Source organism: Streptomyces sp. NPDC044061, from assembly GCF_056434305.1.
In genome coordinates this window covers 1-57671 of record NZ_JBWKFL010000027.1, presented here as the reverse complement: position 1 = coordinate 57671, position 57671 = coordinate 1, and the positions used below count along the sequence as shown (strand labels likewise).

Annotated in this window: 42 protein-coding genes and 9 pseudogenes (1 of these 51 running past the window's edge); 24 read left to right on the top strand and 27 right to left on the bottom strand. The window is 69.8% G+C overall.

The window, feature by feature from the left end:
- On the bottom strand, positions 1-811 hold the 5' portion of the coding sequence (locus tag AC07CM_RS34575; protein ID WP_478880429.1) for a selenium-binding protein SBP56-related protein. The gene continues 617 nt to the left of window position 1, outside the view; the window shows 811 of its 1428 coding nt (coding positions 1-811); it begins with the start codon at positions 809-811; the stop codon falls past the left edge of the window.
- Between the two features lie 531 nt (positions 812-1342).
- On the opposite strand from AC07CM_RS34575, the gene AC07CM_RS34570 reads away from it, so the two are divergent.
- Together AC07CM_RS34570 and AC07CM_RS34565 are read left to right on the top strand one after the other, a co-directional pair.
- Positions 1343-9346, top strand: a complete 8004-nt coding sequence (locus AC07CM_RS34570; protein WP_478880428.1) for an alpha/beta fold hydrolase — start codon at positions 1343-1345, stop codon at positions 9344-9346.
- A 60-nt stretch (positions 9347-9406) separates the two neighbouring features.
- Positions 9407-9787: an antibiotic biosynthesis monooxygenase family protein gene (locus tag AC07CM_RS34565; RefSeq protein ID WP_478880427.1), complete on the top strand. Its 381-nt coding sequence runs from the start codon at positions 9407-9409 to the stop codon at positions 9785-9787.
- Between the two features lie 238 nt (positions 9788-10025).
- Here the strand turns inward: AC07CM_RS34565 and AC07CM_RS34560 are convergent, their stop codons facing one another.
- Positions 10026-11108 carry a TFIIB-type zinc ribbon-containing protein gene (locus AC07CM_RS34560; RefSeq protein ID WP_478880426.1) on the bottom strand — a complete coding sequence of 361 codons (1083 nt, stop codon included), beginning with the start codon at positions 11106-11108 and terminating at the stop codon, positions 10026-10028.
- Positions 11109-11155: 47 nt separating this feature from the next.
- Positions 11156-12289, bottom strand: coding sequence for an SPFH domain-containing protein (locus AC07CM_RS34555; protein WP_478880425.1), 1134 nt, complete (start codon positions 12287-12289; stop codon positions 11156-11158).
- A 1089-nt stretch (positions 12290-13378) separates the two neighbouring features.
- Between AC07CM_RS34555 and AC07CM_RS34550 the strand changes: the two are divergent.
- A pseudogene (locus tag AC07CM_RS34550) lies at positions 13379-14095 on the top strand (dienelactone hydrolase family protein); the annotation flags it as partial.
- A 632-nt stretch (positions 14096-14727) separates the two neighbouring features.
- Here the strand turns inward: AC07CM_RS34550 and AC07CM_RS34545 are convergent.
- The 3 genes and pseudogenes from AC07CM_RS34545 to AC07CM_RS34535 all read right to left on the bottom strand — a co-directional run.
- Positions 14728-14856: pseudogene (locus AC07CM_RS34545) on the bottom strand (IS5/IS1182 family transposase); the annotation flags it as partial.
- A 140-nt stretch (positions 14857-14996) separates the two neighbouring features.
- Complete coding sequence (locus tag AC07CM_RS34540) at positions 14997-15263, bottom strand: VOC family protein (RefSeq protein WP_478880424.1); 267 nt, start codon at positions 15261-15263, stop codon at positions 14997-14999.
- Positions 15264-15275: 12 nt separating this feature from the next.
- Positions 15276-15416, bottom strand: a complete 141-nt coding sequence (locus tag AC07CM_RS34535) for a hypothetical protein (protein ID WP_478880423.1) — start codon at positions 15414-15416, stop codon at positions 15276-15278.
- A gap of 492 nt (positions 15417-15908) precedes the next feature.
- Between AC07CM_RS34535 and AC07CM_RS34530 the strand changes: the two are divergent.
- From AC07CM_RS34530 to AC07CM_RS34520, 3 genes and pseudogenes are all read left to right on the top strand, one after another.
- Positions 15909-16089 (top strand): annotated as a pseudogene (locus AC07CM_RS34530) (transposase family protein); the annotation flags it as partial.
- A 6-nt stretch (positions 16090-16095) separates the two neighbouring features.
- Positions 16096-16862 (top strand): annotated as a pseudogene (locus AC07CM_RS34525) (IS630 family transposase); the annotation flags it as partial.
- Positions 16863-16946: 84 nt separating this feature from the next.
- Entirely contained in the window at positions 16947-17399 is a 453-nt protein-coding gene (locus AC07CM_RS34520) for a DUF5959 family protein (protein WP_478880422.1), read from the top strand.
- A gap of 132 nt (positions 17400-17531) precedes the next feature.
- Here AC07CM_RS34520 and tnpA read toward each other — a convergent pair.
- A pseudogene (tnpA, locus tag AC07CM_RS34515) lies at positions 17532-17960 on the bottom strand (IS200/IS605 family transposase).
- A gap of 23 nt (positions 17961-17983) precedes the next feature.
- Between tnpA and AC07CM_RS34510 the strand changes: the two are divergent.
- From AC07CM_RS34510 to AC07CM_RS34500, 3 genes are all read left to right on the top strand, one after another.
- Positions 17984-18328, top strand: coding sequence for a hypothetical protein (locus AC07CM_RS34510; protein WP_478880421.1), 345 nt, complete (start codon positions 17984-17986; stop codon positions 18326-18328).
- Between the two features lie 173 nt (positions 18329-18501).
- Complete coding sequence (locus tag AC07CM_RS34505; RefSeq protein ID WP_478880420.1) at positions 18502-18981, top strand: hypothetical protein; 480 nt, start codon at positions 18502-18504, stop codon at positions 18979-18981.
- Between the two features lie 39 nt (positions 18982-19020).
- Positions 19021-19296 carry a hypothetical protein gene (locus AC07CM_RS34500; protein ID WP_478880419.1) on the top strand — a complete coding sequence of 92 codons (276 nt, stop codon included), beginning with the start codon at positions 19021-19023 and terminating at the stop codon, positions 19294-19296.
- Between the two features lie 241 nt (positions 19297-19537).
- Here the strand turns inward: AC07CM_RS34500 and AC07CM_RS34495 are convergent, their stop codons facing one another.
- Positions 19538-20449: an LLM class flavin-dependent oxidoreductase gene (locus tag AC07CM_RS34495; RefSeq protein ID WP_478880418.1), complete on the bottom strand. Its 912-nt coding sequence runs from the start codon at positions 20447-20449 to the stop codon at positions 19538-19540.
- A gap of 62 nt (positions 20450-20511) precedes the next feature.
- Here AC07CM_RS34495 and AC07CM_RS34490 point away from each other — a divergent pair, with 62 nt between their 5' ends.
- From AC07CM_RS34490 to AC07CM_RS34480, 3 genes and pseudogenes are all read left to right on the top strand, one after another.
- On the top strand, positions 20512-20973 hold the full coding sequence (locus AC07CM_RS34490) for a MarR family winged helix-turn-helix transcriptional regulator (RefSeq protein WP_478880417.1): 462 nt from the start codon (positions 20512-20514) through the stop codon (positions 20971-20973).
- Between the two features lie 185 nt (positions 20974-21158).
- Positions 21159-21698 (top strand): GNAT family N-acetyltransferase, encoded by a 540-nt coding sequence (locus tag AC07CM_RS34485; protein ID WP_478880416.1) that lies wholly within the window; start codon positions 21159-21161, stop codon positions 21696-21698.
- A 130-nt stretch (positions 21699-21828) separates the two neighbouring features.
- A pseudogene (locus tag AC07CM_RS34480) lies at positions 21829-22484 on the top strand (IS5 family transposase); the annotation flags it as partial.
- A gap of 226 nt (positions 22485-22710) precedes the next feature.
- On the opposite strand, the pseudogene AC07CM_RS34475 reads toward AC07CM_RS34480, so the two are convergent.
- Both AC07CM_RS34475 and AC07CM_RS34470 read right to left on the bottom strand, forming a co-directional pair.
- A pseudogene (locus AC07CM_RS34475) lies at positions 22711-23747 on the bottom strand (NAD(P)H-dependent glycerol-3-phosphate dehydrogenase).
- A complete protein-coding gene (locus AC07CM_RS34470; protein WP_478880415.1) occupies positions 23744-24025 on the bottom strand; it encodes a hypothetical protein in 282 nt (93 codons plus the stop codon). Before AC07CM_RS34470 ends, AC07CM_RS34475 begins: the two are co-directional and overlap by 4 nt.
- An 806-nt stretch (positions 24026-24831) precedes the next feature.
- On the opposite strand from AC07CM_RS34470, the gene AC07CM_RS34465 reads away from it, so the two are divergent.
- Positions 24832-26562, top strand: coding sequence for a cupin domain-containing protein (locus AC07CM_RS34465; protein WP_478880414.1), 1731 nt, complete (start codon positions 24832-24834; stop codon positions 26560-26562).
- A 684-nt stretch (positions 26563-27246) separates the two neighbouring features.
- Here the strand turns inward: AC07CM_RS34465 and AC07CM_RS34460 are convergent.
- Entirely contained in the window at positions 27247-29304 is a 2058-nt protein-coding gene (locus AC07CM_RS34460; protein ID WP_478880413.1) for an nSTAND3 domain-containing NTPase, read from the bottom strand.
- A gap of 639 nt (positions 29305-29943) precedes the next feature.
- On the opposite strand from AC07CM_RS34460, the gene AC07CM_RS34455 reads away from it, so the two are divergent.
- From AC07CM_RS34455 to AC07CM_RS34440, 4 genes and pseudogenes are all read left to right on the top strand, one after another.
- Positions 29944-30870 (top strand): S8 family peptidase, encoded by a 927-nt coding sequence (locus tag AC07CM_RS34455; RefSeq protein WP_478880412.1) that lies wholly within the window; start codon positions 29944-29946, stop codon positions 30868-30870.
- Between the two features lie 41 nt (positions 30871-30911).
- Positions 30912-31207 (top strand): annotated as a pseudogene (locus AC07CM_RS34450) (dihydrofolate reductase family protein); the annotation flags it as partial.
- Between the two features lie 186 nt (positions 31208-31393).
- On the top strand, positions 31394-31867 hold the full coding sequence (locus AC07CM_RS34445; protein ID WP_478880411.1) for a VOC family protein: 474 nt from the start codon (positions 31394-31396) through the stop codon (positions 31865-31867).
- Positions 31868-31897: 30 nt separating this feature from the next.
- Positions 31898-32256 (top strand): annotated as a pseudogene (locus AC07CM_RS34440) (UBP-type zinc finger domain-containing protein).
- A 33-nt stretch (positions 32257-32289) separates the two neighbouring features.
- On the opposite strand, the gene AC07CM_RS34435 reads toward AC07CM_RS34440, so the two are convergent.
- From AC07CM_RS34435 to AC07CM_RS34360, 16 genes are all read right to left on the bottom strand, one after another.
- The gene (locus AC07CM_RS34435; protein WP_478880480.1) at positions 32290-33225 is read right to left on the bottom strand and encodes a DUF5996 family protein; all 936 of its coding nucleotides are present in this window, start codon (positions 33223-33225) and stop codon (positions 32290-32292) included.
- 490 nt (positions 33226-33715) lie between these two features.
- A complete protein-coding gene (locus tag AC07CM_RS34430; protein WP_478880410.1) occupies positions 33716-34339 on the bottom strand; it encodes an OmpA family protein in 624 nt (207 codons plus the stop codon).
- A gap of 11 nt (positions 34340-34350) precedes the next feature.
- Positions 34351-34935 carry a hypothetical protein gene (locus AC07CM_RS34425; protein ID WP_478880409.1) on the bottom strand — a complete coding sequence of 195 codons (585 nt, stop codon included), beginning with the start codon at positions 34933-34935 and terminating at the stop codon, positions 34351-34353.
- A gap of 52 nt (positions 34936-34987) precedes the next feature.
- Positions 34988-35587, bottom strand: coding sequence for a pilus assembly protein TadG-related protein (locus tag AC07CM_RS34420; RefSeq protein ID WP_478880408.1), 600 nt, complete (start codon positions 35585-35587; stop codon positions 34988-34990).
- A complete protein-coding gene (locus tag AC07CM_RS34415) occupies positions 35584-35802 on the bottom strand; it encodes a Flp family type IVb pilin (RefSeq protein WP_478880407.1) in 219 nt (72 codons plus the stop codon). The genes AC07CM_RS34420 and AC07CM_RS34415 overlap by 4 nt, the downstream gene beginning before the upstream one ends.
- 232 nt (positions 35803-36034) lie before the next feature.
- On the bottom strand, positions 36035-37111 hold the full coding sequence (locus tag AC07CM_RS34410) for a response regulator transcription factor (protein WP_478880406.1): 1077 nt from the start codon (positions 37109-37111) through the stop codon (positions 36035-36037).
- A gap of 13 nt (positions 37112-37124) precedes the next feature.
- Complete coding sequence (locus tag AC07CM_RS34405) at positions 37125-38573, bottom strand: sensor histidine kinase (protein WP_478880405.1); 1449 nt, start codon at positions 38571-38573, stop codon at positions 37125-37127.
- A 404-nt stretch (positions 38574-38977) separates the two neighbouring features.
- Positions 38978-39865, bottom strand: coding sequence for a DUF5936 domain-containing protein (locus AC07CM_RS34400; protein ID WP_478880404.1), 888 nt, complete (start codon positions 39863-39865; stop codon positions 38978-38980).
- Positions 39866-39908: 43 nt separating this feature from the next.
- On the bottom strand, positions 39909-40850 hold the full coding sequence (locus AC07CM_RS34395) for a type II secretion system F family protein (RefSeq protein WP_478880403.1): 942 nt from the start codon (positions 40848-40850) through the stop codon (positions 39909-39911).
- A 21-nt stretch (positions 40851-40871) separates the two neighbouring features.
- A complete protein-coding gene (locus AC07CM_RS34390) occupies positions 40872-42209 on the bottom strand; it encodes a CpaF family protein (protein WP_478880402.1) in 1338 nt (445 codons plus the stop codon).
- A gap of 27 nt (positions 42210-42236) precedes the next feature.
- Positions 42237-42620, bottom strand: a complete 384-nt coding sequence (locus tag AC07CM_RS34385; RefSeq protein ID WP_478880401.1) for a TadE/TadG family type IV pilus assembly protein — start codon at positions 42618-42620, stop codon at positions 42237-42239.
- A 1-nt stretch (position 42621) separates the two neighbouring features.
- Complete coding sequence (locus AC07CM_RS34380) at positions 42622-43053, bottom strand: pilus assembly protein (protein ID WP_478880400.1); 432 nt, start codon at positions 43051-43053, stop codon at positions 42622-42624.
- Entirely contained in the window at positions 43050-44306 is a 1257-nt protein-coding gene (locus AC07CM_RS34375) for a CpaE/TadZ family protein (protein ID WP_478880399.1), read from the bottom strand. Before AC07CM_RS34375 ends, AC07CM_RS34380 begins: the two co-directional genes overlap by 4 nt.
- Before the next feature lie 14 nt (positions 44307-44320).
- On the bottom strand, positions 44321-45028 hold the full coding sequence (cpaB, locus tag AC07CM_RS34370) for a Flp pilus assembly protein CpaB (RefSeq protein WP_478880398.1): 708 nt from the start codon (positions 45026-45028) through the stop codon (positions 44321-44323).
- Between the two features lie 67 nt (positions 45029-45095).
- Positions 45096-45920, bottom strand: coding sequence for a hypothetical protein (locus tag AC07CM_RS34365; RefSeq protein ID WP_478880479.1), 825 nt, complete (start codon positions 45918-45920; stop codon positions 45096-45098).
- 1179 nt (positions 45921-47099) lie between these two features.
- On the bottom strand, positions 47100-49004 hold the full coding sequence (locus AC07CM_RS34360; RefSeq protein WP_478880397.1) for a helix-turn-helix domain-containing protein: 1905 nt from the start codon (positions 49002-49004) through the stop codon (positions 47100-47102).
- A 639-nt stretch (positions 49005-49643) separates the two neighbouring features.
- On the opposite strand from AC07CM_RS34360, the gene AC07CM_RS34355 reads away from it, so the two are divergent.
- The 7 genes from AC07CM_RS34355 (at position 49644) to AC07CM_RS34325 (ending at position 57348) form a co-directional block, all read left to right on the top strand.
- Positions 49644-51053 (top strand): FAD-binding oxidoreductase, encoded by a 1410-nt coding sequence (locus AC07CM_RS34355; RefSeq protein ID WP_478880396.1) that lies wholly within the window; start codon positions 49644-49646, stop codon positions 51051-51053.
- Positions 51050-51259, top strand: coding sequence for a hypothetical protein (locus tag AC07CM_RS34350; RefSeq protein ID WP_478880395.1), 210 nt, complete (start codon positions 51050-51052; stop codon positions 51257-51259). The genes AC07CM_RS34355 and AC07CM_RS34350 overlap by 4 nt, the downstream gene beginning before the upstream one ends.
- Before the next feature lie 400 nt (positions 51260-51659).
- Positions 51660-52358 (top strand): DUF4232 domain-containing protein, encoded by a 699-nt coding sequence (locus tag AC07CM_RS34345; protein WP_478880394.1) that lies wholly within the window; start codon positions 51660-51662, stop codon positions 52356-52358.
- 828 nt (positions 52359-53186) lie between these two features.
- On the top strand, positions 53187-54935 hold the full coding sequence (locus AC07CM_RS34340) for a hypothetical protein (RefSeq protein WP_478880393.1): 1749 nt from the start codon (positions 53187-53189) through the stop codon (positions 54933-54935).
- 640 nt (positions 54936-55575) lie between these two features.
- Positions 55576-56304 carry a hypothetical protein gene (locus AC07CM_RS34335; protein WP_478880392.1) on the top strand — a complete coding sequence of 243 codons (729 nt, stop codon included), beginning with the start codon at positions 55576-55578 and terminating at the stop codon, positions 56302-56304.
- A gap of 95 nt (positions 56305-56399) precedes the next feature.
- Positions 56400-56687 carry a hypothetical protein gene (locus AC07CM_RS34330; protein ID WP_478880391.1) on the top strand — a complete coding sequence of 96 codons (288 nt, stop codon included), beginning with the start codon at positions 56400-56402 and terminating at the stop codon, positions 56685-56687.
- 16 nt (positions 56688-56703) lie between these two features.
- Complete coding sequence (locus tag AC07CM_RS34325) at positions 56704-57348, top strand: hypothetical protein (protein WP_478880390.1); 645 nt, start codon at positions 56704-56706, stop codon at positions 57346-57348.
- Positions 57349-57671 lie beyond the last annotated feature (323 nt).

The following is a 57671-nucleotide window of genomic DNA, read 5'->3' as shown; positions in this document are numbered from 1 at the left end:
ATGTCGCCTCGGGGTCGTGCGCGGGGCGCAGTTCCAGGACCATCTGGTTCTCGTCCCCGAGGTCGACGCTCTGCAGATGCCGGCCGGAGTCCAGCTCCCAGAAGTGCAGTGCGTGGCCGTACTTGCGGCCCAGCAGCAGTTCGGGGACGAGGCCGTCCTCGATCATGGAGGGGGTGCCCCATTCGCTGGTCACGGCGATGTTCTGGCGTAGGTGCCACCAGAGGTCGTAGGCGAGCCGCTGCGGTCCGCGGTCGCTCTCCCAGGCGCGCAGCACTTCGAAGCTTTCGTGGTCCAGCAGTGCGACGCCGCCGGGCCCGTCCGCGCCGTCCGCGCCGCCCAGGCAGGACAGGAACATTCCGTCGGGGCCGCAGTGGAGTGTGTGCGGGCGTGAGTATCCGGCCTTGGCGGCCAGCTCCTCGGGCTCGATCACCTTGACCAGGCGCGGGTGGGCGGGATCGGGGCTGGTGTCGAAGACGTGCAGCCGGGAGGAGCGCAGGCCGGGGACGATGAGGTAGCGCCGCGCAGCGTTCTGGTGACCGGCATGCGCCAGTGCGCTCGAGCAGGCGTTCCAGCCGAAGTGGTGCAGTTCGTTGCCCAGCTCGGGCAGTTCGGCGTGGGAGATCACGCGGCCGTAGTCGGGGGATTCGGGGTCGGTGCCGACGGTGAACAACGCGTCGGCGCGCTGTGCGGTCGGGTCGAATCCGACCAGGTAGGCGAGCTTCTCCGGGGGCGCGGCGATGGCATCCGCCGGGGTGCGGTACAAGGTGGGGTCACTGTGGTCGTCGCCGTGAACATGCTCGGTCGCTGTCATGGCTGTTCCTCACTCCCCGAACGGGAGCCTGGACCGGGTGCACTCCCGACGCAGCGGCCGGGCTCACTCGTTCGAAATCGACGTGCAGACGGGATATGTCATGGATCAAGCGTTTCACGCCCCTGGAGCCCTGCCAAGGCGGCAGCGCCCCGCCGGGAGTCCACGTGTCAGCACAGGAGCCACTGCTGGTTGGCCGCGCCGTGGCAGGTCCACGACGGTTGGCGGGCTCAGTCACCGCGATTTCTGCACGCCCTGTGCGAGGCGGCCGAGGGCGGTCTTCCCACCTTGAGTAAGACATCGTCCAGAAGGTCGTTGCGAACGGAGTCGGCCTCGAACGCGTCAGCACCTGTGGCGACAGTCCTCCTGTGGGAAAGGGCCCCGGTCCGGGTCTGCGGCAGGCGCACCAGGGCTCGCCCCGATATCGGGTGGCCGCGGTGGCGGGCGAGGGCCGGCGCGGTGCGCCGCGCCCGGGAACCAGCGGTCGACTGACGTACTGTTTTCCGCGACCAGTGTGCGATCAAAGGGGTGGGGATGCCTGAATTCCAGGCCGAGTTGGTTCGTGCGCTGCCCGGCACATTACGGGGGCACTCGGGCCGGTTGGGAGGCAAGACCGCCTACCGCGATGCCCGTCGAGCCGTCACTTACCGGGAGTTGGAAGAACGCACGGGTCGGCTGGCTGGGCATCTCGCACGGCTCGGGGTACGGCGCGGGGACCGCGTGGCTGTCCATCTCGGCAATCGCGTGGAGACGGTGGAGGCATGTCTGGGTGTCCTTCGCGCCGCGGCCATCGGCGTGATGCTCAACACCGATGCTGCAGAGGGCGAGTTGGCGCACTTCCTTGACGACAGCGGCGCGACCGTCGTCATCACGGAGGGGGAGCTGTTGCCGCTGGTCCTCCCACTGGTGTCCGCCCGGCCCGGTACGCAGGTGGTCGCCGTCGGCCAGGGCGGTGTGCCGCACGATGTGCTCGACTTCGAGGATCTGGCCGGCACGGAGTCCGGTCTCCTGCCTCGCGATGATCTCGGCCTCGACGATCCTGCCTGGATCCTGTACACCTCGGGCACAACCGGGGAGAGCAAGGGCGTCGTCTCCACACAGCGTTCCGCCCTCTGGTCGGTGGCGGCGGCCTATGTGCCGGCGTACGGGCTGGAGGAGCGGGACCGGCTGCTGTGGCCCCTGCCGATGTTCCACTGCTACGCCCACTCGCTGTGCCTGCTCGGGGTGGTCTCGGTCGGTGCCAGTGCGTATCTGCTGGAGCGGGGCGGGAACGTCGCCGAGGCGCTCACCGTGGAGCCGTTCACCATGGTGGCAGGGGTGCCCGCCACCTACCGTCTGCTGCTGGAATCGCTGCGGCACACGCCGGGCGCCGTGCCCTCCTCGCTGCGGGTGTGCGTCACGGCGGGCGCACCCTGTCCTCCCGAGCTGAAGGCCGAGATCGGCCGCGTACTCGCCGCCCCGCTGCTCGACGGCTACGGCTCCACCGAGACCTGCGGCAAGATCGCCGTCGACCGGCTCGACGGGCCCCGTGACGACGATTCCAGCGGTCCTCCGCTGGAGGGGCTCACCGTCCGGCTGGCCGACCCGCACACCGGTGCCGAGGTCGCCGACGGGGACGAGGGGGAGATCTGGGTCCGCGGTCCCGGCCTGATGAGCGGCTACCACAACCGTCCCGAGGCCACGGCCGAGGTGTTCACCGACGGCTGGTACCGCACCGGGGACCTCGGGCGGCGCCTGCCGCACGGCTCCCTCCGCGTCACCGGCCGGGTCAAGGAGCTCATCATCCGGGGCGGTCAGAACGTCAACCCCTCCGAGGTGGAGCAGGCGTTGCTTGTCTGCCCCGGCATCACCGACGCGGCCGTGGTCGGCAGAGCGCACGACGTCCTGGGCGAGGTGCCCGTAGCCCTGGTCGTCCCCGGACCCGACGGCGTCGACACGGCGCAGGCGCTCGAAATCTGCCGGGAGCGGCTGTCCGGGTTCAAGGTACCGGACGAGATCTACGAGACCATGTCCGTCCCCCGCACCCCGTCCGGCAAGATCGTCAGGGCGGCGCTCGCCGAGCAGCTGGTGCAGCGGCTCGCGGCGGACCGGCAGACCGCCTCGGCCGAGCTCCGTGCACGGCTGTCGGCGGTGCCCGACGCCGTCCTCGACCTGGTGCTCGAGCAGACGGCGCGGACGGCCGACCTGGCCGCCCGGAACCTCGATCCCCACCAGCCGTTCACAGCGCTCGGGCTCACCTCGCTCGGCGGTGTGCTGCTGCGCGACCGGCTGGGCACAGCGGCCGGTCTCGATCTGCCCGCGACGCTCGTGTTCGACCATCCCACGCCCGCCGCCGTGGCGCGGCTCGTGCACGACGCGCTGCGCGGCGCATTCCGCACCGGGGCGAGGGGCACCACGTCCAGCGGCGAAGCGGCTGCGCAGTCCGGGGAGCCCATCGCCGTCGTCTCCATGGCCTGTAGATATCCGGGCGGGGTGGAGTCCCCGGAGGACCTGTGGCGGTTGCTCGCGGACGGCATCGACGCGACCTCCGACTTTCCCGCAGACCGCGGCTGGGACGAGGCCGTGCTGTACGACCCCGATCCCGACCGTCTGGGCACGTCCGTCACCCGCAGGGGCGGCTTCCTGCACCGGGCCGCCGAATTCGACGCCGCGTTCTTCGGCATGTCGCCCCGTGAGGCACTGGCCACCGACCCTCAGCAGCGGCTGCTGCTGGAGACCGGCTGGGAGCTCCTGGAGCGGGCGGGCCTGGACCCGTCGGGGCTGCGCGACAGCGACACCGGCGTGTTCGTCGGTGTCATGCACAGCGACTACGCGGGCCGTCTGCTGCACCAGGCAGGGCACGAGCTGGAGGCCTATCTCGCCCTCGGGTCGGCGGGCAGCGTGGCCTCCGGCCGGATCGCGTACACCCTCGGCCTGCGCGGACCGGCCGTGACCGTGGACACGGCGTGCTCGTCGTCGTTGGTGGCGATCCACTCGGCCGCGCGGGCCCTGCGCGACGGTGAGTGTTCGCTGGCCCTCGCCGGCGGAGTGACCGTGATGGCCACGCCCGCGCCGTTCCTGGCGTTCAGCAGGCTGCGCGGGCTCGCCCCGGACGGCCGGTGCAAGCCGTTCTCAGCGGTGGCGGACGGTACCGCCTGGGGCGAGGGCGTCGGCCTGGTGCTGTTGGAGCGGCTGTCCGACGCACGCCGCAACGGGCATCCCGTGCTGGCCGTGCTGCGCGGCTCGGCCGTCAACTCCGACGGCGCCTCCAACGGTCTGACCGCGCCCAACGGGCCCGCGCAGCAACGGGTGATCCGAGCGGCACTCGCCGACGCGGGGCTGTCGCCGACGGATGTCGACGCCGTCGAGGCGCACGGCACCGGCACCGCGCTGGGCGACCCGATCGAGGCCCAGGCGCTGCTGGCCGCATACGGTCCAGGCCGGTCCGCCGAACGCCCCCTGTGGCTGGGCTCGTTGAAGTCCAACCTCGGCCACACGCAGGCCGCGGCCGGAGTCGGAGGCGTCATCAAGACGGTCCTGGCGATGCAGCACGGCATCCTCCCGCGCACCCTGCACGCACACCAGCCGTCGCCCCGGGTTGACTGGTCGTCGGGCACCATAAGGCTGTTGACCGGGCAGGAGGAGTGGCGGCCGCGGGCCGGGCGTCCCCGCCGGGCCGGCGTGTCGGCGTTCGGCATCGGCGGAACCAACGCGCACGTGATCCTGGAGGAGTCCGGGACGACGCGCGCCGCCGTCCCTACGTCCTGTGGCCGGATGGCCACGCCCCCGCTGCTGCTCTCCGGGGCGAGTCCGGCCGCCCTGCGGGCTCAGGCCGAGCGGACCGCCACCGCCCTGCGGGAGCGTCCCGAACTCGACCCGCTGGACGTGGCCTTCACCCATGCCACCGCCCGGGCCACCCTCGCCCACCGGGCCGCGCTCGCCGCCGACGACCGCGCGAGCCTGCTGAGTGCCCTGGACTCCCTGGCCGAGTCAGCCGAGCCACACGCGACGGGCCCCGCCGGCCGACTCACCGTGCTGTTCACCGGCCAGGGCGCCCAACATACGGGTATGGGACGCGAGTTGTACGAGACCTTCCCGGTCTTCGCCGCCGCCTTCGACGCCCTGTGCGAGCGCTTCGACGCCCATCTGGAGCGCCCGTTGCGCTCGGTGATGTGGGAAGCGGACGCGGGCCGGCTGCTGGATCGTACGGACTTCGCCCAGGCCGCCCTGTTCGTCTTCGAAGTGGCCGTGTTCCGGCTGCTGGAGTCCTGGGGCGTGCGGCCCGACTTCCTGGCCGGGCACTCCGTCGGCGAACTGGCCGCGGCCCACGTCGCGGGGGTCCTGTCCGAACAGGACGCTGTGCATCTGGTCGCCGCTCGGGGACGGTTGATGCGAGAGCTCCCCGAGGGCGGTGCCATGGTGGCGCTGGACGCCACCGAGGCGGAGGTGGCACGCCGGCTCACCGACGGGGTCGCGATCGCGGTCGTGAACGGCCCCCGCGCGGTCGTCGTCTCCGGCGCCGAGGGTCCCGTCCTCACGCTCGCGGCAGAGTTCGCCGCGCGCGGGCGCCGCACCACCCGACTGCGGGTCAGCCACGCCTTCCATTCCACGCTGACGGAGCCGATGCTCGCCGAATTCGCGCGCCTCGCGGAACAGTTGACGTATCGCGCGCCTCGCATCCCGGTGCTCTCGGGCCTGACCGGCCGACCGGCGACCACCGACGAACTGCGCTCCGCCCACCACTGGGTACGGCATGCCCGGGAGGCCGTGCGTTTCGGGGACACCGTGCGGTGGCTGGCGGACGAGGGCCGGGTGACGGCATTCGTCGAGATCGGCCCGGATGCCCAGCTCACGGCCCAGACGGTGACGAACCTCGCCGACTCGGGCGGTGGACTCCTGTGCACGGCCGTCGCCCGCCGCGCCGCCACCGGGCCCGAGCCGCAGACGATGTTCGCCGCGCTGGGCCGGCTCCGTGTCCACGGTCTGCCGGTGGACTGGCGGCGGGTCTACGCGGACAGCGGCGCCCGCCACGTCGCCCTGCCGACCTACCCCTTCCAGCGGCAGCGCTACTGGCTGCCCGGCACCACCACCGGCACCGGCGCCGCTGACGGCCATCCAGTGCTCACCCACACAGCCACCGTGCCGGGCACCGATCGCCTGCTGTGCGGTGGGCTGCTGTCCGGCGCGGCCCAGCCATGGCTGCGGGACCATGTCGTCGCCGGACACACTCTCCTGCCCGGCGCCGCGTTCGCGGACCTGGTGCTGCAAGCAGGTGACGCCTGTGGCCTCGACGTACTGGAGGAACTCGTCCACCTGGCCCCGCTGCCCCTGCCCGCCGCCGACCGCGACCGGATCCAGGTTCAGGTGGTCGTGGAAGAACCGGACGACACCGGTCGCCGTACCGTCGACGTGTACAGCCGGCCCGAGGACGCCGGCGCGCTGGGCGCCTGGACCCACCACGCCACCGGGCGACTCGGCCCCGCCACCGAGACCGGCGACCACGCGGTGGCCACGCCGGCCGCCTGGCCACCGCCGGACGCCAAGGCCGTGGATCTCACCAGCGCCTACGAGCAACTGGCCGCCACCGGCCATGCATACGGACCGGCGCTCCGGGGCGTCAAGGCCCTGTGGCAGCGCGGCGAAGACCTGTTCGCAGAAGTCGGCCCGGTGCCGGGGGAGGAGGCCCGGCGCCACGCCGTCCATCCGGCGCTGCTCGACGCCGCCCTGCACGCCGCGCTGCTCACCGACCCGCCCGCCGGCCAGGCCCGGATGCCGTTCGCCTGGCAGGGGATGACGCTCTACGCGAGCGGGGCCGCGCAGGTGCGCGCACGGATCAGGACAACCGGTCCCGCCACGATCCGCGTGGACCTCGCCACACCCTCCGGTGCGCCCGTCGCTCTTCTGGAATCGCTGACCACGCGCCCGGTCCCGCAGACAGGCGCCGTGCCGGTCAGAGACCTGTACCGGCTGCACTGGGCGAACCTGCCGATCCCGGCGCAGGCAACCCCCCTCTCGGTGACGAACACCGACGACCTGGGCCTGACCGGGGTGCTCCCACAGGAGGATGCGGCGGGCACGGGAGCCGCGTCCCGGGCCGAGGGCGTACCGCAAGCCGTCGTAGCCTCCCTGTCCGCCACCACCGCGGGCGCCGACCCCGCCGCCGCTGCGCACGCGCTCGCGTCACGGGCCCTGGAACTGGCGCGGACGAGACTCGCCGGCCCCGGACGGCTGGTCGTGGTGACACGCGGTGCTGCCGACGAGGCACCCGACCTGCCCGCGGCCACGGTCTGGGGGCTGCTGCGGGCCGCACAGGCGGAGTATCCCGGGCGCCTCACGCTCGTGGACGTGGACAGCAGGCCCGAATCGCTGCGCCTGCTGCCCGCTGCCGTGGCCACAGGCGAGCCCCAACTGTCCATTCGGGAAGGCCGTTTCGGCGTCCCGCGGCTGACGGCCGCCGACCCGGCCACGGCCGGGGCTTCGTTCGGCCGAGGCACCGTCCTGGTCACCGGCGGCACCGGGTCCCTGGGCGCACTGCTGGCCCGGCACCTGGTCGGCCGACACGGGGTTCGGCGCCTGCTGCTCGTCAGCAGGCGTGGACCGCAGGCGCCCGGTGCGCGGGCCCTGCAAACCGACCTGGAGCGGGCAGGCGCACAGGTGGCCCTGGTGGCCTGCGACACTGCCGAGCGCACCAAACTCGACGAACTGATAACGAGGTTCGGGCCGGACCTCACCGCCGTGGTGCACACGGCCGGAGTCCTGGACGACGGCGTACTGGAGGCGCTGACGCCCGAACGACTGGCCGCCGTCCTGAGGCCGAAGGCCGACGCCGCCTGGCATCTCCACGAGCTCACGAAGGACCTGCCCCTGACGCACTTCGTCCTGTTCTCCTCGGCAGCCGGTCTGCTGGGCCACCCGGGCCAGGCCAACTACGCCGCGGCGAACTCCTTCCTGGACGCCCTCGCCGGTCACCGCGCCGCGCTCGGCCTGCCCGCCCTGTCGCTGCTCTGGGGACCGTGGGCCGACGCGGACGGCATGGCGGCCCGCACCGGCCGGGTCCGCGGCGGCGCGGTCCGTCCCGTCTCCCCCGAACAGGCCCTGGCGCTCTTCGACGCCGCACTGGCCGGCACCGAGCCGCTCCTGGCGCCACTGCCGCTCAACCGCACGCCCGGAGCACTGGCCGCCGGAACACCCCTGCCACCGCCGCTGCGTGGGCTACTGCGTCCGGCCCGGCCCACGGCGTCGTCCGATCCGGCCGGAGACGGTACCCCTGAGCGAACCGAAGGAGCCTGGCGCGACCGGCTGGCCGACCTTCCCGCCCCCGAGCGGGCGACGGCGCTCGAGGCCCTGATCCGCGCCGAGGCCGCCGCGGTGCTCGGCCACACGGACGCGAGCGCCGTCGACCGCGGCTTTCCCGAACTGGGCCTCGACTCGCTGATGAGCGTGCTGCTGCGCAACCGGCTGAGCCTGCTGACCGGGGTGCCGCTGGCGGCCACCGTCGTGTACGACAGGCCGAGCGTGGAGGAGCTCGCCGCCCACGTGTACGCGGAGTTGAGCGATTCCCTGCCCGAAGGGGCGCCGGACGGACCGGACACGGACATGCCCGCGGCAGCACGGGCCGCCGGCCACTCCGCCTCCTCACTCCTCGGTGCGACTTCGGCACCGACCACGGCAGGGACAGCCACCTCCCAGCCTCCGCGCCGGCTCCCCGCCCCCGACCGGCGCGCCGCCCACACCCTCCCCGCTCTCTACCGGAAGGTCTGCGAGACGGGCGACGTGGTCTCAGCCATGCACCTGCTGGTGACCGCGTCCCTCGGCGCGCCCACCTTCGGCAGCGATGACGCCGACCGGCACGAGCTGTCGCCGCTGCGCCCGGCCACCGGCGCGGGCGGCCCCGCGCTCGTCTGCGTCCCGGGCTTCGCCCCCACCCTGGGGCGGCCCTGGCACGCGGGGCTCGCCTCCCTCTTCGACGGCGAGCGGGACGTCTTCGAGCTGCGGCATCCCGGCGTCGACAGCGGGGACGCCGTGGCGAGGGACCTGCAGACGCTGGCCGGGCTGCACGCGGCCACGGTGCGACGTCACCTCGGCGGCCGCCCGTACGTCGTCGTGGGCCACTCCATGGGCGGTACGGCGGCACACGCGGTCACCGAACGGCTGGCGGCCGACGGCGACCCGCCGGCCGGACTCGTTCTCGTGGACACCTACCACATCACGCCCGACCGGGAAGCCGAACCCTGGCTGCTGGCCCTGCCCGCGCGGATGCCTCTGGCCATGGGCGAGCAGTTCGACCACGCGGTCGACGACCTGACGCTGCTGTCGCTGGGCGCGTACACCCGGATGTTCCGTTCCTGGCAGCCACAGCCGACGGGCGTGCCCACCCTCTTCGTACGTGCCACACAGCCATTGCCGGACATGCCAAAACGCTGGCGGTCGGCCTGGCCAGGTGCCCACGACACGGCGGACGTCCCCGGCAGCCACCTGAGCATGCTCGAAGAAGACGCGCGCACGACGGCCGCGACGGTACGCGACTGGATCGGAGCACTCGGCACGACAACCGACTGACGTATACCGCAATGCCGGTTGCTACCGACAAGGAGGCCCGCCGACCCCTACGGTGGCGCCATGAACGACCACTCGGAAGCGCCTGTAGCACCCGTCCAGGCCTTCGAACCCCCCTACTACGTGGCCGTGTTCACTACGGTGCGCACCCAGGACCAGAGCGGCTACGGCGAGACCAACGCCCGCATGGAAGACCTGGTGAAGGACGTTCCCGGGTTCCTGGGGATGGACCACGCGCAGACTCCTGGCGGGCTGGGCATCACCGTCGGGTACTTCCGCGACGCCGACGCCCTCACGCAGTGGCGGAGCAACGCCGAGCACCGCGCGGCGCAAAAGCGCGGGCAAGCCGAGTGGTACCAGAGCTACACGCTGCATGTGGCGAAAGTCGAGCGGAGTCACGGGTTCAGGCGAGCGCAGGTCCCGCACAGCCCGACAGCAGGCTGACCAACCGAAGTCACCTCAGCGACCGTTCCGGTACAGCTCGCTCTAAGGCCGACGTGCCCCTCACGAGCCCGATCCAGCGCCGCATCGGAAGGCCTTCGTCCTGTCGTGACGCACCGCTCGGATCCTCCGCCAGATGATGTGGCGGCTGATCATGCTGCTCCACGCCTCGCAGCCGGGGGCCCGCCCGCACCCCCGTCGGCCTGGGCCTTTCGGCAGACCCCGGCCGACGACGGCGGCCTCAGTTGCGCAGCATCACCACGAGGAGCACCACCAGGGCGATCAGCAGTGCGCCGCCGACCGATGCCAGGGTGATCTTCATCGCGCTGTAGGGCCGCTCGCCGATGACCTCACCCGTACGGGCGTTGACCATCACCGGCCACGCCTTGCCGGCGTGGAGGTAGGTCAGGAACCAGACGGGCAGCAACACCAGCTTGTAGGTGAGGCCGCTGTAGGAGGTGGACGTCGAGTGCACCCGCTGCTCGTCGCCGCCGATGTCCCGCTTGCAGTCGGCGCGGATCACCGGCGCCATCCGTGCCTTCGCCGACTCCAGGCCGGCCTCCGGCTCGACGTCGTAGCGGACGGTGCGGAAGCCCGCCAGGTACTCCTCCTGGTAGGGAACCGTCTCCTCGAGCGGCCAGGGGGCCAGCTTGTCCAGGTCCTTCTCCGGCACCTGGCCGCTGCCGGGCACCAGCACGTCGTCGAAGAATCGGCCGACCGTCCCTGACGCGCGGTGCCAGCGGGTGTGCCGCACCCGCCGGGTGCGGCCCTCGGAGTCCTCCTCCTCGACCCAGTAGTGCTCGCCGCGTTCGCCGGTGTAGTGGGTGGTGGTCTGCGCGTCGTAGGTCCAGTGGGGCAGGTAGCTGCCGCGGAAGGTCTCCGCCTCGGTGACCTTCTTCAGCTCGTCCGGCGCGAACCAGCGGGACTTGGTCCACTTGACCAGCGCGTCGCGGGCCTGCTCCCGGCCCACCCCGAAGGGCAGTACGGCCTCGGGTACGACGCGTTCGGTGGCGGAGGCATCCGCGACCAGTGGGGTGGCGCAGAACGGGCACTTGTCGCTGAGCGTGTCGCTCTCGGTCACCGCGTGGCAGCCGGGGCAGGTGTACACCTTGACACGGTCAGGCGCGGACGCGCGGCGGGGCAGGGCGGCCAGTTCCTCGATCGGGTGCTCGGTCACCTGCCGCGGTACCGGCGTGATGTCCTGCTCGTGCCTGCAGTACGGGCAGCGCAGCGCGTACGTCCCGGGCGCGTACTCGCTGACTCCGCCGCACGCTTCGCACTGGAACGCCCGGTCGGGCGCAGGTGCGACGTCCTGATCCGTCAACTCGCTTCTCCTTGTTGCCTGTTGCCGGAGGTTCCGGGTGGCGGATCTCAGCCCTGCGGGGGCAGCGGCGGCGGGACGTCGGCGAGCAGCCGCGTCAGCTCCGGAACCTGGTCCGCGGGCTGCCAGGCGGCCTGCCCGCTGCGCCAGACCAGCGTGGTACGAGTCAGGTTGCCGGCCGCCACCTGCCCGGCCAGCGAGCTCTCGTCGTACGGGCCCTGCTGCTGTCCGCCGACGGCGATGAACCAGCGCGGCGTGGTGGGCAGCGGCGGCGGGACATCGGCCCCGGCGGGGGCGGGCTGTGCCGGGGCCTGCGCCGGCGGGACCGGGGCAGCCGCCACACCGGAGGTGCTCTGCACGATCCGCTGGCCCAGCGCCATGCCCACGCCCAGCCCGAGTGCGTCGCCCCCGGTGCCGGGGTTGGCGGCGGCGATCGGGATCGCGTCGGCTGCCTGGAGCTTGGCGTAGTCGTCCAGGTTGCCGGTGATCGTCATCCGGGAGCGGGTGTCGATCGCCGCCTCGATCTCCGGCGGGACGCTGATGTTCTCGATGTAGAACCGGGGGATGGCGATGCCGGTGGAGGACAGTTCCAGGGTCAGCGCCTTGGCCAACTGCTGCCCGATGCCGTCCTGCCGGGTGGCGAGGTCCAGCAGCGGCACGCCGGCCGAGCCCAGCGCGGAGCCCAGCTTGGAGACGGTCAGCTGCCGCAGGTGCTCGCCGACCTCCTCGGTGCGGAACTGCGGGTCGGTGCCGACCAGTTCGCGCAGCAGCGCGGCGGCGTCCACCACCTGGGCGGCGAAGGTGCCGAACGCACGGAGGCGGACCATGCCGAAGTCGGCGTCCCGCAGGATCACCGGGTTCTGCGTGCCCCACTTGAAGTCGGTGAACTGCCTGGTGGTGACGAAGTAGACCTCGGCCTTGAACGGCGACTCGAAGCCGTGCTTCCAGCCCTTCAGAGTGGACAGGACCGGCATGTTCTGGGTCGACAGGGTGTGTGTCCCGGGCTGGTAGACGTCGGCCAGCCGGCCCTCGTTGACGAAGACGGCCACCTGCGACTCGCGCACCACGAGCCGGGCGCCCATCTTGATCTCGTTGCCGTAGCGCGGAAAGCGCCACACGATGGTGTCCCGGCCGTCGTCGGTCCACTCGATGATGTCGATGAACTCACCGCGGATGCGGTCCATCAGCCCCACGACAATCCCCCCACTCCCCGCCTTTTCCGGATACCGCCGTTCCCCGGCCGGTCCCGGGTCGGTGACCGTGCGGCGATCAAGCGATCAGCGGACAGTATGTCGATTGCGGTCCGCGCGGCTACGGGCGGGGCGGGTCTCCAGCCCGCCGGCCCCTGCCCGCCCGTCGGGCGCCCTGGGCCGGCCGTCCTGTGCGTCCTCCGCCCGGCTCCGGACAGCGTGCCATCCGCTCGCGCTCCTCACGCATACCGGATCAGGGATCACCCACTTGCCGGTGTGTGCCATGAGGAGCGGCTGGAAGAAGCCGGTCTGCTGCGGCATCCGCCACTGGATCCTCGTGAACAGCGACCATTGCACCTTGATGGCCAGCCCTGTGACCGGTGCCGCCTGGAGTTGCTCGGCCTGATGCTCCGCCCGCAATCGGGCGCGGCGCATCAGGGCAATGGCGTTGCCGTCGTCGGCGACTTGTTGCTGAAGGATCGACGCCCTCCAGGTCTCTGGCCTGTTCCTCAGGCTGTCGGGGTCATGGACTGCTGGAGGATTCGGTGGGCTGGTCAGGGGTGAAGCGTCTGCTCACCTCGGGGGCGTCGAGCAATCGGGCCGGGTAGCCGGGGGCCGGTGCGTCCGACTGTGTCCTCCTGGCGCAGGGGCTCGCCGCAAGACGAGCAGACGACCTGGGGTTGGGTGTCGTGGCCGCAGCTGGTGCGGTAGTTCTTCGGCATCCCCGGCGACCTCGCCGTTGCCGCGCTGTGTGCAGCCGCGCCCTGTCCGGGCGCCGCATCGCGTACTGAGCGGCTTCGCGCAGGAGCATGCCGGGTCGAGTACGGACAGCTCGCAACAACCGCTCGACGAGCCCTCCAAGAGCGTGTCCTACGTGGTGAAGCGGCATCCGGACAGGGAGCTTCCGCGAAAATCCGTTGGCGTACCACGGCGACCACTGCTAATTTTCCGGAGGCCGTGCGAGAGAACAAGGAGGTGGTACCCGTGAACACAGTATCGACATGGGTGCTCCCCTCCGGGGTCACGGTCGGACGATAGGTCGTCCGGGAGCGCCGTTCACGAGTACTCCCGAAAGGCACGACCGTGCGATTCACTTCCGAACAGCGCCTCGACAACGGCGTCCTCGAACGCGAATTCACCCTCGGCGAGATCCCCGGCGTCCTGTGGACGCCTGGATCCGCCCCAGCCCCGCTGATCCTGATCAGCCACAACGGCGGCTTGCACAAGCGGGAACGGCGGCTGGTGGCCCGGGCCCGGCACTACGCGGCCGAGTACGGCTACGCTGCGGCCGCCATCGACGCCCCCGGGCACGGTGACCGGCCCCGTTCCGCCGCCGATGAGCAGGCCCGCGCCGACCTCCGCCGGGCAGTGCAGGCCGGCGAGCCGGTCGACGAGATCCTCAACGCCTTCATCCTCCCGCTGGTCGAAAAGGCGGTCCCGGAATGGCGGACCACCCTGGACGCCCTCCTTTCGCTGCCCGAGATCGACGGCCCGGTCGGGTACAACGGGATGACCGCCACCGGCATTCGGCTGGCGCTGGTCGAGCCGCGCATCTCGGCCGCCGTCTTTTTCGGCCAGGGTTTCGTGCCCGAAACCCTGCGCGAAGAGGCCCGGCAGGTCATGCTTCCGCTGCAGTTCCTGATGCAGTGGGACGACGAAGGGATGGAACGGCAGCCGACCCTGGACCTGTTCGACGCCTTCGGCACCAAGGAGAAGACGCTGCACGCCAATCTGGGCGGGCACGCCGGTACTCCGTGGTTCGAGGTGGACGACGCGGCCCGGTTCTTCGCCCGGCATTTGAACTGCCGCCGGCACGGCCCCGCCGTCAGGCCAGCAGCAGATGGTGGGCGGTGTCGGCCAGGACGCCGCTACCTTGCGCAACCGCAGGCGGGGCCGGAGCGCGAGCGACGGCCCCGGGTGATCGATGATGGGGTCGGCAGGAGCCTTCCTGAATAGCCCCGTTCAGCGGACTGACCCCGGACGCCGTGATCACTTCAGCCACCGCGTGACCATCCGAGGGCCGGCCGGTGCTGCCGGCCGGTCACGGGGTCAGCGGGGCGGACACACGCGCCAGACGGTCCTCTGCCAGAGCGAAGTCGTCGGCGGGGTTATGGAAGGAGTACCTGCCATTGTTGATCCGGACGCCGCCATGGGCAGTGGCCCAATGCGCAGGACCTGACGGCCCCTGGCTTTCCAAGAGAGCGGCGGCGAGTGGCTGCGGGGCCTCGCCCCCAAGCGTGCTCTCAGCGCGGCCGCCAGCCGATGAACGGCTTGCTCGGGGACTGTGTCGTCGCCGAGCGCGGGCAGAAGAAGCAGGAGGTTGGCATGGGGGTCTGCAGTGGTCCCGCCGGGCAGGGCATTGTCCGCGGCGGCGACCAGTTCCGTCCAGGACAGGCCCGGGCCCATGAAGTGCCCGTCGTCCCGTGCGATCAGATCGGCATCAGAGCGCGCTGGTGCGGCGGGAGCTTGCAGCGGCGGTCACCCTCGCGGGTGACGATGAGCATGGTGACCCACTCGACCAGGGCATGGGGCAGGTCGAGTGCGGCAGGGTAGGAAACCAACAAGGCTCCCGCGCTGGCGAGTTGAGACATCGAACACCTCCCTCACCGGCACGGGAGCCTTGTCCGTTGCAGACAACTGCGTCGTCACCCGATCAGTAGGCACGCTGAAAGACCTCAGTGAGACGTTCCAGGATCGGCGCCTACAGATCCTCCGGCGGCCGGACGTAGAACTCGTTCCCCTCGGGATCAGCCATCAGAGCCCATCCACCTTCGTCCCACTCCAGCACCCGGCCCCCCATGGCGGTCAGCGTCTCGGCCAGTTCCTGGACTGTTCCGACGAGTGGACTAGTGACCGGCCGCATGGACGACACCGGCCCCTGGGAGATCGTCAGGCCGTCCATTCCGGGAACGAGGCTCCAGAAACGACGAATGTGTTCCAGATCAACGGCCTCGAACGCGAACTCCATGGGGCTCCTTCGTCAGCAGTCCACGTAGGTGTTGCTCGAGTCCGTGATACCGGGGTCGCTGAAGCGTCCGTGGTACTCGACCTGAAGCGTCACCTGCGTGTTGTACGTCTCCTTGTGGCCATCATGCACGCACTTGAGCGGCTTCGTCGTCACACGGCCGCTGCACTTCGTCCACCCGCTGTCCTTGTGCTTCACCGCGTGCCAGTGCCCGTCATAGGCTTCGAGCCGCTGAAGATCGACCTGGGCCCGGCACTTGTCGGGCGCCGGAGTCGAGCAACCCGTGTAGTGCCCCTGGGCGATCAGTCCCCCGTTGTGAGTGAGCTGGCTTCTCGCCCTGGAACGTGCACCACACGTACACACCAGAATTCTTCACGGTGACCTTGCCCGTGCTCCCGACCGGAGCCGGTGCAGCCGACGCCGTGGTGGCCGACAGCAGCAGGGCCCCCGTTGCGAGAAGCGGTGCGACAAAACGTGCCTTCACTTTCCCCCTAAGCAAAATCGAACGTGTGTCCCGCCGCCGTCGATCCTCAGGGGTTCGCTGGTGTCGCGCAAGATCCGCGGCGCGATCTTTTCCTTGTTTGTCCGGTTTTGGGCTTCGTGATCTCCACGTCAATCCGCCCAAGCGCGGCACCCCTCAGGCGCCTGCCAGGCCGCGAGCTCACCCCGACCCAGCAAACGGTCAACCGTGCGTTGTCCGCGGCACGGGCACCAGTCGAACGCGGCGTCGCCCGGCTCAAGTCCTGGCGCATCGTCCGCCGCCCGGTGCAGCCCGAATCGAATGACGTCAATCGCCGCCGCCATCCTCACCCTGGAGCGGCAACGCTGAAAAAGCTCACTGATCGGTCGCCTGTTCCACGTCTCGTACACGGTCGAGGGCACATGGCTGCTGCTCAAGCGGCGTGGCTGGTCGTGGCAGCAGCCTGCCCGGAGGGCAATCGAGCGGGACGACACCTCAGTCGAAGTCTGGAAGAAGGAGACATGGCCGCGGGTAAGAGCATCGCGGCGGAGCGGGGGGCCTGGATCGTCTTTGAGGACGAGGCCGGGCAGTCGATGACTCCGCCGCGTGCCAGAACCTGGTGCCGCCGGGGCTGCACGCCGGTGGTGCGGGTGCGCGGCCGCGGTTCCGGGCGAGTGTCGGTGGTGGGCATGACCTGCTACAAGCCTGGTGAGCGGTCCCGGCTGTTCTATGCGGTCCGGGAGTACGCCGGGCGCAAGGACCAGCCGAAGGGCTTCGGCTGGCGCGACTTCCGTGATCTGATCGTCCGGGCCCGCATCCAGCTGGGTGGCCCGATCGTGCTGGTCTGGGACAACGTCCGACTGCATCTGACGAAGCCGCTGCGCGAGTTCATCGACGCGAACGCCGAGTGGCTTACCGTCGTTCAGCTGCCCACCTACGCGCCCGACCTCAACCCAACCGAGGGTGTGTGGTCCCTGGTCAAGCGCGACATCGGCAACCTTGCCGCCGCCAGCCTCAGCCAAGTCACCCGCGCGGTCAAGCATCGGCTCAAGAAACTCCAGTACCGGTCAGACGTGATTGACGGCTGTCTTGCCGGCACCGGCTTGGCCCCTGGGCACGTGACTCTCCAGGCCTGGGCCTGACTGTGTCGCTCGTCCGGCGATAGGAGACGATGCAGCCCACGCCAGCGCACGAAAGCGAGCAACGCAATGACGGAACCCGCTCCGATGGATCTGATCCACCTCGCCGATCCGGATGGGAACCGCTGTTTCGTGCGCGTCACAGGACGGTCCCAACCGGGCGTGCTGACCGGCCACGACATTCTGCACGCGGACGTGCTCGTCTCCGCGAGTTTCGTCGACGCCCGGCTCGACCTCTACCTCTTCCAGCATGACCTGGACTCCTGGGAGCAGGAGCTGTCCAACCTGGGACCAGGCCAGACGGTCAGCATCGGCGGAGACCGCGGCCTGAGCCTCGACATCCACGTGCACGAAGACGGCTGGCTGTCGATCCAGGTCAGCGACCCGGACCGCCTTACGACAGCCCTGGGAACCCGACCCCAGGAAGACTGGATCGCCGAGCACCGCGGGCGCCTGGAACAGGTCCGACTGGCCTGGCCCCGCGAAGTCATCGAGACGGCACCAGGAGCTTACGAGTGGAGCCCCAATCGCAAGCGGTGACCACCTGATCCCAGGAACCGACATCACGCTTTCAAGTTCAGTAGCGTGGAATACCGGCCGTTTGCGGCCGTGGGGAAGCGCTTCTCAAGATGGGGGTGACCCGCACCGGGGCACGGGGCGGCGCTGTTGACCTCAGTCGGGGCGCTTCTGGTTCTCGATGTACTCCTTGGTGATCGCCGAGGGGGCGCCGCCGCAGGACGCGGCGAATTAGGACGGGGACCAGAAGTGGTCACCCCACAGGTACTTGCGGATGTGGTCGGGAAACTCCTGCCGGAGCCTTCGGACCGATACGCCCTTGAGTGAGCCGACGAGCCGGGACACGGCGACTTTGGGCGGGTAGTGCACGAGCAGGTGGACGTGATTGCGTTCGCCGTTGAATTCCACCAGTTCGGTTTCGAAGTCGGCGCAGACGGCGCGCATGATCTCTTCGCAGCGTAGAAGGATCTCGTCGGTGAATGGCCCCCGCCGGCACTTGGACGTGAAGACCAAGTGGGCGTGGAGGGTGTGGACGACCGTGCGGCCCCTGCGGATGTTGGGGTTTGACTCCCAGCGTGGTGACATAGATCAACGCTATGGTCTTGGGCGTGAAGATGGTGACGCAGGTCAGGCTGATGCCGGATGCCGCCCAGGCGTCGGCACTGCTCTCGACTCTGCGCACGGTCAACGATCTGGCCAACTGGGTCTCTGACGTGGCCTTTGTCAACGATGTGCCGCGTGAGTACGAGCTGCGCAAGAACACGTACGCGCACCTCAGGGCCGAAGGGCTCGGGGCGCAGGCTGCCCAACATGTGATCAAGAAGGTTAGGGACGCGTACACCACGCTGCACGCCAACATTCGTGCCGGAAATCTTGGCAAGCCCCTTGATCATTACCCGGATCACCAGGATTGGCCGGGCGCCGGCCTCATCTGCCCAAAGTCTGCCCCGTAACTGCCGATCGCTGATGAGACGATCTCGCCGTGGCTGGTGTGATCACGGCGTCGGAGCCGTCTTTGATAACCCCCGTCACCGGTCGTGCCCGCGCTGCTTCACCAAGCTGGCTGTGCCCGCGTGCGCAGCGAAACCACTGGTGCTGACGCAGTGGTTCAGACAAGCTGCGGCACATGGACTGGATGCCTCTGCTCTCTACACTGGCTGGTGCCGTCATCGGCATCTCGGCCACTCTGATCGCCGATCGCAATCGGTGGCGGCGGGAGGAGGCCAGACACGCGCTGGAGGTAAGGCGCGAGGTGTACACCGAGTTCGTTTCCGCCCTTAAAGCCGCAGGTGAAGAGATACGCGCCGTCGCCTTGGGCGACAATGTGTCCGACTCGGCGCGCGATGCCGCCGTGCGCGAAGCCTTCCGTGGCACCGGTATCTACACAGCAAGTGAGCGCCTCTGGCTCGTGGGCCCGCCCCAGGTCGTGGCGGCTGGGAATGGGGCGTTTCACAGCTGGCGTACGATACGCGACGCCTACGCCCGGGGTGTGGCTGTCGGGTCCGCCGAGGAAGCACCCCTGATTGAACAGCGGCGCACGGCCATGGCTCAGATGCGTCGTCTCATGCGTGAGGACCTAGGTATCGAGCCCCTCGGGATTGAGTGATCGTCACCAACTGCCGGAACCAGGGCTGTCAAGGCACTCATGCCGCGATCACACCAGCCGCACCGGGATCGTCTCATCAGTGTCTGGCGGCTGCGGGACAACCCTTGGCTCAGCCACCTCCTGGACCCCTGCGGCGACCCACCCCGAACCCTGCGGAACACCCGACTCGCCGACCTGGTGAACACCCTCGATCGCAAGCTCGTCGCTGCGGCCCTCGGCGCGGACCCCGAAGGCGTCATGCTCTATCTCGCCGACCACGTCACCCGCGCCCAGGGCCTGCCGTGCGGGCGCAGCAACTCCCACGCCGCTGACTGATTAACGACGTCCCCGGTTGTCTGCGATCGCCGCCGCACGCACGAGAACGTCCGTCGCTCGTCAGCCCAGCCCTGAGCCATCGCACCTTCCAGCAGCAGTGACTCCAGTACGGGCAAAGTCACGGTCGTCGGCCTTGGGCCGCTTGGCCGGCCCCGAAGGGCCTTATGCGCCGCCCTCGCGGCCCGTGCCCCGGAGCCTGCCGGGGCAGGGGGCGATGCGCGGCCGAGTAGCGGAGACACCGTCAGGCACCGCTCTCACGGACAGGGGTGACGATCTCGTCTACAAGCCAGCGGGCGGCATTGTCCGGATACGGGCGAGGCAGCGCGAGCACGACGTGCCGGATGCCGGCGGCGGCGAGTGCGCGGACGTGGGTGCGGGTGGCGGCGGGGTCGGCGTAGTCGACGATGATCTGCGCGGAGCGGGTGATCTCGGCGGGGTCGCGGCCGATCGCCGCGCAGTGCGCGTCCAGGACGCGGGCGCGCTCGGCGATCCAGTCGGCGCCGTTGTGGGGCGCGCCGGGGACGTTCCAGATGTCGGCGTGTTCGGCGATGATGCGCAGCGTGCGGTCGCCCCAGCCGCCGAGCAGCAGCGGAGGGCCGCCGGACCGGACCGGGCCGGGGCCGTTGCGGGTGCCGCGCAGGGTGGTGAAGGGGCCGTCGTGGTCGAAGACATCCTCGGTCCACATGCGGCGCAGGATGGTGATTGTCTCGGTGAGGCGGGACAGGCCCTCACCGGGACTCGGGAGCGGGAGGCCGTAGGCGGCGTACTCGGCAACGGCCGGGTTGGGGCCGTCGGGCTGTCGGGTGCCGCCGACGCCCAGGCCCATGATCAGGCGCCCGTTGGAGATCGCGTCCACGGTGGTGGCGATCTTTCCGAGGTGTGCGGGGGTTCGCAGCGTGTTGCTGGTGACGAGCAGGCCGAGGCGGAGCCGAGTGGTGCGAGCGGCCAGCGCGGACAGCAAGGTCCAGCCCTCCAGGACGGCACCGCCGGACGGTCCGGCCAGCGGCATCAGGTGGTCCCACAGCCAGGCGTCGTCCAGTTCGGGTAGGTCGTCGGCCTCCTCCCAGACGCGGAGGATCTCGTCGTAGGCCAGGTGCATGGGCGTCGTCTTGACGCCGAAGCGGAGCGTGCGCCGGGGCTGATCAACAGACATAACCATCAACATAGTGGATCGTCAGTACTGCTGACTATCAGGGCGATGGTTAAGATGCCGGAATGGCGGAAAATGGCGACGGCGGGCCCACGGTCGAGGAACTGCTCGAGACGCGGCTGGGCTACCTGCTCAAGCACGCGCAGTTGCGGCTGGCGGAGCACGCCGGGCCCGCACTGGCCCCATTCGGGCTGGACGCACGAGAGTTGGCGGTGCTCGCGGTCCTGGCAGCGGGCCGCCCGCTGTCGCAACTGGAGGCCGCGCGGCGGCTGGGCGTGGACCGCACGACGATGGTCGCGCTCATCGACGCGCTGGAGGCAAAGGGGTTGGTGGAGCGGCGCCGCAGTGAGGAGGACCGCCGCCGCAACGTCGTTGAGTTGACGAAGCGGGGCAGGCGGGTGCGGGCCGATGCAGAGGACGCCCGCGAGGCGGCGGAACGCGAGTTCCTCGCCCCGCTCGGCGAGAAGGAAGCGGTGCGACTGGTGAAGGCGCTACAGATGCTGGTCAGAAACCCGAACAGGCCCTGAAGGCCCCCCTCGTCCGACCGTAATGCCTCGGCGGAGATCGCGGAGCTGTCCGAGGGCCAGGCGACTTCATCGCGGAGTCGTTCGTTCTCCTCGTGCAGTTTCCGGTCGGCGCCTCACGGCGCTCTCATCACTGTCTCATGCGACTTCGTGTTCGGTTGTTTTGACCATCTGTTAGCGTGCGGCGGATGGAAGATCTTGGAGTCGTGGCTTGGCCGCCCGAGCCGATTCGGACCGAGCGGCTCGTGCTCCGTGAGCCCGAGGCGCGGGACCGTGCGACGTTCATCGAGCTGCTCGCCTCGCCAGAGGTGCACACCTACCTCGGCGGCCCCCGCCCGCGTGACGAGCTCGAGCGCGAGACGCCTGAGGTGCCCGAGCAGTGGCCCGGAAGTTTCGTCGTTGATCTCGACGGGGCGATGATCGGCCAGATCCTGCTCAGGAGAGCAACCGGGCACCGCCGCCCGGCTGCCGCGGGCAAGGCCGATCTCGGCTACCTGTTCCTGCCGCGGGCGTGGGGATTCGGGTACGCGGCCGAGGCGTGCGCGGCGGCACTCGGCTGGTTCGACGGCGTCCTTCCCGGCGGGCCAGTGGTGCTCACCACCCAGACCGCCAACGTCGGCTCGATGCGCCTCGCGGCGAAGCTGGGGTTCACCGAGGTGGAGCGGTTCGAGGCATGGGGCGCCGAGCAGTGGCTCGGCATGTGGTCCCCGCTCACGCCGTCCAGCTGAGTTCGTGGCGGAGTCGCCGGGGAGCAGCCGGGGAGCACCCGCTCATCCACGCGTGCGAGCGGCCTGCAACCGCGACTTGCCCGCGCGCATGCCGGACATCACACCTGAGCCGTTCCGTTCGGTTCCTCTGATCGTTGGTTCAGGTGCGCCGTTAGGCGACGCGGAGTGGCCGTGGATCGAGCCGTTGTTGCCGGACCGGACGCTCGGGCGAGGTAGGCGGTGGCGGGATCTCCGTGAGGTGATCGATGCGATCGCCTGGAAGTTCCAGACGGGGTTGCGGTGGGTGCACCGGCCGGAGAAGCACGGGGACTGGCGCGGGGTCTGCGACCGGTTGCGGATGTGGGCCGTTGACGGCACCTGGGAGGATGTCTTCACTCCGATGGCACAGGCCGATGCCGATGAGGACCTGAACGGGGCGGTCTCGGTGGACTCCAGGATCGTGCGCGCGCATCAGCACGCGGCCGGGGCTCGTAAAAAAGGGCCCGGCCGACGAGCCGCACGACCATGCCGTCGGCCGGTCCAGCGGAGGACTGACGACGAAGGTCCACCTCGCAGCCGACGACCGCTGCCGGCCGCTGGCCTTCGTGCTGACTGCCGGGCAGGCCGGTGATGCACCTGCTTTCCCCGACGTGATGGCTCGCCTGTGCGTACCCGCCCGCGGGGGCGGCCTCGCACCCGGCCCAATGTGGTCCTGGCCGGCAAGGCGTACTCCTCACGCGCCATCCGCGAACACCTGCACAAACGCCGTACCGGGCGGTCGTCCCGATCCCAGCGGACCAACGCGGTCAACCTACTGCACCACCTTTTGAAGGTCAGTAGGAGTTCCCAAAGAACGACATCAAGCACATCTTTCAGCGCAGCCAGCGGACGGGCAGGGGGGTGAAGCCGGTGACCATCCAGGCCACCAGGCCGAGGGTGAGGGCTATCGGGGCAGCGGACAGCATGGCAGGAACCTCCGGGGAGGTTGGCGAAGCCGAAGGGGTGGGCGGCCCGTGTAGCGAGCGGCCGGGGGTCAACGCTCGGGCTTGGGGGGACGCTGCATCAGCGCGGCCGCAGCTTCGATCAGGGTGACCTTCTCGTGCAACAGAGCGGAGACCACGGAGGTGATCGGCATCTCGATGTCGTGAGCGTGGGCCAGGGCGAGAACGGCCTCTGCGCTCTTGACACCCTCGGCGGTCTGCCGGGTGGCGGCTGTTGCTTCCTCGACGTTCAAGCCGCGGCCGAGGAGGGTGCCGAAGGTGCGGTTCCGGGACAGTGGCGAGGAGCAGGTGGCGACGAGGTCGCCCAGGCCGGCCAGCCCGGCGAGGGTGGCGGGGCGGGCTCCCATGGCGACCGCCAGCCGGGTGGTCTCTGCCAGCCCGCGAGTGATGAGCATGGCCGTCGCGTTGTCTCCCAGGCCCATACCCGAGGCGACGCCGACCGCGAGGGCGATGACGTTCTTCACCGCGCCGCCCAACTCGCAGCCGATGACATCGGTGCTGGTGTAGGAGCGGAAGTACGGGGTGTGGCACGCCTGCTGGAAGCGGCGGGCGGCTTCCGCGTCCGGGCAGGCGACGGTGGCCGCGGCGGGCTGGCGACGGTGGCCGCGGCGGGCTGGCCTTCCATAATCTCGCGTGCCAGGTTCGGGCCCGAGAGCACGGCGACCCGGTCCGCACTCACGTCGGCCACCTCGGTGATGATCTGGCTCGCCCTCAGCCCGCTGCTCTGCTCGATGCCCTTCATCAGCGACACGACCACGGTGTCGGGTCCGATGTCGGGTGCCCAGGTGGCGAGGTTGGTGCGCAGGGTCTGGGCAGGGATGGACAGCACCAGGAAACCGGCTCCGTCCAGCGCGACGGTCTGATCGGTCGTCGCGGTCAGGGCGGCAGGCAGTGCGATGTCCGGGAAGTAGCCGACGTTCCGGCGCCGGGTGTTGATCCCGTCGGCGATCTCATCCCGGCGGGCGTGCATGACCACGCTGGTGCCGGCGTCGCCCAGGAGCTTCGCGATGGCCGTTCCCCACGAGCCGGCCGAGAACACCGCCGCACGGGTGGGGCGGTTCTGGCTCACTGCGGGGTCCTCTCGGTGGGCACGGATAGCCCGCCCTGGGGGTGGCTGGGCTGGGCCATCGTACCGGCCGCATCGGGCGCGGCCGGTGACGTGCGAGCGCGTCGCAGGGTCAGCAGGGCAGCGCGGCGGCCAGGAAGGACGGGCAGCATCCGGTGTGCCTCCATCAGCAAGTTCTGCGCCGGGACTTCGGCCAGTTCGCGCCGCAGCTCGTCAGCGTGACCGATCCACAGCCGGTAGAGGCGTTCCCACATGGCGGGCTCGCTGGGACGCTCGTCCACGGACTCCAGGATCAGCCCGGCAGCGCGCGCCTGTTCCTCCCATGGGGGTGCGAGCCTCGCTCCAGGCCGACCTCGTCAACGCCCAGGCCCGCAACGCCCGCCTGGCCGCCCGCGTCCAGCAGCTCGAGAAGCGGCTGTCGCAGGCAATGGGTACTCAGGCCGGGAGTCGGGGTTGGGTGTCCCGGCCGACATTGACGAACTTCGACGGAAAATCACCAGTTTGGAGCAGCAGAACGTCGGACTGACCGCCTCGCTCGACGACACCCGGTCCGATCTCGAAGCCGCGCGTGAGGCCAAGCGGGATCTGACCCGAGCCCTGAACCTGAGCGGCTGATCGCATTGAGCGCTCAGTGATGGGTCTTCGGACGCCGGCTGCCAGACATCAGGACCCGCGGGCGGCAAGACCATCTGGTTCAAATGCACGGCGAAATCTGACCTGCCCTCTCACACCGGGCGCCCTGAGGATGGTGGCGACCACAGGCCACGGGGAGGGCAAATGCCGTACAGGATTCACTTCACCGTCGAAGCCGGCATCGACGGGGCCATCCGGCGTCGCCGAGCGCGGCCGGTGGCCGGTTGTAGTAGCGGTCGACGGTGGACAGGGCTGTATCTCCCCGGGCACGCAAACGCACTGAGAGGCTCGTCATGGAGTTCATCAAGTACCACCCACCAGCAAGGCACCAGCCGCCTGGCTCACCGGTGACGTGTGGTGAGACGTCATCGTCGCCGGCCAGGAACCGTCCCGGACGCGCGCGAACCCCGTCCGCTTCTCCCCGGGCGCCCGGATCCACTGGCACGCCCACGCCATGGGCCAGACCCCGTACTTGGTCTCCGGCATCGCCCTGATCGGCACCCGCGACGGCACGGTCTTCGATGCCCACCCCGGCGACACCATCGGCTGCCCTCCCCATGGGAAGCACCGGCACGGTGCCGCCCTCGACCGCTTCGTGGAGCACATCGCCCTGTGGGAGGGCACCGGAAAGCCAGGTGGGGTGAAACGCAGCCGCGACAATCGGGGGTCTTCGGCCGTCGTCCGCTCTTTGTCACTGGCGGTGCGTCGGACGCTCACTCGAACTATCTCGTCAGGGTCTGTCGCCATCGGCTGCGCGTCACAGAGGGTGCGTGCCTACGGCCTCCGCACAGACTTTTGGGCCGACCGGAGGCACGCGCTTGGCGGGCGTGTGGATCACCTCGGACGATGGTGCTCGGATCCCGATGCGGCGCCAGGAGGTGATCGTGTGACGAGTTCTGCCGAAGGAAGTTCCGGCGCGACGGTGCTCGAGCGGCGGGGCCTGCCGAAATCCAAATGGGTGCGGGTAGAAATGGCAGGGGTCCTGCTGGTCCTGCTCCTGACGGCAGTGCCGGTGGGCTGGTGCGGCCGCCAGGATTTCAACGAGGCTCTGACTTTCACGGGCCGCATGACCGGAGCAGCCCTCATGGTGGTGGCTCTCATCATGTTCTTGGGCGTTGCCGCGGTCGCGGACTACTGGGTGCGGGGGCCGGTATCCAACCTCGGAGTGGTCGCGCTGATCAGCACCGGAGTGGCGTTGTTGACGAACTCCTTGCTCCTGGTTCAGACATGGAGCGATGGCGAAAAAGTCGTTTTCCCGGTGCTGTTCGGTGTGCTCACGGTGGGTTCAATTTTGGCTGTTGTCGTGGTGTGGCGGACATTGGACGAGATCCCTGCTCCGAAGCGGGTTGCTGCAGCGCTGATCGTCTCCACGATCCTGGGCGTCGGCAATTTCAGCTACCAGAACCTGTATCAACCGTATCGGCGCGGAGCCAAACCTCTTGTGCATCTGACAGTGGGCAAGGCGGTGCTGAGCAAGGACCGCAAGGCGTTCGCCGTTCCGGTCGACATCACGCTTGAGAACCACAGCGATGTGGGTTTCTACGTGCTCGGTACCGAGTTTCACGCCATGGGAGAAAAGGCCCCGTTGAGCAAGAGTGACCGGCTCCACACACAGTGGCGTGCCGATGCCGAAAATTGGAGCAAATACCGGGAGAAGCTCCCGCTCTCTCGCAGAGATGTCTACCAGCCCGGTCAACTGGTGGCGGCGCAGCCATGGATTCCCACCGGCAACTGGATCGAGGCAAACGACGAGGCAGTCGCTCGAACGGTCGTCCAGCTTCCCATTGACACGCCGTACGACCATTTGGCGTTCTACGCCACCGCGAGTCTTGCGCGCAAAGACCGGCTCGGCTTGGGGAAATCCGAGCCCGTCCGGTATTCCTGGCGCGGTGCCAAGCTCCCTAAATGGCTGCAGGAGGAGGGCGGCGACTCCATTGTCTACCGTTCCGACTTGAAAGAAAACAACGCAATCGACAGCTATACAAGAGAGGCCCGCTGCGTCGCCATTTATTGGCGATTTAATGCACATGGCGTGGATATGGCGGAATCTATCACGCGAAAAAGCGAGGTGAATCGCGAAACCACAGAAAAGGAAAACAGTGATGCGCGAGGCCGATACGGCCTCGTCGACGTACTGGCGGGCCCGATCGAACAGACGCTGTGGGAGATCAAGAGCAGGCACTGACCGGCTTTCCGGCGAACTCGGCGGTGATGGCGCCGGCGGCCCGCCTGTCGGTGTACAGCCGAACGTGCTCAGACAGGCACACGGCTCCGTAACCAGTGCTGGCAGCCTTTCAGGCGAGTGAGGGCCGGGGGCGTCACGCGTTGCCCTCTCCGGTGATGTTCGAGGCAGTTTCGAAAATGTGCGGGCATCTGGTCAACGACGTGGAAGGGGCAGGCGATCGCGGAGTTCTTGCCGCAGTTGACGGTGATCTCGGCGTTGTGAGTTCTAGGTCCCGATCCCGGCAATGATCAGCTCGTCAAACACGCTGGTTCCTGGAACCCGAGGGCGTGTCCGTCCTGGACTGCAACGCCCACTTGGCGGCTCGGTTCGCGCTGTGGCGCAGGAACCACGTGGCACCGGCGGACGTCCCGGTCATGTTCAACACGGAATAATGGGGGATTGAGGAGGGCCTGGAGGGCACGCTCGTCCCCGACGCCACCCGTCCCCGGGACGTAACGGCCTTCGTCCAGCACATCGAAGACACCGGCGGCCTCGACTGAGAATGCCAGGATGCGGTGGCCGGGATGCTCGCGTTTGCCGCTGTGGAGGCGATCGCCGGCTGGGCGGCGCAGGCGGCGGCTCACAGCATCATGCCGATCAGGGTGGCGCGCCGCTGCACGGACGTTGAGGCCAACCATGCCCCCGTCACTCTCGCGCTTGGCCGAGCATGAGCCGCGCGAGATGAATGTGGCGGTGTCCGGGCTCGAGGACTCGCTCCGCGTCCTGGAGGACCTGGGTCAGCAGCTCATGTGCCTGTGCGGTACGGCCTTCGGCCATCAGCGCTTGGCACCTTTGCAGGCGAGTGTGTACGACGTGGGGGTGGTCTGAGCCCAGTACCCGGCTGCGGTCGATCACCAGCTGCGCGAATGCCGCCTCCGCCTCGTCCGTTCGGCCCGCTCGGGCAGCGAGCGCGGCCTGGGTACTCACGATGGCGAGCGTGTGCGGGTCGTCCGGCCCGAGGCAGCGCTGCGCATCTTTCAGAAGCCGCCGCAGCTGGATTTGGGCCCCGGCGAGATCCTCATGAAGGCTGGAGAACCAGATGAGACTGCGCCGGGTGGCGAGGACTTGGGGATGGTCCGGCCCTTCCCGTCGTAATCGGTCCTCCAGGAGAGCCCGCAGCTGCCGTACCGCCGTTCGGGTGTCGCCGGCCTCTCCGGTGAAGTAGGCCTGCTGATGCCGGGCGGCCAGTGTGTCGGTGTGGGTCGGCCCCAGGGCCGCCGTTGTGTCGACCACCAGTTCGCTGAATGCGTCGCCGGCCGCCTGCGCGTCGCCGGCCTCCCCCCTGAAGAAGGCCAGCTGATGCCGGGCCGAGAGCGTCTGGGGGTGGCACGCACCGAGGGCGGCACGCCTGCGCCGTACGACATTCTCGAGATTGCGCACCGCCTGGCGCGGCCAGCCACGGTCTCCGACAGCGATCGCCAGCAGGAAGTCCGCGCCGGCCGCACCCCCGGCCTGGGCCAGTTCGAGTGCCGCGACCGCGCGCGACAGCTGGTTCGCCTGGTGGGCGACCAGACCCATGTCGTAGGCGTCGGCGGCCCCCACCCGGGTCAGCAGTGCCTCCCACAGATGATCCGGCACCGGCGGCAGTCCCGGCGTGTTCAGCAGGTAGTCGAACGCCAGGTAGCCCTGACTGTAGTTGCCGACCAGCAGTCCGCTCGTGGCGTAGGCGGCCTTGCAGGCCCATTGCATCGCCTGCTCGAAAGGCTCGGGTTGCAGGTCGGGCCCGCCGCGCTCAGCGAGATACGGCGGATGGAGTTCCTGGAGCCACTGTCTGCTCACCGGGCGCCGCAGTCCCGAGCGGCGGCAGTCGACCGCCGTGGCCACCACGGCCGCGCCGCGTGGGTTGGTCCCGGGTGCCCAGGCGTTCTCCCAGGCAGCAAGCAATTCGGGGCCCGCTGCGACGACTTCCGCGATGCCGAACCGGTCGCAACTCTGCAGGGCGAGTCGGATCCGCGGATCGGCCTGATGTGCCGCGGCGCGGTGCTGTTCCGTGGGTGACCAGTGACGGGCGAGGCGGATCTTCCTCGCCCGGTCCAGGACCTCTCGCTGGACCCGCCATGCGTCCCGGTCGGATCCGGTGAGCCTGCTTTCCTCCCGGGCGTCATAGCGGCGGTATTCCTGCGACCGCATCGTCGCCAGCACCACGGTACGCCCGGACCGCCCTTGGAGCAGTCCCGCCAGCATGTACGGGGTCAGCCCGTCGGCGCCCAGGAAGTCCTCGAGGTCATCCAGCCACAGGACGGCGCGCCTGCGGCGCCGGGCCACCTCGATGGCGGCATCCAGAGCGGTCCTGGTCAGAGGACGTACGAAGGCGTGCCGGGGAAAGAGCGACCGGGCGACCTCGTAGGCCAGCCGTGTCTTCCCGGCGGTCGACTCACCCACGATGAGAACGAAGCCGCTCTGGGTCAGCGCTTCCCGCAACAGCGGCTCGGCGTCACGTTCCACATAGGGGGGTGCCGGCTGAGCGTGCTGGCCGTCCGCGGGGTGCACGCCGGCCAGTTCGGGACGGTCCAGCTGGTGGAATCTTGGAATGCGGCCCGACGTGGTCCGCAGCAGCGCCGCGGCGTGCGCACCAGAGCGCTGCGGCCGCATGTGGTCCGCTACGAGGCTGTACACGGCCGTGACGGCTGCACCGATTCCGGTGGCGAGGGGACCGGTCGTCCAAGTGGCGGCGAGTCCCAGCGCGCAGGCTCCGATCCCCACAGCGGTCAGGTACTTCAGCCAGCCCCGACTCGGGCCGGCTTCTTGGCGACGAAGTGGCAACACGCTGCCCCCAGGGCGTGATGTGGATGTCCATTCTCGTCGCCGTGTCGGCCTTGTCGACAGCCGCTCGGCTTGAGTAGTCCGCCCGCCGGGCGGTGGCCGACTGTCACCGGTCCCCGTAGTTCTCCGGGGTGACCGTCACGGTGCATCTCCTTCGGCGTCAGATGACCTGTCGGCCCGGTGCCGGACCGCGGGGAGGGGGCGGCCCGGGCACCGAGAGGGGGCCCGCTCGCTCGGTGATCGTTGGTGTGCGGTGGCGTTGGGACGGCGCACCCTCGGTGTGGGCGACCGGCTGTGAAGGTCCGTCGGTTCTGCGGCCCGATCCGCCCGCCTGGCTGGAACCGTTCGCCCCCCGGGGTCGTCTTGTGCGCTGACCGTGCACGAAGCAGGGGGGACGTTGTGACGCGGAACGTGACGAGGGCCGGTCTCATGGTGGTGGCCATGGTGACGGTGCTGGGGGCCTCGGCCTGTGGTGGGGAAGCCGGCGCGGCGGCCGGGGGGAGCGGCGGGAAGCTCCCTGCGCAGGGGAAGGCGGAGGCATCCTCGGGGGACGGGGCGGCGCCGACGTCTCCCGGAACTGTGGAAAAGCTGTCCGGGATCGCACCGGGCGCGGCGGCGCCCATCACCCGGAACGTGCCGTGGAACCTGGACATTCTGGACCAGCGGTCGCGGCCCCTGAACGGGAAGTTCACCGCCACCGCCACCGGCAAGGGCGTTCACGTCTACGTGATCGACACCGGGATGGACATCGCCCACAAGGAGTTCGGCGGACGTGCCCACCTCGGGGCCGATTTCGTGGGCGCCAAGGACTCCGGTGACTGCTTCAGCGAGGCAGGGACCGGTCACGGCACGTTCGTCGCGGGCGTCATCGGCGGGGCAAGGTACGGGGTGGCGCCCAAAGCGGAACTCGTACGGGTCCAGGGCGTCTTGTGCGAGAGCGGGGGCGGTGGCTCCCCGGCGCAGGCCGAGGCGGCCCTGGTGAAGTCGGTCAAGTGGGTCACCGCGCACGCGCAGAAGCCTGCGGTGGTGAACATGTCGCTCAACCTCGACCATCGTTCGGGGGCCCTGGAGTTGGCCGTGAAGAGGATGGTCGACGCAGGGATCCCCACGGTGGTGTCGGCCGGCAACTTCCATGACGACGCCTGCAAGCACTCTCCGGCCGGTGTCCCCGGCACGATCGTCGTGGCGGCCTCCACCTCGAACGACCGTGCGTGGAGTGACGGCGGTTCCTACGGATCGGGCTACGGACGGTGCGTGGACCTGTACGCCCCCGGCCAGAAGGTGACTGCCGCCCTCGCAGGTGGCGGTACCACCACGGAGAACGACGGCGCGACGTCCTGGGCCGCACCGCATGCGACCGGCGTGATCGCGCTGTACTTGTCCGCCCATCCCCACGCCACGGCCAACGAGGTCCACGTCTGGCTCGATCACACGGCAACCCGCGGTGTCGTGCGCGGCGTCCGTTCCGACACTCCCAACCGGCTTTTGAACACGGGCGGCCTGTGACCGGTCCCGGCCGGGCTGCGGTTGCACGCTCACCCGAGTGCGTACAGGCGGTGCAGGGCAGTGCCCGTCTGGCTTGCGGCGGCCTGGCGGAGGAGATCGAGCGGTTGCGGGCTGAGCCGGGGGAGGGTGACATCGCGATCGGCGGCGCGACACTTGCCGCCGAGGCGGCGAGGCGGCCGCGTCGGGTCTGATCGACGAGTACCGGATCATGGTCTACCCGGTGCTGGTTGGCGGTGGCATTCCGTTCTTGCTCCAGCGCGAGCGCCGGGTGGATCTCGGACTCGTCGAGACCCGCACCTTCAGCTCGAGAGTCGTCTACCTCCGCCACCGCGTGGCGCACTGGCCTCGGGCTTTCACGCGGCTCGGTGTCCAGCACGTCATCAGGCCAGTAGAAAGTGCCTCTGACCAGCGAGAATGAGGATGGTCGACGTCCGTGTTCCCACCCCAACCCGAGGCACTTCCCAGGTGAAAGGGCGCACTGGCTGATAATGCCGCACGGCCATCCGCGCCATACGCTCGACATATGTCCGACGTCACGTCTGCCGGCGCCACAGCCGACGACCTTCCTGCACCGGCCGAGGGCCTGGTGCTCACGCACTTCCTCACGGTCAGCGATGTCCCTCGCTCGCGGGCGTTCTACGCCGACGTACTGGGTGGAACGGTGGTGTTGGAAGAGAACCCCTGCATCGTCAAAGCCGCCAACAGCTGGATCATCATGAACCCGGGCGGCGGGCCCACCGACGACAAACCCGATGTCGTCCTGCGCACACCGGAGGACCCCAACACCGTCTCCAGCTTTCTGAACGTACGGGTGGCGGACATCCACGACTTCTACGCCACGGCGACCGCCAAAGGGGCCGAGTTCCTCACCCCGCCCATCGACCGCCGCGCCGAGCTGCGCTGCTATATGCGCGATCCGGACGGCTACCTCATCGAGGTGGGCCAGGCCACGGGGCTGCTCAAAGGCATCCTGGCGCGCACCAGCACCAAAACCTGACGACGGCGCCTCATCAGGGAAGCAGCCCTCATGCCACAGGGCCAGATCCCAGGCCTCGATCCAACCGCCACTCCCGGCGGAGCAGGGTCCGTGGAATGCATGGCGGGCGACGGACCGGGGTGGTGGTTCCACCTGCGGCGCTGCGCGGCGTGCGGGCATGCCGGCTGCTGCGATTCCTCACCCTCACAGCACGGAGGGAAGCACGTGCGCGAGGCGGGGCACCCCTTCCTGACCAGCCTCGAACCGGGAGAGTGCCGGTTCTGGAATATCGAGACCGGCCAGTGCTACGAGGGGCCGGAGTCGGCCCCGCCCACCGCGCACCCGGCCTCGCAGCCCACTACGGGCCCCCGGGGCAAGGTCCCGGGGACTGGGAGAGTCAGCTCCACTGACCGCGCTCGATCGTTGGTCTCCCGGTCCCGGAGTCAGATCTGCCGGAGCGGGTCCGTGATGCCTCCGGGGCACGCGAGCGCCGCGATGTCCCATCCGGCGCGTCCGGCCCCGGCCCGGTAGGCGCTTTCGTAGAAGGCGAGGACGATTGCACGGGGATCGGTCTGGACGCGGGCCACGTCGTAGCGCAGCACGGCCAGGTGGCTGTCGCCGCGCGTGACCCACCGCGCGGACGCGGGGCTGAGCGGCTCCCCGGCCAGGCCGGCGGGCTCGGGGGCGGTGTAGGAGTAGAAGGCGGGCTCGGTGAAGGTGTCGTCGCCGAACCAGAAGCCGAAGCTGATCACTTCCCGGGAGTACGCCTCCCGGGTGACGGGGTCGGCCTGCCGGGGCTGGTCGATCTGTCGCCCGGAGAACCGGCTGTGGGCGATGTCGAAGGTGTGCCAGAAGTGGTGCACCGGGCTGGTCTTTCCCGAGTAGCCCGCCGCGAACTCCTCCAGCACGGACGCCACCTGGCTCAGGACCCGCCAGTAGCGGTTGGCGGCCACGGGATCGTAGGTCGCGTGATCGGTGTCCTGGGCGAACGGCCGGCCGGCATCGGGCAGGTCGAAGGGCCTGGGAATGGCGATGTCCACCCGAACGCCCAGCGCGGTCAGAGCGGCCAGGGTCGCGTCGTGGAAGGACGCGACGGACTGGCCCGGAAGCGGGAAGGACCGCTCTTCGCCGTCCAGCGTCGCGACGATGAGCCGGTGGTCGACGAAGTCGAAGTCGATCGTGAAGATCCGATTCCCGTCGACCTGCCGCATCGGACGCGTGGTGATGCCGCGCCCCGTGACATGGAACGGGACGTTCCACCAGTGGTTGCACCGGGCGCTCGCCGCCAGACGGATCTTGCCGACGATCTGTGCGAAGCGGTGCAGTGTCTCCTTGGTGTCCCGCCACTCCGTCAGCGGCATCGGTGGGAACAGGTCCATCACGCTCCCATGATGACCCCGTGGGCGGCGTCCGGCACCCGCGCCGGGGGGGCGGAGGGAGCGGTCCACGGCGCCGGGCCGGGTTTCTGAAAGGTTGCCGCCCGGTACATCGCGCTGGAAACCCTCCCCGCCGGCTTTGCCACCGCTCCCCTGTACGCCGGTGGTGGCCGTCCCGGCCGGCGCCACCAGCGCGGACGCTCACCTCAGCGCGTCCACCGCCCCGTCCTCTCCGCTCCTTCCCCGGTTCCTTCGGCTCGCCCCGCTCGGATCCTTTCGTGTGGGTGACGCGGTCGGGTGTGGGTGGCTCTGGTGGTGTTGGGGCCCTCCGCGCGCTGTCGGGGGAGTGCAGTGCGCGGAGGGCGGCCCTTCGCGCACTGTTGGGGGGTGCTTCAGTGCGCGAAGGGCAGTCTGTGTGGGGTGGTGTCGTGGGGGGCCCGCCGGGACCTCACGGGTTGCGGGTTCTTGAGGGTCTCGGGTTCTGGGGGCGGTGTCAGTTGTGGGTGTGGGGGATGGTGATTTCGACGCGCCGGTTCTTTTTGCGGCCGTTTTCTGTGGTGTTGTCGGCGATGGGGTATTGCTCGGCGTAGCCGCGTGTGTCGTAGGTGATACCCGGGTTGTTCAGCTTGTGGGAGAGCACGTGCTGGACGGCGTCGGCGCGTTGTCTGGACAGGGTGAGGCCGTGTTGGCGGGTGCCGAGGTTGTCCGTGAAGCCGAAGACCCGGACGTGTGTCGCCTTGCGCCTATTGATCTCTGCGGCGATCGCGTCGATCCGTGACTTGGCCTGGTCGTTGAGTTTGGCGCTGTCTTTGGTGAAGAGTACGTCGGCTTGCAGGGCGAACGTGAGGTGCGTGTTGGTGTCTTCCCGGCGTTCCTGACCGTTCTGGTCTTCGACTGCGGAGGTGATGTCGAGGACTTTGGGTGCGGCGATGGTGGCGCCTTCTGGAGGTTTGAGGTCGGGGTCGTCTGGGTCGACCTTGACGGGTTCGGACGTGGGGGGCTTGCTGGGGCCGGTGTCAGCGTGGGCGGTTGCGGCGGTGTGGAGGTTGGCGGCGATGAGGAGGGTGGCGGTGGTGAGGGCGAAGGTGAGACGTGGGCGGGTGGGGGTGGGGGTCATGGCGGGCCGCCTCACCCGGAGATCTTGACGGTGGCGGCGGTGAAGCCGGGCAGTTGCAGGGTGACGTCGTCGGCACTGGTCGGGGGTGCGGGGAACTGCATGAAGACTGCGATGGTGTGGCCTGCTGCGATCGTCGTGAGACCGGTTGTCGTCAGGGGCCGTCCGTCGGTGTCACGCAGTACGTAGTAGCGCTTCTTGCCCTGCGTGTCTATGAGGGTGGCGCCGCCCAGCGAGGTGCCGTGTTTGAGGATTTCTGTCTCGTCCCCGCGGACCTGGGACGGGATGACCAGCGACGTGGCGCCGTTGTTCGTGAACTGCCCGTTCACCGTGACGAAGCCGCCCGGATCGCGTTGGACGGAGGTGATCTGCAGGAGCAGGCCGTCCGGGCCGCGCAGCTCGGCCAACAAAGCCTGCGAGGGCCTGTCCTGAGTGCTTTGGTGGGGTCCGCTGCCCTTCGTGGTCGATGCCGGCGTGTTCGGCTTCTCGCCACCACCACTGCTGCCGTCGCTGCAGCCGGCCGCACCGGCGGCCAGGGCGGCTGCGAGTATCAGTGCGGCCAGCCTTTGGTGGGTGTTCGCAGTGGACCTGATGCTCATCGCTCCTGTTGTTCCTTCGTCGCTCGTCGCTCGTTGCTCGTTGTGTGCTTGTTCAGTCGGCCAGGCGCACGTCGAAGAGGTCCTGGGGTTTGGGCAGGTCGGTGAGGTGTTCCGGGTCGAGGTCGAAGTCCCTGTGGTGGCAGGTGAGGTGGGGCAGTTGGTCGGGTCCGGCGTCTCCGGGAGGGGGTGTGATCGTGCAGAGCGGTGTGATCACGGCCCTGGCGTGGGCCCGGGAGTGTTTGTCCTTGGTGGCGGGCACGATCGAGGCGCCGATGGCCTTGTCCGTCTCGACCTCGACGGAGTAGGCGAGCGCACCGCTGGGTGTGCAATCCAGTACGTGGGCGTCATTGCGTGAGGCGAGCTCGGACGCGCGCCGGCACGAGGAGCGGAGCTCTTGGTCGTTGCCGTCGAAGATCTGCTGCCACGTGGCCGGGTTGAGCACGTCTTTCACCCACTCGCCGGCGAGCTGGTCCCGTTTGTCCTGGGCGGCTGCGAGTGCGGCGGCGTCGGCCGCGGTCTGTGCACCGCCACGGCTCACCGTTGCCTGGCCGAGGGCGAAGTAGGCGAGCGCGAGGAAGAGCAGGCCTCCCACCACCGTGATGTAGATGGGGAAGGCCTGCCCTGCGTCGCCGTAGCGTCGCAGTCGGGTCAACTGGGGTTGCCGACCTTGTCGACCAGACTGGTGATCTTGTCGAGGATGGACGAGCCGATGCTGGTCCCCGTGATGGCCAGCACGATCGCCACCACCACCGCGATGATACCCAGGTACTCGACCGCGGTCTGTCCCTTGTCGTCGGCGCGGCTCTGCAGTGCCTCGGTCACGGTGTTCTTCCAGCGAACCGCCGTCTTCAGCATCAGATCGCTCATGGTGTTCTCCTCCGGGTTCAGTCTTGATGCCCTGTGCGACGCCGGAAACGTATGCCGCCACACCCCGTCGGTCTGAGGGTCCCGGGGCCCCATCCCGACCCCAAAGACAGACCCAGCTGTCCCGGCCGCCAAGTAGGCCCCAGCTGTCCCGGCCGCGAACACAGGCCCAGTTGCCCCGGGCCCGAAGGGTGCCACCGCCGCTGCTGCCTCTTGCCGTGACTGTCATCCCGGCTCACCTCGGCCCTCGTGAGGAGGGGCCCGGGCCCGGGGTGGTGCCCAGCCACTTGGCGACGGCTTCGGAGCGTCTGGTGCTGTGGAGCTTGGCGAAGATGCGGTTGATGTGGTTCTTGACGGTCTTCTCGGCGATGAAGCAGGTGGCGGCGATCTGCTGGTTGGTCATGCCGGACGCGATGAGGTCCATGATCTCCTCCTCCCTGGTGCTGAGTTGGAACCTGGACCTGTCGAGGGCAGTCGGGCGGCCCCCGGTCCACCCGGGCGAGGGCTGTACCGGCTGTCCCGCATTCGGTTGCATCTGCGGAAGGTTCCTTTCAGCAGGTGGTCCGGCCGACGTTGGGGGCGTTGGCGGCGCTGCTTCCGGTGTGTGCGCACGGCCCGGGCCCTGCGGGAGAGGCCTTGCCGTGGGTCGCCGGCCCTGCCCTGGGCCCTGCCCCTCACTGGGACTCTGGCCCCGCCACTGGCCGTGGTCGTGCCCGCGGCTCTGCCCCTGCCCCTGGCCCTGCGGACGCGGGTTTCCCATGGGGCCCGGCACCTGTCCCTGTCCGTGGGCCTGTCCAGGGCCCTGGTTGGGGCCCTGCTCGTGGCTCTGCCCGGGGTTGTTGTCTTGGCGCCATTGGGCGAGCAGTGCTCCTGCTGCTGTGGGTGTGAAGTGGGCCCTGCCGTTCTTGATGTCGTGTACTGCCGCGATGAGTTGGTCGGCGGTGAATTCGCCGTGGACGAGGTAGCCGCTTGCGCCGCGGGCGAGGGCTTCCTGGACGGTCCGCGGTTCGTGGCTGTAGGTGAGCATGATGACCGGGGCTATCGGTGTGAGGTAGGGCAGTGCGGAGATGCCGTCCACGCCGGGCATGCGGATGTCGAGGAGGACCACGTCCGGGCGGTGCTCGTGTGCGGCTTCCCAGGCGGAGCGGCCGTCTGCTGCCTGGGCGACCACCGTGATGTCCGCTCGGCCGGAGAGCAGGGCCGTCAGGCCGGCGCGGACGACGGGGTTGTCGTCCGCCACGACGACACGCAGCAGTGCGGCCGGTGCCGCGTGCGGGGGGCTCTCGGGGGGGTTCGATGTCGGATCCTGCATCAGGGGCCTTTTCTCAAAATCGTGGACGGGTCGTGCGGTGGGTGGCTGTGGCCGGTGTGGTCAGGGCGTCCAGGGGGAGTTCCAGGCGGACTTCCGTGCCCGTCGGGTGGCTGCCGGGGCCGATATGGATGCACGCGCCGATGGTGTCGGCGCGTTCGACCATGCCGATCAGGCCGAAGTGGCTGGTGCGGTTGAGTCGTTCGAGTGTGGTGCCGGGGGGCAGGCCGGGTCCGTCGTCGCGGATGCTGATGTGCAGCAGGTCGCCGTGGATGCCCGCGGTGATGTCGAGGCGATTGGGTGCCGCGTGGCGGTGGGCGTTGTCCATCGCTTCGGAGGCGATGGCGAGGATGTGGCGGGCCACGGCGGGCGGCATGAGCAGTTCGGTGTGCTCGCCTGTGGGGTGGTAGGCGGTGGGAAGCTGGGTGCGGTCGGCGAAGGCTTGGGCGTGGACGGCGAGTTCGGCGAGTATGTCGGTGCCGTGGCGGGGGTCGGTTGTGTGGCGCAGGTCGGCGAGGAGTTCGCGGCCCTCGACCGCGGCGCGGCGGGCCGAGCGGGCAACGAGTTCCGCCTGTTGCTTGACCAGGGCCGAGTTCATCTCCTCGGCGCCCGCCGACTGGGTGAGGCCGTCGGCGGCCAGGGCCACGCCGTGCAGGGTCTTGGTGACCGAGTCGTGCATCTCGCGGGCCAGGCGCGTGCGTTCGGCGTCCACCGCCTGGGTGACCGCCAGGCGGGCCTGGATGGTGGTCAGGGCCCGGGTGGCCTCGCCGAAGTGGAGGAGCAGGTTGCGCAGGGTGACGCCGGCCGCGCCGGCGATGACGCACAGACCGGGGAACAGAGCGGACTGGGCCAGGTCCGTGGGCGCAGGCCCGGAACGGGCGTGGACGAGGAGCAGGATCAGCGACTGCAGGGAGGCGAACAGGCCGGCGCCGCGCCAGCCGTAGACGAGCCCGGCGAGAAGGGGTGTGCAGACGCAGACGTAGGCCAGGGTGCTGTCCGGGCCCGCCGCGATCAGGAGCAGGGCGCCGAAGAGGGTGTCCAGGGCCAGCAGAGCTGGGTGGCGCAGGAGGAGGGGGCCGAAGCGTTCCCAGTCCCTGAAGAGGACGTAGGAGCCCATGAAGGTGACCACCACGGCAGCGCCGACCAGGCGGGTGGCCAGGCCGGGAGCGGCGTTGAGGAGCGCGGCGGGCGCGGCGAGGGCGATCATCGCCAGCCGGAAGACGAAGACGTGACGGCACATCGCCTGCAACGCGCTGATCTGGATCTGCTCCGCTGCCAGGCCCTGCGGGCACCGGTCGGCGACTGGACCTCCGGCCGCGCCCACGCCCGGGTCCTCCACGCCGACGACACCGCCCGAGCGAGCGCCGCCGCCGGCTACGGCCTGCCCCCGCGGGCCCTCTGGGCCCTGCGGCTCACGTGGGCTCTTTTGGGAGCTTCCCGTTTTCGAGTACTTGGACCTGGTCATGTTCGCTTGGGAGGACCCGTTCGCTTCCGAGCGGCCTGGTGGGCAGTGTGGGCCTTGTGGCTGTGGGCCTTGCGGCCCCTGTGGGCCCTGTGAGCGCGTTTCACTCGCGGCGGCTGTCCATCGCCTCGCCCGCAACGTCCTCACCTGTCTCGGTGCTACCGGCAGGGAGGCTTCGGGGCTCGCCGCCGTTTCCCATCCGGTCGCTGACGTCACCGGGCAGGCCGCCGTTTCCCGCCCCGTCGCCGACGGCACTGGCGTCACCGCAATGTCCGGCTCACTGGTGCGGGTGTGGGTGGGCAGGAGGGTGCTTGCGGGGGGTCTGGTGATTTCAGGAATTTTGGGGCGGCGGCGGAGCAGGCGGGTGTGTTGCTCGGCGGTTGTCATGGTGGTCCTCGCTCCGCCTTCTATTTGCCGACGACGGAGCTGAAGTCCACGCCGGAGCCGAGGAGGAGGCCTGCGCCGAGGAGGATCATGGTGGCGGGGACCATGAAGGTGGTGATCATCATGGTGGCTTTGGGGACGGCGCGGGCGGCTTTGCGGCGGGCGTTCTGAGCGTCGGTACGGCGCATGTCGGTGGCGAGGGCGACGAGGGTGTCGACGATGGGGGCGCCCAGTTCCTCGCCTTGCTGGAGCGCGGTGACGAACATGGCGACTTGCTCGGAGTCGTTGCGGCGGCGGAGTTCGGCGAAGGCGTGACGGCGTGGGACGCCGAGGTCCATCTGGCGCAGGGTGATGCGCAGTTCGTCGGCCCAGGGACCTTGGTATTTGGATGCGACCCGGTCCAGGGCCTGGCGGAAGCCGAGTCCGGCGCTGACCACCACGGCCAGCACGTCGAGGAAGTCGGGCAAGGTGCGCTCGATGACGTCCTTGCGGATGCGGATGGCGGCCCAGATGCCGGCCTCCGTCCACAGCGCGCCGAACAGCAGGAGCAGCAGGGCCACGAACCACTGGCCGCGTATGCAGAACACGAGGGTGCCGGTTGCGCCGAGGGCGCCGTAGACGGCGCGGCGGGCTGCGTAGCGGTCGATGGTCAGGCCGCCGGGGTTGCCGGCGAGGTCGATCCTGCGGCGGTATGCGGCGACCCGTTTGGGTCCCATCATGCGCAGCACGGCGGGGGCGTAGCGCATGCCGAGGCGGTCGACGAGGGAGTCGACCGCTCCGGTGCGGGTGGAGCCCACTTGAAGGGCCAGTGCGAGATCGTCGGGCAGTGGGGCGTCGGCCCGGTAGATGCGGATGCCGGCGAGGATTCCCCAGACGCTGAGGCCCGTTGCCAGCGCGAGTAGCAGTGCCATCCCTGCCTCCTCCTTTCTTACGTGAGTGGTTCGTCGCGCGGGTTCAGACGTCGATGCGGGACAGGCGGCGGATGAGGATGAAGCCGACGGCATACAGGGCGAACGCGGTGATCACCGCGGCCTGGCCGACGGGGGAGCCGGTCATGCGGTCCAGGGCGCCGGCTTTGACGCTGTTCATGAGGAAGAGCGCGCCGATGCCGAGGACGGGGACGGCGTAGGAGGTCATGTTGACCTGGGAGAGCTGGGTGCGGACTTCGCGGCGGGTCTCCTTGCGTTCCTCCAGGGTCTGGGTGAGGTTGCGCAGGGCGCTGACGACCTGGCCGCCCGCCCGGTTGGACAGCACCAGGGTGGTGACGAGGACGACCAGTTCACGGGAGGGGAGGCGGTCGGTCAGTTCGCCCAGGGCGTCGTCCATCGGCGCGCCCAGGGCCAGCTGGTGGGCGACCTTGGCCAGTTCTTCGCCGGCCGGGGCCTCCAGTTCCTCCGCCGCCATGGCGATGGCGGTGCGCAGGGCGAGGCCGGCCTGGGTGGCGTTGGCCAGGATGCGGGCGAGTTCGGGGAGTTGGTTGATGAATTTCTCGATGCGTCTGTGGCGCTGCCAGTTGAGGAACTGCATCGCCGCCCAGATGCCGAGGAGACCGGCGAGCGGGCCGAAGAAGGGGGCGAGGGTCACCTGGCCGGTGAGCCAGAGCGCGGCGACGGAGGTGAGCATGGCGGCGGAGAACTCGCCGGGGGTGAGGTCCAGGCCGGTCGCGGCCAGCCGCAATTCCAGTTTCCGGCCCAGGCGGGTGCGGCGCAGACGGCCGTCCAGGCGGCCGAAGCGACGCCGGCGGCCGATGGCGGCCTGCCCGGTCTGGGACAGCCGGTCGGCGAGGTCCTGCTGCTGGGCTCTGCCCGTGGCGTAGGCGTGGAGTCCGATGACGGCCAGGACGCAGGTCAGCAGGGTGACGCCGGTGGTGAGGGTGACGAGGGTGCTCAGAGACATGGGGGTGGGATTCCTGCCTGCTTACCTGGCTTCTCTGGTGGACAGCTGGTCGGTGGACTTGGCGACGCCGAAGGCCTGCGGGACGGGCTGGCCGGCCATGTAGAGGCGGTCGGCGCTGCGGCGGGGCAGGGGGTGGTGGACGAAGGCGCCGTGGATCCGGCCGTCGGCTGTCATGGGCCTGGCGGCGAACCGGGCGACGGTCGCCAGCCGGTACGGCTCCCCGCCGTGGCTGTCCAGGAGGGCGATCTCGGTGATGCGGCGGGCGCCGTCGGAGAAGCGGGTGAGCTGGACGATGACGTCGACGGCGCTGTTGATCTGGTCGTGCAGCGCGACGAAGGGGACCTCGATGTCGGACATGGAGGCCAGCGTCTGCAGCCGCATCAAGGCGTCTTCGGCGTTGTTGGCGTGGACGGTGGCCAGCGAGCCGTCGTGACCGGTGGACATCGCCTGCAGCATGTCGAGGGACTCGCCGCCGCGGACCTCGCCGACGACGATGCGGTCGGGGCGCATGCGCAGTGAGTTGCGGACCAGGTCGCGGATGGTGATCTGGCCCTTGCCCTCGACGTTCGGGGGGCGGGACTCGAGCCGGATGACGTGGGTCTGCTGGAGCTGGAGTTCGGCGGAGTCTTCGATGGTGATGATGCGTTCGTGCGCGGGGATGAGCCCGGACAGCGCGTTGAGCAGGGTGGTCTTGCCGGTGCCGGTGGCCCCGGAGACGATGATGTTGAACTTGGCCTGCACCAGGGCGGCCAGCAGGAAGAGCATGTGTTCGTCGAGGGAGCCGAAGCCGATCAGCTCGGGCAGGGTGAAGGAGCGCGGGAAGCGGCGGATGGTGAGGGTGGGGCCGGTCAGTGACAGCGGCGGGATGATCACGTTGACGCGTTCGCCGGAGGGCAGGCGGGCGTCGACCATCGGGTTGGACTCGTCCACCCGGCGGTTGACGGTGGAGACGATCCGTTCGATGGTCTGCATCAGCTGGTCGTTGGAGGCGAAGCGCAGCGGGAGCTGCTCGACCCGGCCGCCGCGCTCGACGAAGACGGTGTCGGAGCCGTTCACCATGATCTCCGTGATGGACGCGTCCTCCAGGAGCGGCTCGAGGATGCCGAGTCCGAGTGCCTCGTCGACCACGCGGCGGATCAGCTGGGAGCGTTCCACGGTCGACAGGACCGGGCCCTCGCGGCTGATGATGTGTCCGAGCACCCGCTCCAGTCGCGCCCGGCGTTCGGCGGCGGCGAGCGAACTCATCTCCGCGAGGTCGATCTCCTCAAGGAGTTTCGCGCGGTAGGAGGCGATCAGGTGAGCGTCCTCGCCCCGGCCGGCGTGCTCCTCGGGGGAGTGGATACGCGCGCGCAGGCTCATGGGTTGCTGGGCTCCTCGTCCTTGATGTCAGTTCTCGAGCGGCATGGTGGCGCTCTTGCGGGCGTCACCGATCGGGTCCCACAGGGGGATGACCGAGGGGATGTGGACCGTGGCGGTGACGGTGGCGGTGTCACCGCCGGGTGAGAACGTGCAGGTGGTGTCGTCCGCGAGCCAGCTGCTGACCGCCCGGGCGCAGGCCTGCTGGGCGTCCTGGCCGAGGGAGGCCGCACGCGCCCCGGCACGGGCCGCCGTTGCGGCCTGCTGGGCGGTGTAGGCGACGAGCCCGGTCTGGATGCCCGCCATGGCGACCAGCAGCAGGAGGGGAAGGAATCCCAGGTACTCGAGGGCGGCCTGGCCCCGGTCGCGGTGGTGGTGGCCTGTGTGCTCGCGGTGGTGGCGCGGTGAGGGCATGTCAGTTCCCGACCTCCGCCACGGCGCCGGCGTGCGCGTGCAGGGTGAGGGGGAAGTCGATCGTTCCGGGCAGGAGGACGGGCACGGCGAGGCTGACGTCGGCCGTGACGTAGCTGTCCCCGTCGGTTGACGAGCAGTTGATGCCGGCGCCGTCCTGCCACGCGCTGGGCAGGTCCTTGCGTCCCGCCTGCTCGCATGCGCGGGCCCGCTCGCCCCTCGCCGCCGGCGTCGCGGTTGCCGCGCGCACCGCCTCGTCCGCGGCGTTCCCCGCGAGGGTGTAGGTGTATCCGAGCAGCACGCACTGCCACAGCAGCACCAGCGTGATGATGATCGTCGGTGCCATGCCCAGCAGCTCGATGGTCACCTGGCCGCGGTCGGAGCCACGTACGCGCCCCGACCTGCGTCGTGCCCAGGCCCTCGTCCGCCCTCTCATTGCCCCGCCTTTCTGCGCCGCCTGAAGCTCGCCGGTCCCCGCTCGCCGCGCGGCCGGCCGCCGTTGGTGTGGCCGGCGTCGGGCGCTTTGACCAGGCCCAGCTCGCCCGCGAGGGCCCGCAGGGCCTGCCTCACCGTGCTCTTGTCGTCCAGCTCGTGCAGCCGTCCGGCGTCCACGACCGCCTGGAGTTCTTTGAAGTTCGCGGGGATCGCCGTGCCCGCCGGCGCCGCGCCGGTGATCTTTCGGATGAGCGGTGGCTGGATCTCCGTGTCGCGGCTGTGGCGGTTGACGACCACCGTCGTCTCCTCGGCCTTGCGGATCTGCAGCCGGTCCCACATGCGGACGGTCCGTTTGGCGGCGCGGACGGCGACCACGTCCGGGGTGGCCACCAGCAGGGCGGTGTCGGCCATTTCCACCGCGGCCGCGCCGGCGCCGCTGAGCTGGGCGCCGCAGTCGACCACCACCACCTCGTAGCGGGAGCGCAGGGCGCTGATGATCTGCCGGGCGGCGCGGTCGGTGACCTCTTCGCCGCGTTCGCCCTCGCCGGGGGCGAGGAGCAGGGCGAGGCCGGTGTCGTGGCGGAAGACGGCGTCGGCCAGGACGCGCGGGGAGATGTCGGTGATGGCGGCCAGGTCCACGACGGAGCGGCGGAACTGGACGTCCAGGTAGGAGGCGATGTCACCGGCCTGGAGGTCCAGGTCGACCAGTGCGGTGCTGTGGCCGCCGGCCTGCGCGGCCAGGGCCAGTTGGACAGCCGTCAGGGTGGCTCCCACCCCGCCTTTGGCGCCGCTGACCGTCACCACCCGTCCGCCCGCCTGGGTGAACACCTCGCCGCGGTGGCCGAGATGGCGTCGTACGCCCATGGACCACTGGGCGACCGCCTGTACCCGGCCGGCCAGTTCCTCGTACGACAGCGGGAGCGCGACCAGGCCGCGGGCGCCGGAGTCCATGGCCGCGGCGAACAGGCTGGGGCCGGCGTCGGAGGTGATCAGGATGACGCCGACGGCCGGGAAGCGCAGGGCGACCTCGCGGATCAGCTCCAGCGCCGGGATGGGGCCGATCCGCTCGTGCACCACCACGACCTCGGGCAGGTCGTCGACGGACTCGGCGGCCAGGCGCGCGAGGGTGTCGAGGAGCTGGGTGGAGTCGCCGACGGGTGGCTGCGGTTCGGCGTCGGGGAGCTGGCTGAGCAGCGTGGTGAGGGACCGGACCGCGTCCGCGTCGCCGACTGCCGCAAGGATCCTGGTGGGCATGCGTGCGGGTTCTCTCACTTGTCGTTCGCGAGTTCGTAGGTCCGGTCCTTGGCGGGTACGCCGGTGTCGCCGCCGGGTGCGAGAAGCGCGAGCCGGACGCGCTGGGCGAAGGACTCGGCGTAGGTGATGCGCTGGGCGTCGGCGGTCTGGAGCGCGAAGGTGATCGGGACGGCCTGGCTGGGCTGCTGACTGCGGTCGTCGGCCCTCGCGTCCAGCGCGGTGATCCGGCCCACGTCGAGCACTCGGGCGCCGGTCACAATGATCTTGGACTGGGCTGGGTCGCCCTCACGTTTTCCCGGGAACGTGGCGTACACGTTGACCGTGGAGCCCGGTGTGATCTTGCCGGCCACGCCGGTGGCCGCGTCGATCATGATGGCGACCTCCTGCTGACCCGGCTGCAGGGCTGGCTGGTCGACGATCATGTCGCTCTGCAGCAAGGAGCCTTGCCTGAGGGTGGTGACCGCGGTCTTGCCCTGGATCTGGGCGAGATCGGTGACGGCGTTGGGCGACAGCCACCGCCGGGGCATTCTGATCTTCTCGAACTGGCTCGTGGCCAGCGGCGTGTACGGCTTGACGCTGGTCTTGAGCTGGTAGGCGCTGACCTCGGGGCCGACCTTGGACTTGGCGTCGCTGATCACGGACAGCACGCCCGCGGACGCGCCGAGGGCGCCGAGGACGGACAGGAGCAGGAGTATCACGCCGCGGCGCTGACGGGAGTTCATGAACCGTGCAACCTCAATTGGGCATATCGGTCGAGCTAGGGGTCGGATGGCGGGGCCGGCGGAAGGCTCACTCGGGGGAGGTGTGACCCTCACGGACCAGCGGGGTGTGGGCCGGCAGGGTGGCGAGGCAGAAGACGCAGCGGTCGCCGATGACATCGATGCCGCAGCAGTGGCACACGTTGCGGCGCGCCGAGGTGACCAACTGGTGGAGGACGGGCCGGTCGGGCAGGTAGGTGCAGAACTCGACCAGCTTCTGCGTCCCCCACCATGCGGCTGACTCGGCCGGCAGCGCCGCCTCGCGCAGCCCGACCATGTTCCAGGCCGGGGCGAGGGTGGTGCGGACCCAGTCCGAGGGGAGCCGGCCCTGGGCGGTGAGCATCCAGGTGCCGAAGTCCGGCCCGGTGAGGGTGGCTTCGGGGCCGATGGAGACCACCTGGGGCGCAGGGTGGGCGAGCACGCCGAACTGGCTGCCCGGCACCCAGGACCTGGCGTGCGCCTTGAGTCCGACGGGCACGTGCTCCAGGCGGGTGACGGAGTTCAGTACGGCGCCGCAGTGGACGTAGTGGGTCAGCAGCCGGCCCGCCGAGGCGAGCACGCCTGGGCTCAGGTCGCCGGAGGCCAGCTGCCTCAACTGGCGTGCCAGCACGGCGATGCCCAGCGGCGGCAGCTCGGGGTTGAACAGGGCGATACGGTCGCTCTCCAGCAGGCAGCGCACGGTGTGCAGGCGGCGCCGAACGGCGGCGGGTACGGCGGCGGAGTGGACGACGATCACATGTCCGTGCTGGTCGAGCAGCGTCTGCATGCCCTCCAGCGCAAGCTCCAGCGGCTGCCGGTGCAGATCCTCGAGGACGACGGCGGGCACGGTGTGCTCGTCCTGTGCGGGCAGCGCCATGTCGGCGCTGGTGACAGCGATCGCGGTTGACACGAGAGCTCCTCGTTTGACGCCTGTCGGCGCACCGTCGGTCTGTTGGCACACCGGATTGACTCACGACGGCAACGGCGCTGTTGGCTCTCGCGGTTGTTCGTCTTGGGTCATGAGCGATGCCACCGCACGAAACGTCCCGGGCACCTCTTTCGGTGCTCCGTCCCGATCCTGGGTTGCGGGCATCGGCCACTGACTGGTCATCTGGCGCAGATGCTAAGGCTTTGATAGGACAATGCGTCAATACTGGTTGCCATGTGTTGGGCCATCGGCTCAATTGGCGACCCAAGTCGTGTGAGCGCAAAAGGCCAGCGGCACAGCCACCGATCACGGAACGGAAGCCGGCCGTAAAGTGCCCTGCCAGGTCCCGCGGCCGGCCGGCGCCCTGAACCGGGGCGCGACGACGGCCCACCCAAGGGATCCGGCTACCACGACCGGGCCGGGACACTGCATGGCCACCTGCCCGCCCTCCGCGCCCTGGCGAACCGTCCGGCCTGGTCCCGAACCACGCATGCCCCCACCTCTCGGTCAATCTGAACCGCTACTCACATCCGGTACTCCGGCGCAGAACGGTAGGAATGAATCAGCCGCCGACGACAGGGCCCCCCGAGCCCATCGGGGCCCAACGCAAGGCCCAAATCGGCGTACGGCCGACGGCGTATCAGGGACCGCAGCCCTGCCCGTACGGGCACGATCCCCCGTGCGGGGGACGGCATACAGGCACGGTGGCCGTCCCAAACGGACCCACCGACCCCGTGAGCTGCGCGCCCTGGCCCGCAGGCCGGGGCGAAACGGGCACGTGCAGCATGCTGCTCGGAGGCCCAGGCCCACGTGCCCGGCCGGCCCTCCCCAAGGCACCGAGTGGTCCCCGGTCAGCACAGCGAATCATCGGTCGGCTTCGCGCAGGTGCCGGGGCGAACGTGTCGGCCGCAGTGGTGCGACGGCCTGGCATGGGCTGCCTCTCATGCGCCCCCCAGCGCGTGTTCGCAGACTGGCGCTGCGACTACGGCACGTACGTCCGCAGGCGTGGGGGCCTGAAGGTGTCACGCCGACGACGGCCCGCATGAGCGCCGTCCCCGGTCCGGCTCGGGCAGGGACACCTGCGCCGTCGAGCGGGCCTTCTTCCTGGGTGCGACGCCAGGACATGCGTCAGTCCCGGCGGCTGGTCAGCGCCTCGAGCAGACGCTGCAGCCGCAGTGCCAGTTGGATCTCGAGGCTGTGCGAGGGGTCCTTCCACCGGGGTCCGATGAGTTCGGTGATCCTTTCCAGCCGCTGGTAGAGGGTGTTGGCGTGGATGTGCAGCTCGCTGCAGGTCTTGGCATGGTGCCGGGACTGGTCGAGATACACGCCCAGCGTGTGGGCCAGCGTGCGGTGGCGTCGTCGGTCGTGATCGAGCAGGGGACCGATGGTGAGGCGGACGAATGCGGCTATCTCATCTCGCCCGGCCTGGTTGAACAGGCCTCGGTAGACGCCGAGTTCGGATGCCTGCGCGCAGGTCCCGGATCTGCCGAGGGCGTTGAGCACGGTGGCTGTCTGCCGGGCCTTGTCGTGGGAGTCGCGGGCGGCGCGGGTGCCGCCGTGGCAGGAGGCGATGCCGACGGTGCAGGGCAGTTCCCGTCCGGCCAGCAAGGTGAGCCGGTCCTGCACCTGCGCGGGGGAGGCACCGGCGATCAGCGCGACGACGTGGTCTGCGTACTGGGCCGACCAGCCGCCGAGATCGGAGACGAGCCGTTTCGCCCACTGGGCGGCTCCGTGAGGGTCTTCGGGGCATGGATCGAGCACGGCGACGGCCGTGATGCTGTCCATGTCGATCCCCGCGGACTGGGCCCTGCGGCGGGTGACCGCTTCATCGGTGTCCGGGGAGAGCAGCGCGTTGATGACTTCACCGCGGTTACGCAGTTCGGCTTCTGCGAGGGAACGTTCGGACACGACGACCAGCGCCACCGATGTCGCGCCAATGGTCAGCAGACGCACGGCCTCCTCGTCGATCGGCGTGGGCGAGACCGCGATGAGGCATCCGGCGTATCCGCTGCGCAGCAGCACCGGCACGACGACGCCCTCACCGTGCTCGTCGTGAAGCCGACGTGGAGCAGGATCACCAGCGGGGCCGAGGACCTCCTCGACCCCGCCGGGAATCCCCACGGGTGAGCCTGCCAGCCGCTTGCCCAGGTGGTCGAAGACGGCGACCGGTGTGTCCAGCGCGTCCTCGAGGGCTGCGGCGATCTCCTTGAACCCCCCTCCGTGGATGATGACGCCGGTGAGCTCTTCACGCAGCTCGATGGCCCGCTGACGCACGTTGTTGGTGTGAGTGAGGTGCTCGTAGGCGGTCTGCAGGTCGCGGGCCGCGGCCCGGTACTGCTCGAACAGGTGCGCGTTCGTGATGGCTACCGCGGCGTGCGACGCCAGGGCGGCGAGCAGTTCGATCTCCTCGGCGGCGAAGAAGCGCGGACGCCGGTCGGCTGCGAACAGGACACCGATGGTCTCCGCCCCGGCGATCAGCGGGACGCCGAGGATCCCGCCCAGCTGTTCGTTGGCGGCTGCCGCGTCACTCGAGGGAGTGTGGGGAAAACAGGTGTCGTTGAGGTACGCCTTGCTCCACAGGGGCCGGCCGGTGCGGATGACCTCACCCCCGAGGCCGCTGTGCGAGGGCAGTCGGATACCGCGCAGGCCCGAACCCATCGATCCGTCCGCGACGTCGATGCGCAGTGTTCCGTCCGACTGCGTCAGCATGATGTAGGCCACGTCAACGCCCAGGAGGCGTCGTGCCTGGGACGCGACCTCCTGCAGCACCTCCGACGGAGCCCTCAGTGAGGCGAGCCGCCGCGCAAGATCATTCAGGACCTTCAGCTCGTCCGCGTGGCGCTGCTGTTCTGCCAGCCGTGCTCGAAGCGCCAGCGTCTGAGAGGTCTGGGCGTCGATGGCCCGATGCTCATCGGCCGGCAACTCGGCCAACCGCATGCGGCGATATTTCTCGATCTCCATGGATGTCCAGCCGTCGGCCAGCATGTCCAGCCACGGGTTGCTGGACGCGGGCGTCGGACGTCGGTCAGTCATGCTCTCCATGATGCGAACAGAGCCCCTTACGGCCATGGAGTAATCGACCACATAGTCGCGCCCAGAGTAGGCACCCTCTCCATATGAATGCTGTGGCCTGACTCACCCGGGGCGGGGTTCGAAAACCGACCCCTGGCTGCACGGGGCGGCCTGGGATACGTCGCCTGCGTCAGTCACGCCGACAGCTCGGCTCGGTGTGGGTTCCGGGCGCCGGCAGCCCTCGCCGGGCGTTCGCACGACGAGAAAATCGTCCTGTTCCTGGTCGTGGAGCGCACGCCTCAATGGATGCATGTGGACGGCCAAAGGCGCCACTGCCCCTGCCCGCCCTGTACGGCGTCCGCGACGGGACGGTGCCTGAGCAGCCGGCCGGCAACCGGGATTCGCAGCACGCTCTTCCCCGCGATCGATGCGCGCCACAGCGCGTCCCCCCGTTCGCCGTCCGGCGCCGATCGCGCCCCCGCCCGCTGGAACGGCCCCCGGCACTGTGCCGCTGCGAGTCCTTTGGACCGCGCCCATCGGGCAGCAGCGCCCGCCCCTCATTCGAGTCTTCGGCTCATGGATACTTCCCACACTGCGCTGCGGCCATCGTGGAGGTGCCGTCCGTTGAGCGCGCTGGGTGGGGCTCCCTAGCGTGCTGGCATGAGTGATGAACGGACCACTGGCGTACTCACCGAACAGCTGAGCCGCGAGCTGCCGCCCGGACGGGTGCTGACCGATCCCGTCGTGACCATCGGGTACGCCCACGACGAGGCCGAATGGGCGCCGTACGGCACACCCGCGGCCGTGGTCCGCCCGCGCACCGCCGAGGAGGTTCAGCAGACCGTTCGGGCGTGCCTGCGCCACGGGGTGCCGATCGTCACCCGGGGAGCGGGGACAGGGCTGTCCGGCGGGGCGAACGCCGTCGACGGCTGTGTGATCGTCTCGACCGAATCCATGACGACGATCAAGGAGATCGACCCGCTGGAGCGGCTCGCCGTGGTCGAGCCGGGTGTGGTCAACGAGGTGCTGCGATCGGCCTGCGCCGCACAGGGACTGTGGTACCCGCCGGACCCGGCCAGCGCCCAGTGGTCGACCATCGGCGGCAATGTCGCGACCAACGCCGGCGGACTGTGTTGCGTCAAGTACGGCGTCACCCGTGACTACGTGCTGGGACTGCAGTTCGTCACGGGCACCGGGGACCTGGTCCGTGTCGGCCGCCGCACCGCCAAGGGCGTCGCCGGGTACGACCTCACCGGCCTGATGGTCGGTTCCGAGGGAACCCTCGGCGTGATCACCGAGGTGACCCTGCGGCTGCGTCCGAGCCGGCAGCCCGAGCACACCGTGGCCGGCTTCTTCTCCTCCGTCGTGGACGCGGGACGCGCTGTCTTCGCGGTGGCTGCCGCCGGACTGACTCCCTCGGCGCTGGAGCTCGTCGACCGGCACTGTCTTGCGGCGGTCGACGCCTGGAAGAACATGGGTCTGTCGACCGAGGCCGAGGTCGTGCTGCTGGGCCGCACGGACGCTCCCGGCCTGGCGGGCGAGGCTGAGGCGGAGGCCATGCGCCACTACTTCGCCGAGGCGGGAGCGACGTACGCCGTCCGCTCCACCGACCAGCAGGAGGCGGACGCCCTGTTCGAGGCCCGGCGTCTGGCCTATCCGGCGCTGGAGCGGCTCGGCCCGGTGCTGACCGAGGACATCTGCGTGCCCAAGGCGGCGGTACCCGAGATGCTCGCCCGCATCCACGCGATTGCCGAGCGCCACCGGACGTTCATCGCCAACATCGCACACGCGGGGGACGGCAATCTGCACCCGCTGCTGATCACCCCGACCGGAGACGAGGACGCTCGGCGCCGGGCGCAGGCCGCCTTCCACGACATCATCGCCCAGGCCCTCGAACTGGGCGGCACGGTCACCGGGGAGCACGGCGTGGGACTCCTCAAGCGGGACGGGCTGCGCGAGGAGACCGGCCCCGGGGTGCTGGCCCTGCACCGGGCGGTCAAGGACACCCTCGATCCCCAGGGCCTGTTCAACCCCGGCAAGCTGTTCACCGATGAGGAAGGGAGCCGGTGAGGACCGACGCGAGAGTCCGCCTCGGCCGCACCCGGATCGAGGGCACCCACACTGACGGCATCGCGGTCCTGCGTGGTATCCCGTGTGCCGCCGCACCCAACGGCACCCGCCTCGCACCGCAGCGCCGCGCGGTCCACGGCCACGCGCCCGATGCCCGCCGGCCCCCGCCGACCACCCACCCACACCCGGAGGCCGTCGGCCGCTGAGCCGAAAGCGCGCAGCAGTGCGGCGAGCGAGGGACGCCGCCGACATCGGAAGGGAAAAGGCGACCCGCACGCTCCGCACGGCGCCCATGACCGCGGTCCTGTTCGCCATCAGGTGACGCAGCACCGCGTATCGCGGGCTGGTGGCTGTCGGCGGTCATCAGCCCGCGATGTCGTGCATCACCTGTCAGCGGGTGAAGCTTTCCCAACCCGCGCGGCGTGCGTCCGCGGTCACGGCATCCGGGGCTTTGTCCGGGGGCGGAGGGAAGGATCTGCCGGGCGGTTGCCGCGCTGCGCGCATCCGGGCCTGTGAGCCTTGTCATGTACCGGCGCGGAACGGGGTGCGTCGTCGCCGGCGTCTCTCCGCATGCAGTTACTGAACGCTCATTCAGGAGGGAATTGCATGCGAGTCCGTACCGCTGTTGCCGCCGCCACGATGCTCGTCGCCGGGCTGGCTCTTACGGCCTGTCAGGGAGATGACGACAAGGCCTCCGGCAGTCCGTCCCATGCCGGAACCGCCACGGCCACGAGCACGTCGGGCAAGTCCCAGGGCGGGGCCTCCGGTACCGCCGGCTCCGCCACCGGCGGCAAGGGCACGTCGGGCGGCGCGGCCGACACCGGCACCGCTACGTCGGGCAGCGCGGGCGGCAAGGGCGGCACGATGGTCGCCTGCACCGCGAAGACGACCGGCGTGACCTTCGTGGCGGCCGCCAAGCACGCGACCGAGTCCGAGCCCGCGGCCGCCACGTTGAAGATCACCAACAGGTCGGGCAAGCCGTGCACGATCGTCGGTGCCACGAGCCTGGTAGCCAAGGACGACCAGGGCAAGAGCAACCCGATCCAGACCGACAACTCCGCAGGGGGAACCGACGCCGTCGACCTGGCACCGGGTGCGACGGCCACCGCCGAGGTGCTCTACGCCGACGTGAACTTCGAGGGCACCCAGTCGGCCCGCGACGTGTGCGGGGTCCAGGCTTCCAAGGTGCAGATCGCTCTGCCCAAGGATGTCGGCCGGACGGTCAAGGTCGTCAACGGCAGCGGCTCGCCGGCCACGTTCAACGTCTGCGGTCCCGACGTGAAGTTCGAGGCGTTCCACGCCTGATCGGTCCAAGGGGCGCGGCGCGCACCGCGCCCCTCTGACCGACGGTGAGCCGCGGCGTCACGACGCCGCATGCGGGGACAGCCTCCCGCCCGCTGAAGGTCCTCGGCAGGCCTACGCCTGCTGAGCCAAACCGGTCGAGGCCCACTTCGGCCGCTGCGGCAATCCACCCTGGCCGACTCCCACATCGCAGCCGTCCCGCAAGACCCGGGCCCTCCACCGCTTCCTGCTCCGGCGCACCCGCCAACGCCCGCCACGCCGAGGTACTCGCCGCCCCACGCGAGGAACGTGCCCCCATCCGCAGGGACGGAAGGCCTCGTCGGGAAGCTCAGACATCCCCGGGTCCGCGAGCGCCGCCTGGCTGCTGCCGGCTCGTGGCGTGGCCGAATGAGTCCACCTGCTCCGTGCAAGAAGTGCCCGCTCCGACACGGGCGCTGCTGCCGCGATGAGGTTCAGCGGCCGGAGCCGGGAACGCGAGCCTGGGCCCTGCGACCAGCCGCCCGTACATGCCCGTTCCGCCCTGCTCGGCAGGCCCGATCGCGCAGCTCACGGGATCGGCAGGCCCGCTTTGTGATGGCCACCGCGCCCCTATGCCGTTCCCCCGCGCGGGAACGTGCCCGTACGGGCGGGCCCACAGTTCCCGCCCCTGGGTTGGCCCTGCGGCAATTGGGTCTGGGTTGGGCCCCGATGAGCACGTGGGGCCCTGTCATCGGGCCCTGATTCGTTCCTAGCGTTCGTACCCGCCGGAGTACCGGATGTGAGTAGCGGCTTAGATGACCGAGAGGCTGGGGCATGCGTGGTTCGGAACCGGGTCGGACGGTTTGCGGGGGCGTGACGGGCGCGGACCGCGGGCAGGGGACCACGGAGTATCTCGGCCTGGTCGCGGTGGTCGGAGCCATCGTGCTGGCCGTCGTGGGAACCGCACTCGGAACGGACGTCGACCGTAAGGTGCTCTGTCAGGTCGAGCGGCTGGCCGCCGGCGGCGGATGCGGGCGGGGCAATGACGCGGGCAGGCCGCCGCAGGGAGCGTCTGGGGGCACGGGAGGCGGAACAGCAAGTCCCACCGCAGGGGCGCCGACCGGTGGACCCGGAACACCGCCACCGGACGACGACCCCTTCCAGCCGGCCAAGTGTCTGCTGTCGTCGGACGAGACGAAGGACACCGTGGTCGTGCAGATCCTCTTCATCAAGATCTCTGCCAGCGAGCAGGTCAAGGTCCAGCAGTGGTCGGACGGTTCCGTGACACTGGAGCGCATGTCCACCGCGGGCGGGGGAGTCACCGCCGGCATCGGTGCGAGCATCCCGGGTCTGAAGAACTGGGGCGGAGGGGCGTCGTTGGGCGGTAGCTACGTCAAGAGCAGTGGCAGCGGCGGGCAGTGGATGTTCAACGCCCACAAGTCGGATGACCATCAGAAGGACCTGGAGCAGAATCTCAAGGATGCGAAGCAGTTCGCCGAGTTCCTCAAGGCGGCGGAGAAGTGCCGTTCCCGCCCGCCGGGCGCTCATTCCACCGAACTGGGCATGATTTGCGGCCACGTTGCGGACAAGAAGAAGCCGGACGTCGATCCTGAGAAGGCACCGGACATCGACATCACGAAGACCACGACCGAGGTGTCGGGTGACGTGAGCTTCGGCGGGAAGTACGCCAAGGACGACAAGAAGCTGAAGTCCCTGAAGGACGACATCGCCGCGGAGATCAAGAAGGCGAATCCGAAGGATTCCCCCGCAGAGCTGGCCAGCAAGATCAAGACGGCGCAGGACACCCTCGTGGGCTCCGCTCCGGACACCAAGGGGGTCGGCGGCGCCTCTACTCAGGGTTTGTCCGGGGCGATGAGCAAGGACGTGGTCGTCATGCGCACGAAGACCGGTCCGGACGCGGGGAAGGTCACCTTCGTCTACACCTTCGAGATGAACGGCAAGGCGGGCGTGGGGGAGAAGTCCAGCGGGTCGCACATGCAGCAGATCGCCGTCACCTACGACGCCGCCGCCTACGACGACGAGGTCAAGCACGGAGCTGCGCACCACCCGGAGAAGCTGAAGATCGTGACCAGCGAGGAAAGCGGCAGCGGTCCCGGCATCAACGTCGGCGGCTCGGTGAACACCGGCCCGGTCACGATCGATGTCGGTGCAGGCGGCGGCAAGAGCAGCACGCGGTTGCACACCGAGAGCGCCGAACTCGCACTGACCGACGACCAGGACCGCAAGGCCGTGGAGGAGTGGATTCGGGGCCGCGGCAGCAACCCCGCGGACCGCGGCGTTCCTTCCCCGCACGACCTCGCGGGCAAGTCGGCCGCGACCGCGGGGCCCATCGAGCGGCTGTTGCACGACAAGTCCCAGATCTCCAGCCTGGACTACGACGTCAACACCGACTGGTGGAACGCCTCCTTGGGGATCGGCTTCGGCCTGTCCGCCGGTTCACTCAGTGTCGGGTTCAAGCTGTTCGGTCTCGACGTCACCCACGAGAAGAGGACACAGACCATCACCGGCAACCCCGCCTACGCGGGCGCCCCGGCCGTGGATGGCAGCAGGCCGTGGAAGCCGTTCACCAAGTGCTCTGGCACCAAGCCCATCCCCGCCTGAAGGGTGCTGCGGCGACCTGTGACCGGGCAGCCGGAATCGAGGATCTGGCCCACGTGTTCATGCGGTGCGGGCACCGCGGCGCATGTGGGCGACGGCCCGGCCGGCGCCGTGGAGGCGGCCTCCGTGTTGCCGGCAGTCGCGCAGGAGCACGTCGTTCTCCGTCCGGGAGAGGATGCGGTGGACACAGGCGCCGACTTCGCGGTGGTGCGGCGATGTCCTCATCACTGCCCTGCGGCAGCGCCCGCCCGGGTCGTTCGCGGTCAAGGACGATCCGCCCGATGCTGATGGGCGGAGCCGTCACCGAACACGGCCACACCCGGGTCGTGTGCCGGGACTCTTGCCCGCCCTCCGCATCAACGGTCCCGCCTGCAACGGGTCCGGAGTTGATACGGCCCCGGTCCCTCCAGGGAGTGCGCTCCGGGCGCGGTGCCTCCCGGCTCCGGCCAGGGCCGGGGCTGCCGGTCCAGCCCGGGGCTTACGTGACCGTCAGGACAGCCGGAACACACCGCGTCCAAGCCCTCTCTCGTGTGTTCTAAGCGGCCGGCGACGGTCGGGCCGCGCTGCCTGTGCGGGCCCCCTCCACTTCTCGCACGGCGCGACCCGGCCCACCTCTTCATCGCGGCCAGTCAGGAGATTTCCCATGCCTTCCCCTGTTCCTCCCCTCCCGCCCGTACGGGCCACCGGCACCCACACGGGGCCACGCGCCGTGGCCGCCCCGTTCTTCACTCAGGCCCGTGCCGCTCAGGCGCTCACCACCCTTCCGCCGCTGGTGGACGGGGACTGCGTCACCTGCCCCAACGGGCTGGAGTGGTGGCGCTGCGAGGGCCGGTGGGTGAGGCCCAATCAGCTGGACGGACTGGACCTGTCCGATCACGTGGTGGCCGGCTGGTGGGCGCGGCGTGCCCGGCCCGGCAGCCGGTTCACCGTGGTCCACCAGCTCACCCCCGGCGAGGTCAAGCGGATCACCGCCCCCCGCTACACCAGCCGCTTCCACGGGCTCAGCCTGAAGGGGGGAGAGTTCATCCGCGAAGAGACCGTCACCGGCGAGCAGTTGCGCCACCTCGCCACGCACGCGGCCGTGTCACCCACCAGCAGCGCCCACCTGGAACTGCCCTCCGGCGTCGTCACCCTTCACTCCGACATCGTCGGCGACGTCTTCTTCCTGCCCACTACCATGCAGGCCCACCGGCCCGGGCCAACCCGCCGCCCAGCTTCGGCCAGGAGGACACCCCGGCCGCCGGCCGGCCCTGACACGGGGGCGGCCGTGTCCTGGTTCCACGCAGGCGAGTCACCTGCCCCCGATCCACCCGCTGCCGCAGGCGAGGACGGCAGCGGCGACGGCCTGCCGTCGAACACGCCCGCGCGCTGACCCAACAGAGCGCCCCCGGCGCGCGGGGCCCGCTCTTTGACGATCCGCAGCTCTGGAGGTGCCGGCGCTGCAGACCCACACCCCAGGCACCGTCCATGACCATCGCGATCAACTACTCGTCCGTCATCGCGCTGGAGCACCTCTCCAACAAGCCTCACGGAACATGGACGTTCTTGCCGTTCGGTTCCCCGGCGCGCCGTGTTTCCATCGTCGCGAGCTGTGCGAAGGCGTTGACGGCACACCGGTGCGAGGGCACCGCGCTGGGCGTCCTCCGACAGACATCCCGTCTTGGCATCAAGCAGCCCTGCGTGCAACGTCTTGCCCGCTGCATCCGAGGAGAAGAGCGTGACCCGATTTGCGCGGCTGAAGTCAGTTGCGGCTGAACACCCCATAGGCATCATGATGATTGTGGGACTGTGTCTGGCCGCGCTGGGTGGGGTGGCCGAGCTGATGGCACGAGAGGCTCTCGCGGACCGGATCCGGGCGGAGCCGGGCCTTGTCGGAGCCGACGCCACGGTCCGGCAGAGCGGCGGCTGGGCCCTGGCCGCCCTGGCCGGGCAACGGCTGCGTGAGGTGGACGTTGTCTCGGACAACGCCACCCTGGGGCCGCTCACCGGCGTGTCACTCCAAGCCGAGGTGTACGGCCTCCGGCTGGGCTCGTCGCCCGACTTCCAGCGTGTCCACGGGCTGGCCATCGTGGACGCAGACTCCCTCAGGGAAGCTTTCAACAAGGCGGCACCAGGCATGGCAGTGACGTCCGTGACCCTGAACAGCAACGAGGGGACCATCTCCATACAGACAGCAGGGACAGACGGTCCGAGGCGCGTGGTCCTGGAGCCCAGGCCGGATACGGTCGGAAGCATCACCTTCGAACCGGTGGACGACCAGAAGGCTGGCGCGCGACCCCCAGCCGGCCTGAGCGCGACCGCCAACTCCCCAGCACAGGGAGCCGAGGCCCTCGGCCTCAAGGTACAGGCGGCGGCGGTCGAGCGAGACGGCCTGCACCTCATCCTGGACGCGGGCGAAGGCAAGCTGCAGCCGTGACGCCGAGGCGGGGGTGGGCAGGCGTAAGCACGTCACTGACCGAGGCCGCACCCCACCTGATGGCGATCACCATGTGCGACGCATACGCCATGCAGCATGCCGCCGCAGCCGGTGACGGAATACCCGAGAACCATCGAGTCACCCGCTGTGACGCCGCAGTCGCATCAGGTTCACGGGCTGGTTTCCGGTGCAGCGGTGGAGGGGGGGGGGGGGGGGGGGGGGGGGGGGGGTGGGGGGGGAGGGGGGGGGGGCGGGGGGGGGGGGGGGTGGGGGGGGAGGTGGGGGGTGGGGGGGGGGAAGGGGGGGGGGGGGGGGGGCAGTGG

Bases quoted from the DNA above. Each gene is read 5' to 3' on its own strand.
- AC07CM_RS34330 (WP_478880391.1), top strand. From the start codon at position 56,400: ATGACCATCGCGATCAACTACTCGTCCGTCATCGCGCTGGAGCACCTC.
- AC07CM_RS34565 (WP_478880427.1), top strand. From the start codon at position 9,407: ATGAACGACCACTCGGAAGCGCCTGTAGCACCCGTCCAGGCCTTCGAA.
- AC07CM_RS34360 (WP_478880397.1), bottom strand. From the start codon at position 49,004: ATGACTGACCGACGTCCGACGCCCGCGTCCAGCAACCCGTGGCTGGAC.
- cpaB (WP_478880398.1), bottom strand. From the start codon at position 45,028: ATGAACTCCCGTCAGCGCCGCGGCGTGATACTCCTGCTCCTGTCCGTC.
- AC07CM_RS34355 (WP_478880396.1), top strand. From the start codon at position 49,644: ATGAGTGATGAACGGACCACTGGCGTACTCACCGAACAGCTGAGCCGC.
- AC07CM_RS34465 (WP_478880414.1), top strand. From the start codon at position 24,832: ATGGGCCAGACCCCGTACTTGGTCTCCGGCATCGCCCTGATCGGCACC.
- AC07CM_RS34555 (WP_478880425.1), bottom strand. From the start codon at position 12,289: ATGGACCGCATCCGCGGTGAGTTCATCGACATCATCGAGTGGACCGAC.
- AC07CM_RS34445 (WP_478880411.1), top strand. From the start codon at position 31,394: ATGTCCGACGTCACGTCTGCCGGCGCCACAGCCGACGACCTTCCTGCA.
- AC07CM_RS34520 (WP_478880422.1), top strand. From the start codon at position 16,947: ATGGATCTGATCCACCTCGCCGATCCGGATGGGAACCGCTGTTTCGTG.
- AC07CM_RS34395 (WP_478880403.1), bottom strand. From the start codon at position 40,850: ATGTCTCTGAGCACCCTCGTCACCCTCACCACCGGCGTCACCCTGCTG.
- AC07CM_RS34490 (WP_478880417.1), top strand. From the start codon at position 20,512: ATGGCGGAAAATGGCGACGGCGGGCCCACGGTCGAGGAACTGCTCGAG.
- AC07CM_RS34415 (WP_478880407.1), bottom strand. From the start codon at position 35,802: ATGAGCGATCTGATGCTGAAGACGGCGGTTCGCTGGAAGAACACCGTG.
- AC07CM_RS34365 (WP_478880479.1), bottom strand. From the start codon at position 45,920: ATGGCGCTGCCCGCACAGGACGAGCACACCGTGCCCGCCGTCGTCCTC.
- AC07CM_RS34540 (WP_478880424.1), bottom strand. From the start codon at position 15,263: ATGGAGTTCGCGTTCGAGGCCGTTGATCTGGAACACATTCGTCGTTTC.
- AC07CM_RS34325 (WP_478880390.1), top strand. From the start codon at position 56,704: ATGATGATTGTGGGACTGTGTCTGGCCGCGCTGGGTGGGGTGGCCGAG.
- AC07CM_RS34485 (WP_478880416.1), top strand. From the start codon at position 21,159: ATGGAAGATCTTGGAGTCGTGGCTTGGCCGCCCGAGCCGATTCGGACC.
- AC07CM_RS34400 (WP_478880404.1), bottom strand. From the start codon at position 39,865: ATGGCACTGCTACTCGCGCTGGCAACGGGCCTCAGCGTCTGGGGAATC.
- AC07CM_RS34410 (WP_478880406.1), bottom strand. From the start codon at position 37,111: ATGCAGGATCCGACATCGAACCCCCCCGAGAGCCCCCCGCACGCGGCA.
- AC07CM_RS34385 (WP_478880401.1), bottom strand. From the start codon at position 42,620: ATGCCCTCACCGCGCCACCACCGCGAGCACACAGGCCACCACCACCGC.
- AC07CM_RS34435 (WP_478880480.1), bottom strand. From the start codon at position 33,225: ATGGACCTGTTCCCACCGATGCCGCTGACGGAGTGGCGGGACACCAAG.
- AC07CM_RS34380 (WP_478880400.1), bottom strand. From the start codon at position 43,053: ATGAGAGGGCGGACGAGGGCCTGGGCACGACGCAGGTCGGGGCGCGTA.
- AC07CM_RS34335 (WP_478880392.1), top strand. From the start codon at position 55,576: ATGCCTTCCCCTGTTCCTCCCCTCCCGCCCGTACGGGCCACCGGCACC.
- AC07CM_RS34570 (WP_478880428.1), top strand. From the start codon at position 1,343: ATGCCTGAATTCCAGGCCGAGTTGGTTCGTGCGCTGCCCGGCACATTA.
- AC07CM_RS34405 (WP_478880405.1), bottom strand. From the start codon at position 38,573: ATGACCAGGTCCAAGTACTCGAAAACGGGAAGCTCCCAAAAGAGCCCA.
- AC07CM_RS34425 (WP_478880409.1), bottom strand. From the start codon at position 34,935: ATGAGCATCAGGTCCACTGCGAACACCCACCAAAGGCTGGCCGCACTG.
- AC07CM_RS34375 (WP_478880399.1), bottom strand. From the start codon at position 44,306: ATGCCCACCAGGATCCTTGCGGCAGTCGGCGACGCGGACGCGGTCCGG.
- AC07CM_RS34390 (WP_478880402.1), bottom strand. From the start codon at position 42,209: ATGAGCCTGCGCGCGCGTATCCACTCCCCCGAGGAGCACGCCGGCCGG.
- AC07CM_RS34345 (WP_478880394.1), top strand. From the start codon at position 51,660: ATGCGAGTCCGTACCGCTGTTGCCGCCGCCACGATGCTCGTCGCCGGG.
- AC07CM_RS34430 (WP_478880410.1), bottom strand. From the start codon at position 34,339: ATGACCCCCACCCCCACCCGCCCACGTCTCACCTTCGCCCTCACCACC.
- AC07CM_RS34500 (WP_478880419.1), top strand. From the start codon at position 19,021: ATGCCGCGATCACACCAGCCGCACCGGGATCGTCTCATCAGTGTCTGG.
- AC07CM_RS34505 (WP_478880420.1), top strand. From the start codon at position 18,502: ATGGACTGGATGCCTCTGCTCTCTACACTGGCTGGTGCCGTCATCGGC.
- AC07CM_RS34495 (WP_478880418.1), bottom strand. From the start codon at position 20,449: ATGTCTGTTGATCAGCCCCGGCGCACGCTCCGCTTCGGCGTCAAGACG.